We start from the raw sequence: 55,253 nt of genomic DNA, 5'->3' as shown, positions 1-55,253 counted from the left end.
TTGCCTTCAGCATCCACCACGAAGCGCAGACGGTTCAGGCCTTCCTTGCCACGGGATTGCGCAGCAGGCGGGTACTTTTTGTACTTGCCCAAGTGGTTCAGCAAAGTACCTTCCCAACTGGCTTTGGCCGCCAGTTGTTGAGCCGATGGCCCTGGGGCCGGTGCGGCGGACTTCTCGCTGGTGTTCTTGGTCGGCGTCGCGTCGCTGGGTTTCTCTTCTGAAGGCTTCTCTTTGACCGGTTCCTGTTTCTCCACAGGCTTGGGCGGTTGAGGCTTTTGCTTGGGTTTGACCGGCTTGGGTACAGAAATCTTCGGTTTAGGCGCTTCGGCCAGCTTGGGTATCGGCAACTCTTCCACTGGCGCCGGGGGTTGTGGTGGTGTCACCACTTTAGGCGGCGCAGGTGGAGGCGGTGCGGGCAGTGGTGCCAGATCAACCATCATCGCCTGCGGCGGAAGTTCGATCGCGCGCGGGCTGGACCATTGCAGGGCAAGAATCACTGCCACTGCATGGACACCCAATACCACGGCCAGGCTGGTTGCGTAACGCGTCATCTTTTGGCGCGCTATGGTCATTTCTTGGCTGCCGTCTCAAGTCCGACCAGACCCACCTTCAAGTAACCGGCTGCGCGCAAAGCATCCATCACGCTCATCAGGTCACCGTAATCCACGCCTTTGTCAGCCTGGAAGAAGATCGTCGTGTCTTTGTTGTTGTGGGTCCTGGCATCCAGGGTCGGGCCCAGGGCTTGAACCGTAACCGGCTCTTCACCCAGATACAGGCGCTGGTCAGCTTTGACACTGAGAAATACCGGTTTCTCGGGACGAGGTGCCGGTTTGGCACTCGACGCTGGCAGGTCAACCTTGATATCTACAGTGGCCAGCGGTGCTGCCACCATGAAGATGATCAGCAGTACCAGCATCACGTCAATAAAGGGGGTGACGTTGATTTCATGGTTCTCGGCGAGATCGTCATCGCCTTCTTTTAAATGCAGGCCCATGGCCGATTACCCCACTTTCACCATGTGCGGTTGCGAGCTACGCTCGGGCGGCAAGTGATCGAGGTCACGGCTAACCAACAGCAACACTTCAGCAGACGCATCAGCCACCTGAGCCTTGTAGCCGGTGATGGAGCGGGCGAAGACGTTGTAAATCACTACCGCAGGGATCGCTGCAACCAGACCCAGTGCCGTGGCCAGCAGGGCTTCGGCAATACCCGGTGCAACAACGGCCAGGTTGGTGGTTTGAGTTTTAGCGATACCGATAAAGCTGTTCATGATGCCCCACACGGTACCGAACAGGCCGACGAACGGCGCAGTGGAACCGATGGTGGCGAGCACGCCCGTGCCGCTGCTCATGTTGCGACCGCAAGCCGCCACCAGACGCTCAAGACGGAAGCTCACACGCTCCTTGATGCCTTCTTTTTCGCGGCTATTGGCCGACAGACGCATTTCTTCGAGCGCGTCCTGGACCAACAAATGGGCCAGGGTGCCTTCTTTGGCCGCAGATTCGCTGGCTTCCTTAAGGGTACGGGCTTTTTTCAGGTTGGCGATTTCAACGCGCAGACGACGCTTGGCGCCCAGGACTTCAAAGCCTTTGGCAATCCAGATCGTCCAAGTAATGATCGAAGCGATAGCCAAGCCGATCATCACGATCTTGACGATGATGTCCGCGTTTTTGTACATGCCCCAAGGCGACAGGTCATGGGCCATGCCCAGGCTGTTGTAGTCTTCGGCACTGATTTGCGGTGCGTCATCGGCAGGGGCAACTGCACCTTCAACCAGTGTAGGATCTGTCGCACCTGGTGTTGCAACAGGTGCCGGAGCAGCAGCTTCAGTGGCAGCATGCACGGCTGGGGTGGCAGGTTCGTCGGCAAATGCCGCGACAGGTGCCAGCATCAAGCTGAACATCAGTGCCACAACCCCACGCCAGACGCGTGTTGGGCTCAAAGGCTGGGTTGGCGAAGCGGTGGGATGATTGCGTGTCATGCTAGCCGGACCTGAGAAAAGTAATGAGGTAATGCCCTACAACGCGGTGTAAGACCAAGGGCAAAATGATGGGTTATTATTGCAAGTAATTCTTGTTAACAAAAGCAATAGCATCTGTTTTTTTCGAAAGTCACGACTTAGGTCGTGTCCATTTACGTCACTTTGTAACTTTTCATTAGGAATTCTGCGATGTCCCAAGCCTCTGTTTTGATCGTCGGATGCGGCGATATCGGGAGCCGCCTGGCTGTTCAGTTGCTCGATAAAAACTGGCAAGTGCATGGCCTGCGGCGCTCCATCGACCGGTTGCCTGCAGGCGTCATCGGGGTAGAGGGCGACTTGTTCAGCGAGCACTGCCCGCAGCAATGGCCAACGGGTCAGATCGACTATGTGGTGTACAGCGCGGCAGCGACCGAGCATGACGAAGCGGGTTATCAGGCAGCGTATGTCCAAGGGCTGAAAAACACGCTGAACTGGCTTGAGCAAAACGGTCAGCGGCCAAAGCGCCTGTTGTTTGTGTCCAGCAGCAGCGTTTTTGCCCAGAAGGATGGGGAGTGGATTGACGAGACATCCCCTGCCCAAGCGTCGAACTATTCGGGCCGGATCATGCTCGATGCCGAGCAGGTGGCACTCAACAGCGGCCTTGCGGCCAGTGTGGTGCGTCTGACCGGGATCTACGGGCCGGGCCGCGAGTGGATGCTGGGGCAGGTGCGCAAAGGTTATCGAGTGGCCGTTGACCCACCGATGTATGGCAACCGGATTCATGCCGATGATGCTGGCGGGTTTTTAGCTTTTTTGCTTGAGGCAGACCGCGAGGGCAAAGCGCTGGATGATTGCTATATAGGCGTTGATAACGCGCCGGTGCCTCTGGCTGAGGTCGTGGGTTGGTTGCGCGAGCGTTTGGGTATTACCGAATGGGCCGCCGAAACCAGTACGCGCCGGGCGGGCAGCAAGCGCTGCAGCAATGCCCGCGCCAAGGCGCTGGGCTGGGAGCCGCGCTACTCGAGTTATCGCGAGGGCTATGCCCAAATTTTGGATGGGAAGGCGTAGGCTGACGCGAAACCTGTAGCCGCTGCCGAAGGCTGCGACAAGGGCCGCAGGACCTTCGATTTCAGTAAAAACCGGGGGTGCCACGCGACCCATCGCAGCCTGCGGCAGCGGCTACATAGCGCGGTTTTTGGCGATCAACTACAGCTTTTCCAGGGACCACTCGAGCTTGCCTGGGTAAAACTGAGGCATATCATCGGGCTCGGCGGAATCCAGCGCCTGGAAGATTTCAAGCCTAGGGCCATTGCGGACAAAAATGTGCGCTGCGCCAATCTCACCTTGTTGCAACCAGAGGCTGTCGTGTTCGCCACTCATCGAAGCGCAGTCACCCGCCAGGCACAGTACGTAATTCTGGGTGTTGGGCAAGCCGTTGACTTGGCCGTCGGCTAAAAAGGTCACCTGATTACCCTTGCCCATGCCGCTGGTCACACGCCACTGGCCACCCAAATAGGCAGAATTGAGTGCTGTTTCAAAGCTTGCACCCAGCGGTGCGTCGCTTGCAGCAGTGATCCGTGGACGAACGAAAGGTTGGCGCGGCTCGGCATCAGTCTCGCCCTGGATCAACTCTTCACCTTCCAGGCTCAGGCCCGTGGAGCTGCTCCCATAAAAGCTGACCTGCCACGTACCATCGTCTTCAGGTATCAACTTGCCTTCAACCGACTCAAAGCCGTTGGTGTAATTGGCCGTAGCGTTTTTGGCGTCGATATCCCACTCAAGGTTTGGCCCATAAGCCAGCAGGGCTTCACGCAAATTACCGCCATGGGCAGCTGCGTCGATTGCAGCCTGGTTGATCCAGACACCACTGATGTCGCGGTGAGCGGGTTTGCTGGCACAACCACCCAAAACAACGGCGAGTAGTGACAACACGAGCGCTTTGCGCATGGTGGGATCCTTTTGAAACAAGGAAGAGCGAGGGTTGGCGCAGCATGAAGAGGCTGCGCCGAGGGTGTTACTCAAGTACCAGAATAGCGTCCATCTCAACCTGCGAACCCTTTGGCAGGGCTGCAACGCCGATGGCGGCGCGGGCCGGGTAAGGCTGTTCGAAGTATTTACCCATGATTTCGTTGACCTTGGCGAAGTGGCTCAGGTCCGTCAGGAAGATGTTCAGCTTGACGATGTCCTTGAACGAACCACCAGCAGCTTCAGCCACCGACTTCAAGTTTTCGAAAACCTGGATGGTCTGTGCTTCAAAGCCTTCAACCAGCTCCATGGTTTTTGGGTCCAGCGGGATTTGACCGGACATGTAGACAGTATTGCCAGCTTTGATCGCCTGAGAATAAGTACCGATTGCAGCAGGTGCCTTGTCGCTGGTGATAACAGTCTTGGACATGGGTGACTCCTTGTAATTAGATGGCTACGCACGCATACGAGTGATGCGGATAACCCCGGTAAGGGCGCGCAGTTTTTTGATCACGCGAGCCAGGTGCACGCGGTCGTGCACACTGACTACCAGTTGGACCACGCTGATGCGACCATCGCGTTCGTCCATGCTGATCTTTTCGATGTTGCCGTCGGCGGCGTTGACGCTGCTGGCCAGCAGCGCAATCAGGCCGCGCTGGTGCTCCAGCTCGACGCGCAACTCGACGTTGAATTCGCCGGTAACGTCCTTGGCCCACGAAAGCTGGATGCATTTTTCGGGGTTGTGGCGGATTTCACTGATATTGCGGCAGTTGTCCAGGTGCACAACCATGCCTTTACCCGCAGACAGGTGGCCGACAATCGGGTCACCCGGAATCGGCGTACAGCATTTCGCGTAGCTGAGCACCAAACCTTCGGTACCGCGAATCGCCAGCGGACCTTCCGGGCTCGGCAACGCCTCGCCTTCGCCCAGCAAGCGGCGCGCAACCACATAGGCCATGCGATTGCCAAGACCGATGTCTTCGAGCAGGTCTTCGATCTGTTCCAGGCGGTATTCCTGCAGCATGGCCTGAATACGCTCGGCCGGGATTTTCTCCAGCGCGCTGTTGAAACCGTTCAGTACCTTGTTCAGCAGGCGTTCGCCCAGATTGACCGACTCGGAACGGCGCTGCAGCTTGAGCGCATGCCGAATGTGCGTACGCGCCTTGCCGGTAACCACAAAGTTGAGCCATGCCGGATTGGGACGGGCACCGGGAGCGCTGACGATCTCGACCGTGGAGCCACTTTGCAGTGGTTCGGACAACGGCGCGAGACGGCGATTAATCCGGCACGCAATGCAGCTGTTGCCGACGTCGGTGTGCACCGCGTAAGCGAAGTCGACCGCCGTGGAGCCTTTTGGCAGCTCCATGATCCGGCCTTTGGGCGTGAACACATAAACCTCGTCCGGGAACAGGTCGATCTTCACGCTTTCGATAAATTCGAGGGAGTTGCCTGCGCGCTGCTGCATTTCCAGCACGCCCTTGACCCATTGCCGCGCCCGGGCGTGAGTGCCCGTGTGCTGCTCGTCACCACTGGATTTGTAGAGCCAGTGAGCGGCGATACCGTTGTTGGCCATTTCTTCCATTTCACGGGTACGGATCTGAATTTCGATCGGTACGCCATGCATGCCAAACAGCGTGGTATGCAACGACTGATAGCCGTTGGCTTTGGGAATGGCGATGTAGTCCTTGAAACGCCCCGGCAGGGGTTTGTACAAATTATGTACAGCACCCAGCACGCGGTAACAGGTGTCGACCTTGTCGACGATGATCCGGAACGCGTAAACGTCCATGATCTCGTTGAAGGCCCGACGCTTGCCGCGCATCTTTTTATAGATGCCGTAGATATGCTTTTGACGACCGCTGACTTCGCCCTGAATGCCGTCGATGGCCAGACAGTGACTTAGCGATTCTTCAATTTTGTTGACGATTTCCTTGCGATTGCCCCGGGCGCGTTTGACCGCCTGATAAATGCGCGCGGAGCGCATCGGGTACATCGCCTTGAAACCGAGGTCTTCGAATTCGATACGAATGCTGTGCATACCCAGCCGATTGGCAATGGGTGCATAGATTTCCAGGGTTTCCTTGGCAATCCGTCGGCGTTTTTCGCCGGACAGCACTTCGAGGGTACGCATGTTGTGCAGACGGTCAGCCAGCTTCACCAGGATCACGCGGATATCGCGTGCCATGGCCATGGCCATCTTCTGGAAGTTTTCAGCTTGGGCTTCGGCCTTGGTTTCGAAGTTCATCTGAGTCAGCTTGCTGACTCCATCGACCAGATCGGCCACGGTTTCGCCGAACTGCGCGACCAGCGCTTCCTTGGCAATACCGGTGTCTTCAATGACGTCATGCAGCATGGCCGCCATCAGGCTCTGATGGTCCATATGCATATCGGCAAGGATGTTTGCCACTGCCAGCGGATGCGTGACATAAGGCTCGCCGCTACGTCGGCGTTGGCCGTCGTGGGCTTGTTCTGCGTAGAAGTACGCCCGGCGGACCAGATTGACCTGGTCCGGGCCGAGGTACGCCGACAAGCGATCGGCGAGGGCGTCTATGCTCGGCATGAGGAAACCTCCTGCCAAAACTTTTTACCCTTCGCCGTGCTACGTCGACCGGGCATAGGCTTAGTTCGCCTCGTTGGACTCGTCCTCGAACGCTGCGAACAGCGGTTCGTCTTCGACGATTTCAGCGTTGGCGATAAACTCGTAGCTCATCAGGCCTGCAGCGATTTCACGCAAGGCAACAACAGTAGGCTTGTCATTTTCCCACTCGACCAAAGGCTCTTTACCGCCGGTGGCCAGTTGACGGGCACGCTTGGTAGAGAGCATGACCAGCTCAAAGCGGTTATCCACGTGTTCTAGACAGTCTTCAACGGTTACGCGGGCCATGGTCTTCCTCGTAGCAAATGCAATATGCGCGCTGCCCGGATGGGCAAGCGGACTAAACAGTTTAAAAAATCACCAGCCAATAGGGAAGCGCTGATTTTTCGGGCACTGCCCCAAAAACCTCTGTAACCGCCAATGTAAAGCCCTTACAGGGGTTTTGGGAAGAGTTGTTTAACCGAGCAGTTCGGCCAGTAATTTGCCAAATCGCTGCTGCTGACGTTTTTGCTGGAGCCGATTGGCGCGGAAAATGGCCTTCAGATCCTCAAGCGCCAGGGCGAAATCGTCATTGATGATCAGGTAGTCATAGTCGACATAGTGGCTCATTTCGCTCACGGCTTCGCGCATCCGGCCGTCAATGATCTCGTCGCTGTCCTGACCACGATTATCCAGTCGCTGGCGCAGCGCTTCCTGGCTAGGCGGCAAGATAAAGATCGAACGCGCCTGCGGCATCAGCTTGCGAACTTGCTCGGCACCTTGCCAGTCGATTTCCAGAATCAGGTCATGACCTTCATCCAGGGTCTGCTGCAAATGGCTTTGCGAGGTGCCATAAAGGTTGCCGAACACCTCGGCGCGCTCCAGGAAGTCACCGTGCTCGATCATTTTCACGAACTCTTCGCGCTCGACAAAATGATAGTTCACGCCATTCACTTCACCTGGGCGCATGGCGCGAGTGGTGTGCGAAACCGAAACCCGGATTTGCGGCTCAACGTCGATCAACGCTTTGACCAGGCTGGTCTTGCCTGCGCCCGAAGGGGCAGAAACGATATAAAGGGTGCCAGTGCTGTGGGTCATGTCAGGGAATGCCTTACTCAATATTCTGTACTTGTTCACGCATCTGCTCGATCAACACTTTGAGGTTGACCGCCGCTTGGGTGCTGCGTGGATCGAATGCCTTGGAGCCCAGGGTATTGGCCTCGCGGTTCAGCTCTTGCATCAGGAAGTCCAGGCGCCGACCCGCAGCACCAGCGGACTTGAGCACGCGCCGCACTTCAAGAATATGGGTGCTCAGGCGATCCAGTTCTTCAGCCACGTCGCTTTTTTGCGCCAGCAAGACCATTTCCTGCTCAAGACGCTGCGGATCAAGCTCGGCCTTCATGTCGGCAAAGCGATCGAGGACCTTTTGACGCTGGGTGGCGAGCATCTGTGGCACCAACTCGCGCAGAGTCTCGACGTCGCCTTCAATGGCGGTCAAACGCTCGCTGATCAAGCGCGCCAGCTCCGCGCCTTCGCGCTCGCGACCATTTTTGAGCTCTTGCAGACCTTGCTTGAACAACGCCAGCGCCTGAGTGTTCAGGGCTTGCGGATCGCTGGCGTCCGCCACCAAAACACCGGGCCAAGCCAGCACTTCCAGCGGGTTGAGCGGGGCCGGTTGCTTGATCAGGCTGGCAATGGTCTCGGCAGCGGCCACCAGTTGCGCGGCGCGCTCACGGTCGACTTGCAACGGTTTGCCGGTGGTTTCTTCGGTGAAGCGCAAGGTGCATTCCAGCTTACCCCGCGAAATCCCCTGACGCAGCGCTTCACGCACCGCACCTTCGAGGTCACGGAAAGATTCAGGCAGACGCAGGTGCGGCTCCAGGTAGCGGCTGTTGACCGAACGCAGCTCCCAACTCAGGGTGCCCTGAGTGCCAACGCTTTCGACGCGGGCAAAGGCGGTCATGCTGTGCACCATGGACGGTACCTCGCGATCTGATGAAATAAGCCTGACGGCAATTAAGGCGAAGGATTGTAACGCAGTGCAGTGGGTGGCCCCAAATGGCGTCTGTCGTAAAGGCACTTAAACCTGTAACCGCTGCTGCAGGCTGCGATAAGGGCCGCAGGACCTGCGCTTTAAATGTGAAGAGCGGGGTCGCTACGCAACCCATCGCAGCCTGCGGCAGCGGCTACAGGATTGGATTGCTTTAAAAATGTGCCCTGTTGGTCTACGGCCTTTATAATGCTCGGCAGTTTTCCGTCCCGTACAGGTATCCCACATGAAACGTCCAAGTGGTCGCGTTGCCGATCAGCTCCGCCCGATCCGCATCACCCGCAACTACACCAAACACGCAGAGGGTTCTGTACTGGTCGAGTTCGGTGACACCAAAGTCATCTGCACCGTCAGCGTCGAGAACGGCGTACCACGCTTCCTTAAAGGTCAGGGCCAGGGTTGGCTGACTGCCGAATACGGCATGCTGCCACGCGCCACCGGCGACCGTAACCAGCGTGAAGCCAGCCGCGGCAAGCAAGGCGGACGCACCCTGGAAATCCAGCGCCTGATCGGTCGCTCCCTGCGCGCCGCGCTGGACATGTCCAAGCTGGGCGATATCACCCTGTACGTCGATTGCGACGTAATCCAGGCGGATGGCGGCACCCGCACCGCGTCCATCACCGGCGCCATGGTTGCTCTGGTAGACGCTCTGAAAATCATCAAAAAGCGTGGCGGCCTCAAGGGCGGCGACCCTATCAAGCAGATGATTGCAGCGGTATCGGTGGGCATGTACCAAGGCGTACCGGTGCTTGACCTGGACTACCCTGAAGACTCGGCAGCCGAAACCGACCTGAACGTGGTAATGACCAGCTCAGGCGGTTTCATCGAAGTACAGGGCACTGCCGAAGGCGCACCGTTCCAGCCTGAAGAGCTGAACGCCATGCTGGCATTGGCACAAAAAGGCATGAACGAAATTTTCGCCCTGCAACAAGCTGCATTGGCCGACTAATTAGCCGGATTGACTGTCAAAGCCTTCAAACGACCTACCGGAGAACGCCATGAGTGAGCTGGACCTTTCAAAACCAGAACCGAGCCGAGACGCTCGCAAATGGGCCATGTTCTGTCATTTTTCGGCGTTCCTCGGGATGTGGTTTCCGTTTGGCAGCCTGATCGGCCCGCTGATCCTGTGGCAGGTAAAGCGCGAGAGCGATCCCTTTATCGATGACCAGGGCAAGGAAGCAATGAACTTTCAGATCACCGTGGCAATTGCTTCGGCCATTTGCTACGTGCTGATGTTCGTGCTGGTCGGCTTCGCCTTGCTCGGCCTGGTGCTGATCGGGGCAGTGGTGCTGGTGGTGATAGCCGGGGTCAAGGCCAATGACGGAGTGGTTTACCGCTACCCCTTCACCTGGCGCCCGCTCAAGTAACAATTCCGAGCCTGTAGACGCTGCCGCTGGCGGTGGGGGCTACAGGTTTAGACCAAAAAAATGCCCGTATCTTTCGATACGGGCATTTTTTATGACGGCGAAAAAACACTTAGATTGTCAGTGTCCAGTCGTAGTCCACGATCAATGGCGCATGTTGCGAGAAGCGTGGCTGACGCGGCAAACGAGCGCTTCGTACAAAGCGGCGCAAGCCCGGTGTCAGCAACTGGTAGTCGAAACGCCAGCCCAGATTCAGCATCTCGGCCTGTTCGTTGTCCGGCCACCAGCTGTACTGGTCGCCTTCGCGGCTGACTTCACGCAGGGCATCGACATAGCCCATGTTGCCGACAATCTCATCCATCCAGGCCCGTTCAGGCGCCAGGAAACCAGGCGATTGCTGGCTGTCACGCCAGTTTTTAATGTCGAGTTTCTGCTGCGCCACATACAGCGAGCCGCAGTAGATGTACTCACGACGCTTGCGACGCTGCTTATCCAGATAGCGTGCAAAGTCGTCCATTAGCTTGAATTTTTGATTCAAGTCTTCATCGCCATTCTGCCCCGAAGGGAGCAGCAAGGTCGCGATGCTGACCTTATCGAAATCGGCTTGCAGGTAGCGCCCGTAGCGATCGGCCGTCTCGAAGCCAAGCCCGGTGATGACTGCTTTCGGTTGCAACCGCGAATACAAAGCCACACCGCCTTGGGCAGGGACTTCAGCTTCACAGGCATAAAGAAAGTAGCCATCGAGCTGGTAGGCTGGATCGTCCAGTTCAAAGGCGGAGGCGCGGGTGTCCTGCAGGCAGATAACGTCGGCATTCTGAGCTTGCAGCCAACTGAGCAAACCGCGCTCGACTGCCGTCTGAATACCATTGACGTTCACACTGATGATCCGCATAAATGGCCCCAAAAATCACGTGCGTGTATGATACACGCGGTCTTACTAATTAGCTAAATCCGTGGTATCTGGGGCTTTTTTCATGCAAGCGTATCAGCGCGACTTCATCCGTTTTGCCATCGATCGCGGCGTACTGCGCTTCGGTGAGTTCACCCTGAAGTCGGGGCGTACCAGTCCTTACTTCTTCAATGCCGGCCTGTTCAACACAGGTTCTGCGCTGGCTCAACTGGGGCGCTTCTATGCGGCCGCCATCGTTGACAGCGGCATTTCCTTCGACGTGCTCTTTGGCCCGGCCTACAAGGGTATCCCCTTGGCTGCGACCACCGCCGTCGCGCTGGCCGAGCACCACGATCGCGATCTGCCATGGTGTTTCAACCGCAAGGAAGCCAAGGCCCACGGCGAAGGTGGCAGCCTGGTCGGCTCGCCGCTTGAAGGCGATATCCTGATCATCGACGACGTGATCACGGCCGGCACCGCCATCCGTGAAGTCATGCAGATCATTCAGGCCCAGGGCGCCAAGGCGGCAGGCGTGATGATTGCCCTGAACCGCCAGGAGCGCGGCAATGGGGAGCTGTCGGCAATCCAGGAAGTCGAGCGCGACTTCGGCATTCCGGTCATCAGCATCGTTTCGTTGAACCAGGTTCTGCAGTACCTGGCCGAAGACGAAACGCTCAAGCAATACCTGCCAGCCGTTGAAGCGTACCGGGCGCAGTACGGGATTTAACTCCCCGCCCATGAAAAAGCCCCGCCCGGATCGCTCCGGGCGGGGCTTTTTTTGTTCTGCTTAAGCCGGTTTACTGTTGGTAATCAACGTACCCACACCAGTGTCGGTGAAGATTTCCAGCAACACCGCATTCGGCACGCGGCCGTCAACGATGTGCGCGGTAGTCACACCACCTTGCACAGCTTCCAGCGCGCAACGGATTTTTGGCAGCATGCCGCCGTAAATGGTGCCATCGGCAATCAGGTCATCCACCTGAGCAGTGGTCAGACCGGTCAGCACCTTGCCTTCCTTGTCCATCAAGCCCGCAATGTTGGTCAGCAACATCAGCTTCTCGGCCTTGAGGGCTTCGGCAACCTTGCCAGCCACCAGGTCCGCGTTGATGTTGTAAGACTCACCGTTTGCGCCTACGCCAATCGGCGCGATCACCGGGATAAAATCACCCTTGGTCAGCATATGCAGCAGGTCGGTATTGATGCCGATGACTTCGCCCACATGACCGAAGTCGATGATTTCTGGCGTGGTCATTTCCGGTGTCTGACGGGTCACAACCATCTTTTTGGCGCGAATCAGGGTTGCATCCTTACCCGTCAGACCAATGGCGCTGCCGCCATGGCGATTGATCAGGTTGACGATTTCCTTGTTCACATGACCGCCAAGCACCATCTCCACCACATCCATGGTTTGCGAGTCAGTGACCCGCATCCCGTCGATGAAATGACTCTCGATGGACAAACGCTTGAGTAGATCACCGATCTGCGGCCCACCACCGTGTACCACGACCGGGTTGATACCCACGGCCTTCATCAACACGATGTCACGGGCGAAACCGGTTTTCAGGTCATCGTTCTCCATAGCGTTGCCGCCGTACTTGATCACCAGCGTCTTGCCGACGTAACGGCGAATGTAGGGCAGCGCTTCGGACAAAACCTTGGCGACGTTGGAGGCGGCATCACGTTCGAGGGTCATTCAGGGCTCCGGTAAAACTAGTCGATCAAAACGGTAGTGGGAGATCAGGGGCCACACGCTTCAGTTGAGCGTGAAAGACGTCCTTGATGCGTTGCAGTTCGGCCTCGGTTTCGGCCTCAAATCGCAGCACCAGCACCGGGGTGGTGTTGGACGCGCGAACCAGACCCCAGCCATGAGGGTAGTCAACCCGCACACCATCAATGGATGTCAGCTCGGCGGCGTCCCCCCATTGGGCGTCGTGCAGAGCTTCAATGATGCTGAATTTGCTCTCATCCGTCACATCGATATTGATTTCTGGCGTAGAAATATCGTTCGGGAAGGTCTCAAACAGCTCTTCGGCCGTCACCTGGCGCTTGCTGAGGATCTCCAGCAGGCGCGCGGCGCTGTAAATACCGTCATCGAAACCAAACCAGCGCTCTTTGAAAAAGATATGCCCGCTCATTTCACCAGCCAGCAGGGCACCGGTTTCTTTCATCTTCTTTTTGATCAACGAATGACCGGTCTTCCACATCAGTGGGCGACCGCCATTTTCCTTGATCAACGGGATCAGACGACGCGTGCATTTCACGTCGAATATGACCTCGGCCGTAGGGTTGCGTTGCAATACATCCTGAGCAAACAGCATCAGCAAATGATCTGCGAACACTATGGTGCCTGCATTAGTCACCACGCCCACGCGGTCAGCATCACCATCAAAGGCCAGCCCGATATCGGCATTGGTTTCTTTGACTCTGGCGATCAGGTCCAGCAGATTTTCAGGCTTGCTAGGGTCTGGATGGTGGTTGGGAAAGCTACCATCCACTTCGCAGAACAGCGGGATCACTTCACAGCCAAGGGCTTCAATCAATTGCGGTGCGATCACGCCGGCTACGCCGTTGCCGCAGTCCACCACCACCTTCAAGCGTTTGGCCAACTTGATGTCCCGGGTAATCACATCGGCGTAGCGCGGTAAAATATCAACGCGCTCGATGCTGCCTTCGCCCCAGGTCAGGTCGTTGGTTTTCAGTCGCGTGTGCAGCGCGGTGATTTGTTCGTCCGCCAGCGTATCGCCCGCGATCACGATTTTAAAACCGTTGTAGTTTGGCGGGTTATGGCTGCCCGTGAGCATCACACCCGACTTGCCCGCCAACACGTGAGTTGCGTAATACAGAGCAGGTGTAGGCACCAGACCCACATCACTGACCTTGCAGCCACTGTCCGCTACACCCTGGATCAAGCGCTCGACCAGCTCAGGACCGGACAAGCGTCCATCCCGGCCCACCGACACATGCGGTTCACCCTTGGCCAAACTCTCTGCACCGATGGCACGGCCTATCCAGTACGCGGTCTCAGGGGTCAAGGTTTGCGGGACCACGCCACGAATGTCGTAGGCGCGAAAAATGCTGTCAGGGAATTTTGGCGGGACCGAAGCGGGGCTAGTCATTGCGGGTGGGACTCCACGCTCAGAGGATTCAGTAAAACGTTTAAGGTCAGGCATCACGCCTGACCTGATACTGCAAAATCAGAGCTTGCCGGAATGGCCAAAACCACCAGCGCCACGCTGGCTTTCATCGAATTCTTCGACCAGTTCAAAGTGAGCCTGCACCACCGGTACCAGTACCAACTGAGCAATACGCTCGCCGATCGTGATGTTGAATGCGGTTTGGCCACGGTTCCAGCACGACACCATCAGTTCGCCCTGGTAATCGGAGTCAATCAGGCCGACCAGGTTACCCAGCACGATTCCGTGTTTGTGGCCCAGGCCCGAGCGCGGCAGGATCAGCGCGGCAAGGCCCGGATCGCCGATATACACCGACAGACCCGTCGGGATCAGCAGGGTCTGGCCCGGTTCCAGAACGGTGTCTTGTTTAAGCATGGCGCGCAGGTCAAGGCCTGCAGAACCTGGGGTGGCGTACTGTGGCAGCGGAAATTCGTTACCAATGCGTGGATCGAGGATTTTGGCTTGCAAAGCGTGCATACGAGTTAAACCTGGTTCAGACGTTCGGCGATAAAAGTGATCAGCTGGCGGGCAATCTTGCCCTTGCTGGTCTGGGCAAACACAGTGGCGTGCAGTTCGCGATCAATCACGCTGCACGCGTTTTCCTCGCTGTTGAAGCCGATGCTGGGGTTAGCCACATCGTTGGCCACAATCAGGTCGAGGTTTTTGTCTTTGAGCTTGCGCGCAGCGTAATCGAGCAAGTGCTCGGTCTCTGCAGCAAAACCGACACTAAAAGGGCGATCAGGGCGCGAAGCGATGGTGGCCAGAATGTCTGGATTGCGCACCATCTGCAGCAACAGGCCGTCACCCTTGGTAGGGTCTTTCTTGAGCTTTTGCGGGGCTACGACTTCCGGGCGGTAGTCTGCAACTGCAGCGGATGCAATAAACACATCACAGGGAATCGCCGCCTCACAAGCTGCGAGCATGTCCCGGGCACTGACCACGTCGATGCGGCTAACCCGATCCGGGGTCGGCAAGTGAACCGGGCCTGTGATCAAGGTTACGCGAGCACCGGCTTCAACTGCCGCTTCGGCCAGAGCAAAGCCCATTTTCCCGGAGCTGTGGTTGGTGATGTAGCGCACCGGGTCGATGTTTTCCTGGGTCGGGCCAGCAGTAATCAGTACGTGCTTGCCGGTCAGCACCTGACGCTGAAAGCACTCGGCGGCGCAGTGCACCAGATCATCTGCTTCCAGCATGCGACCAAAGCCTACATCTCCGCAGGCCTGGCTCCCGGAGGCCGGGCCAAATACGCGCAAACCGCGGCTCTCAAGCAATCGGGTATTGGCCTGGGTAGCCGGGTCACGCCACATGGCCTGGTTCATTGCAGGCGCGATGGCGACCGTTGCATCAGTGGCGAGCACCAACGTGGTCAGCAGATCATTAGCCAAGCCTTGGGCAAGACGAGCGATAAGGTCAGCGGTCGCCGGGGCGATCAGTACCAGATCGGCCCACTTGGCCAGTTCGATGTGGCCCATGGCCGCTTCAGCCGCCGGATCGAGCAAATCCAGATGAACGGGGTGCCCGGACAACGCCTGCATGGTCAGAGGGGTGATGAATTCGCTGCCGCCGCGGGTCATCACAACCCGTACTTCCGCGCCTTGGTCCAGCAGACGACGAACCAGCTCTGCACTCTTGTAAGCCGCGATGCCGCCGCCGACGCCCAAAACAATGCGTTTTCGATACAGCCGCTGCATAGGCCTGCCTTTTAGTTCGATGATGACTGCGCGGAAAATGGCCAAATGCCACGCAAAAATGATGGGCTAAGATAACACAGCGCCTGCCAGGGAACAGCGGCGCCCACTCACAAGGAGGTGTTATGAGCATTCGAGATTGGCCCGCGGCCGAGCGCCCGCGCGAGAAGCTTTTGCAGCACGGATCATCCAGTCTTTCCGACGCCGAGTTGCTGGCAATTTTCCTGCGCACCGGGGTTTCGGGCAAAAGCGCAGTTGATCTGGCGCGTCATTTACTCACCGAGTTCGGCAGCCTGCGGGCCTTGCTCGAAGCCGATTTACGCGCATTCTGCCGCCAGCTCGGGCTGGGCCCCGCCAAGTTCAGCCAGTTGCAGGCGGTACTGGAAATGAGCCGTCGTCACCTGGCCGAGCGCCTGCGCCGCGACAGTGCTCTGGAGAGCCCGCAAGCAGTTCGCGACTATCTCAAGTCGCTGCTGCGCCATGAGCCGCACGAGGTTTTTGGCTGCCTGTTTCTGGACTCAAAACACCGCATGCTGGCCTTTGAAATACTCTTTAGAGGCTCCATCGACAGCGCCAGCGTTTACCCACGCCAGGTGGTCAAGCGCGCACTTGCGCACAATGCCGCAGCGGTAATTTTCTGCCATAACCACCCCTCCGGTATCACCGAGCCGAGCCAGGCCGACCGCACCTTGACCAAACGCTTGACCCAAGCGCTGGATCTGATCGAAGTGCGGGTGCTGGATCATTTTATTATCGGCGATGGCCAGCCGCTTTCAATGGTCGAGCACGGCTGGATGTAAGGCTCAAGGCTTGACGCTGACCGTCGAAAAGTCCTGACGCCCAAATGGACTTACCTGATAACCCTGTACGTCTTTACGGGTGAGTGCGTAAGCCGTTGGATGCGCCAGTGGCAGCCACAGCGCCTGCTGCTGAATCAGCGCTTGAGCCTTCTGATACAACGCGCTGCGCTTATCCTGATCGCTGAGGGTTTTACCCTGACTGATCAGACCGTCCAGAGTCTTGTCGCAATAACGCGCAAAGTTAGTCCCGGACTTCACTGCCGCACATGAAAACTGCGGCGTGAGGTAATTATCCGGGTCGCCGTTATCACCGGCCCAGCCCATAAACAGCAGATCATGCTCGCCCGCCTTGGCGCGACGAATCAGCTCGCCCCACTCGATAACCCGAATATCGGCCTTGACCCCAACCTTGGCCAAATCAGCCTGCAGCAACTGCGCTCCCAGGCTCGGGTTCGGGTTGAGCACGCTGCCTGATGGGCGCGTCCAGATAGTGGTTTTAAAACCATCTTTAAAACCCGCCTTGGCCAGCAATTCACGGGCTTTTTGCGGATCGTGCGCGTAACCCGGCAAGTCCTTGGCGTAACTCCAGGTCGTGGCCGGATAAATACCATTGGCGGCCTGTGCGCTGTTCTCGAACACGGCCTTGAGGTAAGTCTGCTTGTCGAAGGCCAGGTTGATCGCCTGACGCACTTCAGGCTTGTCCAGTGGTGGGTGTTGACTGTTGATCGCCACAAACGCGGTCATGAAGGCCGGGGTTTGCGCCACCGCCAACGCGGGATCCTTGGCGGCAGCTTCCACATCCAGCGGCTTGGGCGAGAGTGCAATCTGGCACTCATTGCGGCGCAATTTCTGGAGCCGTACGTTGGCGTCCGGGGTAATCGCAAAAATCAGCCCATCAACCGCTGGCTTGCCCGCAAAGTAGTCGGGGTTGGCCTTGTAGCGCACCACTGCATCTTTCTGGAATCGACTGAACACAAAAGGCCCGGTGCCAATCGGCTGGCTGTTCATCAACTCGGGAGTACCCGCCTTCATCAACTTATCGGCATATTCGGCCGAGTAGATTGACGCGAAACCCATGCTCAAAGCCGGTAAAAAGGTCGAGTCCGGGTGGCTTAGAGTGAAACGCACGGTCAGCGGGTCTGGGGTTTCAATCTTTTTGATCAGCTCGGGCAACTGCAAGGATTGTGCGTGGGGGAAACCGCTTTGAGCCACTTTGTGCCACGGATTGGCGGGATCAAGCATGCGTTCGAAACTGAAACGCACGTCATCGGCATTCAACTCTCGGCTCGGGGTGAACCAGGCCGTGCTGTGAAACTTGACCCCGGGACGCAGCTTGAAGTCGTATACGAGGCCATCAGGAGACACTGACCAGCTTTGCGCCAGACTGGGCACCAGCTTTGCGGATTGAGCGTCAAAATCCACCAGACGGTTCATCAGGACGTCTGCCGAGGCATTGGTGGTGCTGAGCGAGTTGTACTGCACCACATCGAACCCTTCAGGGCTGGCCTCGGTACAAACACTCAAGGTGGCCGCCTGAACTAGCGGGCTCAGGCAAAAGGTGAGCAAAAAGGGGACGGCAGCGAGGCGCATGATCTGTTTCCTTTACAAGTCGATGAGGCCCATCTGCAAGTGCAGTCTGGAAAAGGCTAACCCTAGTGCTCTGATAGAAAAATGACTACTTTTTAATGGCTGTAACCGCTGCCGAAGGCTGCGAAAAGGCCCGCAGAGCCTTCAATTATCGTGAAAACGCGACCGTTTTGTGCTCGCTCGCAGCCCTCGGCAGCGGCTACAAGCCGAGATTAATACCTGAACCCTTGTACCCCGCGACGAGCGGTAAATCGCTGTAAGGCATAGACGCCGCGTGGATTGGCGTTAAAATGGCGGCTTCATTAATTACAGCAAATCACACTGCTTGTTGTTGCTCTTTAGTCTTTCTGGTATAAAGCAGCGCTCTTTTCTAGGGGCCCGGTTCCTGCGTTTGTAGGTGTAGCCGGTAAGACCCTTAAAGAAACGCGGCGCCTGGCGCCATGACTGAGAGATTAAGCGGCCAACCCATGCCGGGTTGGGCATGTGGTTTTAGAGGGCTGAGGCATGTCGAGAGTCTGTCAAGTTACCGGTAAGGGTCCGGTGACTGGGAATAACATTTCCCACGCAAATAACAAAACCCGTCGTCGTTTCCTGCCGAACCTGCAGCATCACCGCTTCTGGGTTGAAGAAGAGAAACGTTTCGTACGTCTGCGCGTATCTGCTAAAGGCATGCGTATCATCGACAAGCGTGGCATTACTGTCGTGCTGGCCGAAATCCGCCGTGCTGGCAAGATCTAAGGGAGCTAATCATGCGTGAATTGATCCGTTTGGTGTCGAGCGCTGGTACAGGCCATTTCTACACCACTGATAAGAACAAGCGCACCACTCCGGACAAAATCGAAATCAAAAAATTCGATCCGCGGGTTCGCAAGCACGTGATCTACAAAGAAGCCAAAATCAAGTAATTGGTTTTTCTTCTTACGAAAAAGGCCCATATCTCACGATACGGGCCTTTTTTGTGCTCGCGAACAAAACAAAAAGCCCTGCCATCAATACATGGCAGGGCTTTTTTTATTCCGGGCCAGTAGCCTCAGGATTTCTGTTCAAACACTACGTAAATTTTCCGACATGGTTCCAGCACCTCCCACGTGCCCTTGAAACCAGCCGGGATCACAAAGCGATCACCAGCCCGCAGAGTCTTGGCGTTACCTTCCTGGTCACGCAAAACTGAAACGCCCTGCACGATTTCACAGTATTCATGCTCGGTGTAATTGACCGTCCACTGGCCCACAGCACCTTCCCACACACCAGCGCTCATCTGCCCACACGGGCTGTTGTAATGGTTGTGGATAACTTGTTCGGGGCTGCCTTTAAGCACCTTTTCGGGTGCAGGGCTGAAACGGTCAGCCTGGGTATTGGCAGTGCTGAAGTCGACTACGCTTGCGATGCTCATAATTGTTATCCCCCCGAAATTGCGACGTGTGTGGTCAGTAAAACCAAAGTCTATGTTTATTAAAACGAACAAGCCATGCCGTTTGCGACACATGTGTCAAATATATTGAAAGTTCCTGGGCCACTGGTTTAGGGTGGCGCATGTCTCGTGCCAGTCAATTTAGTGGACTGGACAGCATCCCTGACGCGCCACATGAAAAAGCCGGCGCTTCTATTTTTAACAAGAGGAGGACACTCGAATGACCACCCTGACGCGTGCTGACTGGGAACAACGGGCCCAACAGCTGAAAATCGAAGGTCGCGCCTACATCAACGGTGAATACACCGACGCGGCCTCCAGTGAAACGTTCGAGTGTCTGAGCCCGGTCGATGGCCGCTTGTTGGGCAAGGTTGCCAGCTGCGATAGCACAGACGCCCAACGCGCCGTAGAAGTTGCCCGCAAGACCTTCGAATCTGGCGTCTGGTCGCGCCTGGCCCCGGCCAAGCGCAAAGCTGCAATGATCCGCTTTGCTGGCCTGCTCAAGAACAACGCCGAAGAACTGGCCCTGCTTGAGACCCTGGACATGGGCAAACCAATCAGCGACTCACTGGGCATCGACGTGCCCGGCGCAGCCGGTGCGCTGAGCTGGAGCGGCGAAGCCATCGACAAGATTTACGACGAGGTTGCTGCTACCCCGCACGATCAGCTGGGCCTGGTGACCCGTGAGCCGGTGGGCGTTGTCGCTGCCATCGTGCCGTGGAACTTCCCGCTGATGATGGCCTGCTGGAAACTGGGCCCGGCTCTGTCGACCGGTAACTCGGTAATCCTTAAGCCGTCCGAAAAATCCCCACTGACCGCCATCCGTATCGCCGCACTGGCTGTTGAAGCCGGTATCCCGGCAGGTGTATTCAACGTGCTGCCAGGCTATGGCCATACCGTCGGCAAGGCTCTGGCCCTGCACATGGACGTCGATACGCTGGTGTTCACCGGTTCGACCAAGATCGCCAAGCAGTTGATGATCTACGCGGGCGAATCCAACATGAAGCGTATCTGGCTCGAAGCCGGCGGCAAGAGCCCGAACATCGTCTTTGCCGACGCACCGGACCTGCAAGCGGCTGCCGAGTCGGCTGCCAGCGCCATTGCCTTCAACCAGGGCGAAGTCTGTACCGCCGGTTCGCGCCTGCTGGTCGAGCGCTCGATCAAGGACAAATTCCTGCCGCTGGTGATCGAGGCCCTCAAAGGCTGGAAGCCTGGCAACCCGCTGGACCCGGCAACCACCGTGGGTGCTCTGGTTGATACCCAGCAAATGAACACCGTGCTGTCGTACATCAAGGCTGGCCACAGCGAAGGCGCAAAACTGGTAGCGGGCGGCAACCAAATCCTGCAAGAAACCGGCGGAACCTACGTTGAACCGACCATTTTCGACGGCGTTAGCAACGCAATGAAAATCGCCCAGGAAGAAATCTTCGGCCCGGTACTGTCGGTCATCACCTTTGATAGCGCAGCAGAAGCCATCCAGATTGCCAACGATACGCCATACGGCCTGGCGGCTGCGGTGTGGACTGCGGACATTTCCAAGGCTCACCTGACGGCCAAAGCCTTGCGCGCCGGCAGCGTCTGGGTCAACCAATACGATGGTGGCGACATGACCGCTCCGTTTGGTGGTTTCAAACAGTCGGGCAATGGCCGTGACAAGTCACTGCACGCATTCGACAAGTACACCGAGCTGAAGTCCACCTGGATCAAGCTGTAACAGCATAAACGCAACACCCTGTGGGAGCGGGCTTGCCCGCGATGGCTGCACTGAGGTCTGACTTCACAGACTGCAGTGCCTTCATCGCGAGCAGGCTCGCTCCCACAATTGCTTTAACCCTATATTTTTAGTTATCCACAGGAGCACAGACATGCGTTGGGCGACTTATTTCGCCGTGCTGGCCTCGGTCCTCAGTGTCGGCCTGGCACTGGGCGTGAGCATGCCGCTGGTGTCGTTTCGCCTCGAAAGCTGGGGCTATGGCTCATTCGCGATTGGCGTCATGGCAGCCATGCCGGCGATTGGCGTGCTGCTCGGCGCCAGCGTTGCCAGCAAACTGGCTGCCCGCTTTGGCACGCCCAGCCTGATGCGCCTGTGCTTGTGGTGTGGCGCGCTCTCTATCGGCTTGTTGGCGCTACTGCCCAGCTACCCGGTGTGGCTGGTGCTGCGCCTGGTGATCGGCGTGGTGCTGACGATCATCTTTATTCTCGGTGAAAGCTGGATCAACCAACTGGTGGTCGAGCAATGGCGTGGCCGCCTGGTGGCGCTGTATGGCTCTGCATATGCCTTGAGCCAACTGTCCGGGCCACTGCTCTTGGGCGCAGTCGGTTCTGAGGGCGATTACGGGTTTTGGATCGGCGTGACCTTACTGATCCTCGCACCTTTGCTGCTGATGGGCCGCGATGGCGCACCCACCACTGAATCGTGCAGCGTGACCTTCATTGATCTGTTGGGATTCTGTCGGGGGTTGCCAGCCATTGCCTGGGCCGTGGCGCTGTTTGCAGCCTTTGAGGCGATGATTCTGACACTGCTGCCCATCTACTGCCTGCGTCAGGGCTTTACCGCTGACATTGCGCTGGCGATGGTCAGCACCGTGGTGGTGGGCGATGCCCTGCTGCAACTGCCGATCGGCGCGCTAGCCGACCGCCTGTCCCGCCGTTCACTGTTTACCGGCTGCGCAGTGCTGTTGATGCTGTCGAGCCTGGCGGTGCCGTTTCTGCTCAATACCCTGCTGATCTGGCCGCTGTGGGTGATCTTCGGCGCCAGCGCCGGGGGTCTGTTCACCTTGTCGCTGATATTGATCGGCGAACGCTACCGCGACGACGCTCTGGTACGGGCCAACGCCCACGTCGCGCAACTGTGGGGCATCGGCTGCCTGATCGGGCCATTGGCCGCAGGTGCGGGCAGCCAGTGGATCAGCGGGCATGCCTTGCCGCTGTTTATGACCGCAGGTGCACTGGTGCTGGTGATTCTGGTATTGCGCCAAGGGGCATTCGGGGCGGAACAGGCTGCCGCACAGTAGCTACAACATCCTCTCCAACCCCACACGCTTGCTGAACCAAGCGTTGAGCCGGCGCCACCAATTGCCCGGCTCCCGATGCAGTGTGTGCAACTGGCCATTGTCTTCAGTCACCCAGACAATCTGGCCCTGCTCCAGTTTCGGCTCATAACTCAAGGCCGGGGCCATGCCCTGCAGGGCCAGTTTTCGGGCTTCGGCGGCCAGTTCCGGGCTGTCCACCAGCACCCCGACCTCGGTATTCCACAAGCCCGAACGTGGATCGAAATTGAACGAGCCGATAAACGATTTCTGCTGATCAAAAATCATCGCCTTGCTGTGCAGGCTCGAATCCGAACTCATCCCGTGCTTGAACAAGTGGGGACCACTGCCACCGCTGCTGCCCGGCTGACGGCGCAGCTCATAGAGTTTTACGCCATGCTCCAGCAACGCTTTGCGATATGGCGCATAACCGCCGTGCACAACGGGCACGTCTGTCGCTTCCAGCGAATTGGTCAATAAACGTACATCAACCCCGGCATCGGCACGCCCCGTCAGGTACACCAACCCGGTGTTACCCGGCACAAAGTAGGCTGAAATCAGGATCAGTTCCTGACTCACTCCCGCCAGTTCCGGCGCCAATTGCGTGGTCAGCAGTAAATGCGAGTCGGGCTCATCCCGGGCCAGCACCTTGCTTGGGGCATCCCACAACGCCTGATTCCAGGCCCAGATCAGCTCTTTGCGCCAAACGTCCAGCTGCGGGTTGGTTTCATACGATGCCAGCTCCTGGAACAGCGCAGGGTTGCGTTGTTGCGCGCGCTTGAGCGACGCCTCGAGTTTTTTGCGTGCTTTGCCCAACTCATGCACAGACAGGTTGGACGAGGCAAAATCACCAATCGGCTGGCTCAGGGCGCTGTTCCAGTACTGGTCGAAGCTGTGGCCCAACTGCTCGGCCACCGGACCGACGCTAAGCAGGTCAATATCGGTGAAATTCAGCTCCGGTTTGGCATCGAAATACTCATCGCCCAAATTGCGCCCACCCACAATCGCCACGCTGTTATCGGCCAGCCAAAGTTTGTTGTGCATGCGCCGGTGCTGGCGCGAGAGGTTGAACAGTCGCCCCATCGCCCGCGTCACGCCGGTTCCACGCCCCAGTTGCAGCGGGTTGAACAGCCTGATTTGAATATTGGGATGGGCCGCGAGGGTCGCCAGAACATCGTCCAGGCCATCACTGGCGGTGTCATCGAGCAGGATCCGCACGCGCACGCCGCGATCTGCCGCCTTGATCAGTTCATCAATCAACATGCGGGTGCTCAACCCGTCGTGGACGATGTAGTACTGCAGATCGAGGCTGCTTTGAGCATTACGAATCAGCTCGGCCCGGGCCCTGAACGCTTCACCGCTGTTGGGTAGCAGGCGAAACCCCGAGCGGCCCTGATATGGCGCAGCCTGGGCCTGAATCGAACGGCCAAAGGCCGAGTCTGCAGCAGGTAACGCCTGCGTCGGTTCACGGGGTACGTCCAACGTGGCACAGCCTCCCAGCAACACAGTCAAAAACAATGCACAGAGTGATTTCAACGCTTAGAGCCTCGAGCCAGACGTCACAAAGGTAATTAAACGGTTTCTGCCAACAGTTTGCTGGCCGCCATCCCGACCTTGCGCACCGCGTCTTCGAGCTGTGGCGTTGGCTTTGCAGCGTAGTTCATGCGCAAGCAGTTGCGGTACTTGCCCGATGCCGAAAAAATACTGCCCACCGCAATCTGTACCCCCTGCTCCAGCAACACTCGATTGAGGCGTAGGCTATCAAACCCATCCGGTAGCTCAAGCCACAGCATAAAGCTGCCCTGGGGCCGACTGGCGCGGGTTCCGGGTGGAAAGTAACGACTGATCCAGCCCAGCATCAGGTCACGATTGCGCTGATATTGGCTACGCATTTTGCGCAGATGCGGCTCGAAATGACCGTTTTTCAAAAAGTCGGCAATCGCCAGCTGCGGCTGTGGCGCCGTAGAACCGGTGCTGATGTATTTCATGTGCAGCACCCGCTCCAGATATCGCCCCGGTGCAACCCAACCGACGCGTAAACCAGGGGCCAAGGTTTTGGAAAATGAACTGCACAGCAGGACCCGGCCATCATCGTCGAAAGATTTGATCGTACGTGGGCGAGGGTAGGTGTAGGCCAATTCGCCATACACATCGTCTTCGATAATCGCCACATCAAAACGCTGGGCCAGGGTCACCAATGCCCGTTTGCGGGCCTCGGGCATGATGTAGCCCAGCGGATTGTTGCAGCTGGGCGTGATCTGGATCGCCTTGATCGGCCACTGCTCCAGTGCCAGTTCCAACGCTTCGAGGCTAATGCCTGTCAGCGGATCGGTGGGAATCTCCAGCGCCTTCATGCCCAGCCCCTTGAGGGTTTGCATAGCACCATGAAAGCTCGGCGAGTCGACCGCCACAATGTCACCCGGCTCACACACCGCGCGAATACTGCACGACAGTGCTTCATGGCAGCCGGTAGTAATGACCAGATCTTCAGCACCCAGTTGGCAGCCAGAGTCGAGCAACAGACGCGCCAACTGCTCGCGCAGGCCCAGCACCCCGTAGACGTTGTCGTAATACAGACCAGGCAAATCCAGACGCCGGCTAATCTGCGCCAAGCTGCGCAATAGCGGCTTGATGGTTGGCGTGGTGACATCGGGCATGCCGCGTCCCAACTGGATCACGTCCTTTTGCGGCACCGAGCGCACCAGTTCCAGCACCTGCTCCCATTGCGAGATTTCCACCGGGCGCTGAGCCGGTTTACCCATGCCAGGCAGGGCAGGCAACTCACGCTCTATCGGCACAAAGTACCCGGACTTCGGGCGCGGCGAAGCCAGCCCGTTGTCCTCCAGCAACCGATACGCCTGCTGCACCGTGCTCAGGCTCACGCCATGCTCGGCGCTCAGCGCCCGCACCGAAGGCAAGCGGTCGCCAGGGCGATAAAAGCCCTGCTCGATGCGCGTACCGAGCAGCTCGGCAAGATTGACGTAAAGGGTCATGGCAGGGCTCCCGCAGAGTAAACCAGTACAGATTGAGGAAAAACCAAGGATTCAGCGTTTAAAACGCCGTATCTGTATGCACGTAAAACAACTTTGTTGAATCTGTCATGGTTTTGAGCGCAAGGCCATCATGCTGACTCATAGCAATCGAGTCAAAAGGAGCTGTCTGATGAATGGTTTGAGCGATGTCCGTCTGACGCTGCACAGCCAACAATTAGTGGCCGAGCATGAAGCTCGTCAAGTCACAAGCACCCCGCCCGGGCTTGGACGCTGGGGCCTGTTCTGGCACCGCGCACGCAGCCGCCGCGTCCTCCTCACCCTGGACGAGCAACAACTGCGTGACGTAGGCCTGAGCCCCGAAATGGCCCAACGTGAAGGCTGCAAACCGTTTTGGCGGCCGTGAATGCTGAGGTGGAACCGTAGCAGCTGCCGGACGCAGCCTCGTTCCTTCGGCAGCTGCTACGCAATGACTTGCAGCGCAACATGGAGTTTTGCTTCTGACTGTCAACCCAGCTCTTTCAACCGATGCCACAGCATCCCCAGTGCCAGCAACGGTGAACGCAGGTATTTGCCGCCGGGGAAGGTGATGTGCGGGACTTTGGCGAACAGGTCAAAACCGTCACTGTGCTGACCACTGATGGCCTCGGCCAGCAACTTGCCCGCCAGGTGCGTCGCGTTAACCCCGTGCCCTGAGTACGCCTGCGCGTAATACACATTGGGCTGGTCTGGCAGACGACCGATCTGCGGCAAGCGGTTGGCACCGATGCCAATCATGCCGCCCCACTGATAGTCGATTTTTACGTCTTTCAGGTGCGGGAACACTTCAAGCATTTTTGGACGCATGTACGCTGCAATGTCCTGCGGGTCACGCCCCGAATAATGACAGGCCCCACCAAACAACAAGCGACGGTCCGCCGACAACCTGTAGTAATCCAACGCCACGCGCTGATCGCACACCGCCATGTTTTGCGGCAGCAAAGCGTGAGCCTCGGCTTCGCTCAACGGCTCGGTGGCGATGATGTAACTGCCTGCAGGCAGCACTTTTCCACTTAGTTGCGGATTGAGATCCTTCAGATAAGCGTTACAACCCAACACCAAACTTTTGGCTCGCACCGAGCCCTGCGCCGTGTGTACCCGCACTTCGGGGCCGTAATCGATACGGGTCACGGCAGAGTGTTCATACAGCTTTACACCCAGTTGCGCAGCCGCCGCCGCTTCGCCCAACGCAAGGTTTAGCGGGTGCAAATGCCCCGACCCCATATCGATGAAGCCGCCAACATAGCGATCCGAGCCCACCACGCTGTGCACCTCATTGGCTTGCAGCAGGCGGGTTTCGTGGCGGTAGCCCAGATTGCGCAGCTCCTGGGCCTCCTCGGCAAAACCTTCAAGGTCGCGGGGTTTGTTGGCCAGGTCGCAATAGCCCCATGTCAGATCACAGGCGATATTGAAACGCTCCACGCGCTGGCGAACGATTTCCACCGCCTCCAGCCCCATCAGTTTCATTTGCCGCACGCCGTCCTTGCCGATAACCCCTTCAAATTGCTCAAGGCCATGACCGACTCCGCGTATCAACTGGCCGCCATTGCGCCCACTGGCACCCCAGCCAATCTTGTGAGCCTCGAGCAAGACCACACTCATGCCGCGTTCGGCCAACTCCAGCGCCGTGTTCAACCCGGAGAAGCCACCGCCCACCACGCACACGTCAGCCACCAACTCGCCTTGCAGCACCGGATGATCGGGCTGCGGCAAGCTGCTGGCGGCGTAATAAGAGGCGGTGTGCTGGCTGCGCTGAACCGGGGCGCTCATGGGGGTAATCCTGATTATTGATGTGTGGAAAATTTGACGGAGCATAAGCCGGGCCATTCCCGCGGGGCAAGAACAGCCGGGCGGCGCTGTCTAGAGTAGGGGTTTTAGGGCAAACTCTATGGCCTTTTGAAAATCGGTAAATCCTGGATGAGCTGCAACAGTCACAAGATCCGCTTTCTGCGGCAACAAATCCCCTCGTTTGAATGCGTGCCGGGTTGCCATGACTGCTGCGGGCCTGTGACCACCTCATCCGAAGAAATGGCCCGGCTGCCACGCAAGACTGCCGCCGAGCAGGAAGCCGCGATGGACGAGCTGAACTGTGTGCATCTGGGGCCCAATGGCTGCACGGTGTATGAAGAACGTCCGTTAATCTGTCGTCTGTTCGGCACTACGCCGACCCTGCCATGCCCCAATGGCCGCCGCCCGGTGGAGATGATTCACCCCAGCGCCGAGAAACTGGTGCATGAATACATCGCCAGTACACGCCAGGTGCTGGTTTGACTGTGGGGTTGAGTTAATCCGCAATCGGCAAATTCAAGCTCTCTTTCACTTCTTCCATCACGATATAGCTCTTGGACTCACGTACATGGGGCAGTTTGAGCAGGATGTCACCCAGCAGCTTGCGGTATGAAGCCATCTCGCTGATCCGTGCTTTCACCAGATAGTCAAAGTCTCCCGACACCAAATGGCACTCCAGCACGTGGGGCAACTTCAACACCGCACGTCGGAACTCATCGAAGGTGTCGCCCGACTTGTAGTCCAGACTGATTTCAACAAATACCAGCAGGCTGCCCTGCAAATGCTGCGGGTTGAGCCGGGCGTTGTAGCCCATGATGATTCCTTCGCGCTCCAGCCTGCGCACCCGCTCGGTGCAGGGCGTAGTCGACAGCCCGACCTTCTCTCCCAGCTCGGTAAACGAGATGCGGCCATCGACCTGGAGGATGCGCAAAATATTGCGATCAATCTTGTCCAACTCACGCTTTGTTTGATGATTTGTACGCATAGGAGATTCTCCTCCGTGAAAAGCGTTTTGGCCGAGAATTGTCGCCAAATATAGCTGCTTATACAGTGAATTCCACTACTCAATGATTCATATACTGCGCTCATCTTCGCTTTGAACAATAAACGTCTGCGGCTGGCCGCGATGAGGGATATAAATATGCGAGTTATGGTATTGGGTGGCGGCGTTATTGGTACTGCCAGCGCCTATTATCTGGCCCGAGCCGGTTTCGATGTGGTCGTCGTAGACCGTCAGCCAGCCGTTGCAATGGAAACCAGTTTTGCCAACGCCGGCCAGGTGTCCCCAGGCTACGCTTCGCCGTGGGCCGCGCCGGGTGTGCCGCTCAAGGCAATCAAATGGTTGCTGGAGCGCCATGCCCCTCTGGCAATCAAGGCTACCACCAGTATTGACCAATACCTGTGGATGGCGCAGATGCTGCGCAACTGCACCGCCAGCCGCTATGCCGTGAACAAGGAGCGCATGGTTCGTCTGTCCGAGTACAGCCGTGACTGCCTCGACGAATTGCGCGCCGAAACCGGCATCGCCTACGAGGCCCGCAACCTGGGTACTACTCAACTGTTCCGTACCCAAGCACAACTGGATGGTGCTGCCAAAGACATCGCCGTACTCAAAGAGTCCGGCGTGCCTTACGAACTACTCGACCGCGCTGGCATTGCCCGCGTCGAACCAGCACTGGCCAATGTTACCGACATTTTGGCCGGGGCCCTGCGCCTGCCAAATGATCAAACTGGCGACTGTCAGATGTTTACCACTCGCTTGGCCGAAATGGCCAAGAACCTGGGTGTGGAGTTCCGCTTCGGCCAGGATATCCAGCGTCTGGACTACGCAGGCGACCGTATTAATGGCGTGATGATCGACGGCAAGCTCGAAACTGCCGATCGCTATGTACTGGCACTGGGCAGCTACTCGCCGCAGTTGCTCAAGCCGCTGGGCATCAAGGCTCCGGTTTATCCGCTCAAAGGCTACTCGTTGACCATCCCGATTACCAATTCGGACATGGCCCCGACTTCGACTATTCTCGACGAGACCTACAAGGTTGCGATCACCCGTTTCGATAACCGCATCCGCGTTGGTGGCATGGCTGAAATCGCCGGTTTTGACCTGTCGCTGAACCCGCGTCGACGCGAAACCCTGGAGATGATCGTCAACGACCTTTATCCTCAGGGCGGTGATCTGAGCCAGGCCAGTTTCTGGACCGGCCTGCGCCCGACCACACCGGACGGCACGCCGATTGTGGGCGCGACCCCATTCAAAAACCTGTTCCTGAACACCGGTCATGGCACGCTCGGTTGGACCATGGCCTGCGGTTCCGGTCGTTTCCTGGCGGATGTGATGGCCAAAAAGACCCCACAAATCAGCGCCGAAGGCCTTGATATTTCCCGCTACGGCAACCACCAGGAGAATGCAAAACATGGCAATCCAGCGCCAGCTCACCAATGAACGCATGAGCCAGATCGTTGCCCATAACGGTACTGTTTACCTGTCCGGGCAAGTCGGTGACGACATGAACGCCGGGGTAGAGCAACAAACCCGCGAAACACTGGCCAACATCGAGCACTTGCTGGACCTGGCGGGCACCGACAAAAGCCGCATCCTGTCGGTCACCATCTACCTCAAAGACATCGATGCCGACTTTGCTGGCATGAACAGCGTATGGGATCAGTGGCTGCCTAAAGGCGTCGCACCGGCCCGCGCTACCGTTGAGGCCAAGCTGTGCGAACCTGAAATTCTGGTCGAACTGTCTGTCGTGGCTGCACTGGCGTAGGCTTTTTGATCACATAACAGTCCCTCTTGCGGTGCAGCACGCAGTTTACGCTGCGGGTTTGCACCGTTTTTTTATTCAATTGCCGTTAGAAGCCCGCCGCCATGCGCCCAGCCCGTGCCCTGATCGACCTCCAAGCCCTGCGTCACAACTACCAACTGGCCCGTGAAGTCACGGGGGCCAAAGCCCTCGCTGTGATCAAGGCCGATGCCTACGGCCACGGAGCCGTGCGCTGTGCCCAGGCTCTTGAGGCTGACGCCGATGGTTTTGCCGTCGCCTGTATTGAAGAAGCACTGGAGCTGCGCGCTGGAGGTATTCGCGCGCCCATCCTGCTGCTCGAAGGTTTTTTTGAAGCCGATGAACTGCCGCTGATCGTCGAACACGACTTCTGGTGTGTGGTGCATTCGCTGTGGCAACTCGACGCAATCGAGCAGGCCAAGCTCGCCAGGCCGATCCAGGTATGGCTAAAACTGGACAGCGGCATGCACCGCGTCGGCCTGCACCCGGGCGACTACAAAGTCGCTTACCAGCGCCTGCAAGCCTGCGCCAACGTGGCCAAAATCGTGCTGATGAGCCACTTTGCCCGCGCCGATGAGCTGGATTGCACCCGCAGCGTAGAGCAAGTCGCTGTGTTCCTGGGAGCCCGCGCCGACTTGACGGCTGAAATCAGCTTGCGCAACTCGCCGGCTGTGCTCGGCTGGCCACGCGTGCCAAGTGACTGGGTACGACCGGGCCTGATGCTGTACGGCGCCTCGCCATTTGAAGAGCCCCAGGCCACTGCATCACGCCTGCAGCCGGTGATGACCCTGGAGTCAAAAGTAATCTGCGTGCGTGAATTGCCTGCCGGCGAGCCAGTGGGCTATGGCGCAAAATTCATCACCCCGAAACCCATGCGTATTGGCGTGGTGGCCATGGGGTACGCCGACGGCTACCCGCGCCAGGCCCCGACCGGCACTCCCGTCCTGGTGGCCGGTGTACGCAGCCAATTGCTGGGTCGGGTCTCGATGGACATGCTGTGCATCGACCTCACCGAGGTGCCACAAGCAGGCCTGGGCTCGACGGTGGAGTTGTGGGGCAAAAACATCCTCGCCAGTGAAGTGGCGGCCAAGGCTGACACCATTCCTTACCAGATTTTCTGCAACCTGAAACGAGCGCCACGCCTCTATTCCGGGAGCTGATCGGTTGTATCCAAAGTGCGGGGCCAACCGGGCACGCAGGTTTGAAGTCGAAGTGTTGTAAATACTGAACGCTATCGCCATGATGGCGGCTTCTCGACCTGAATCTGACCCCTAGGAGGCTCCCGCATTGGACGTCGGTGAACGACTGCAATCCATCCGCAAACTGAAAGGCCTGTCACAACGTGAACTCGCCAAGCGTGCGGGCGTCACCAACAGCACCATTTCGATGATCGAAAAGAACAGCGTGAGCCCTTCAATAAGCTCCCTGAGAAAAGTGCTGAGTGGCATTCCCATCTCCATGGTCGAATTTTTTTCCGAAGAAATCCTTCAAGAAAACCCGACTCAAATTGTCTACAAAGCCAATGAGCTGATCGACATTTCCGATGGCGCCGTGACCATGAAACTGGTCGGCAAGGCACATCCGAGCCGGGCCATTGCATTTCTCAACGAGATTTACCCACCGGGTGCCGATACCGGGGACGAAATGTTGACCCATGAAGGTGAAGAAACCGGGATTTTAGTAGAAGGTCGCCTAGAGTTAACCGTAGGCCTTGAGACCTTCGTGCTCGAAGCAGGCGACAGCTATTATTTCGAAAGCTCAAAGCCACACCGTTTCCGTAATCCGTTCGACGTTGCGGCGCGACTAATCAGCGCAGCCACCCCGGCGAACTTCTAAGAACAGAGGCGCCCTGCTTGTTTGCAGAGGCACCCATTGATGCATTTCGCCGGCTCTATTCCCCCTTTGTCTTTAGGGTTGTTTCAGAGAGGCGGGCTAACCGTTATACTTTCGCCGCCCGCGAAACCGTGGTTGTGGGCGTGAATAGCCACCATTGAGGGTGAACGCGTGAACCTAATTATGAAAATGCTGGCCGTACCAGCAGCAGTATTGGCCCTATGGGCTGTCAACGCTCAGGCAGCAACGAACGATGACATCGCTAAACGTCTTGAGCCAGTCGGCAAAGTCTGTGTTCAAGGCCAGGAATGCAAAGGGATGGACGTAGCAGCCTCTGTGGGCGGCGGCGGTGGCATGACACCGGACGACATCATTGCCAAGCACTGCAACGCATGCCACGGCACCGGTCTGTTAGGCGCACCGAAAATCGGTGACACCGCAGCCTGGAAAGAGCGCGCCGATCACCAGGGCGGCCTTGATGGCATCCTGGCCAAGGCCATCACCGGTATCAACGCCATGCCGCCAAAAGGCACGTGCATGACCTGTACCGATGACGAGCTCAAAGGTGCAATCGAGAAGATGTCCGGTTTGAAATAAGCCTATCCTCTCTGAAAAAGCCGCTGATGGGCGGCTTTTTTGTGCCTGCGATTTGAACAGACCCGTTGCGCGCCCTTGCTCTTTGCAACCAAGACCGGCCACTCTCTGTCACATCTCTATACACGGATGGTTTTGGAGGGTCAGATGGTGCAGTCCTGTTCGATCGAGCGTGCAGTCGATGATGTGCTGGCGCGTCTACCGATGCATATTCACCTTGGCCTGCCGTTAGGTCTGGGCAAGGCCAACCGGTTCGTCAACGCGTTGTATCAGCGCATCAGGCAACTGCCCGAGCGCCAGCTGACGATCTACACCGCCCTGAGCCTCGGCCGCCCGCCGCTCGGAGATGGTTTGCAGCGGTTGTTTCTTGAGCCTTTTATCGAACAGGTTTTTGGCGATTACATCGAGCTGGATTACCTCGCCGATCTGCATCACAACCGCATGCCCGAAAACATCCACGTCGAGCAGTTCTTTATGCAGCCGGGCAGCCTGCTCAACAGCCCTGCGGCCCAGCAGGATTACGTCAGCAGCAATTACAGCCACGCAGCCCGCGATATCAATGCCTGCGGCCTGAACCTGGTGGCGCAGATCATTGCCCGTCATCCACAAGAGCCAGGACGCCTGAGCCTGAGCTGCAATCCGGACATTACCCTCGACTTATTGCCCATGATTGCCAAGCGCCGAGACGCTGGCGAGACCATCTTGATAGTGGGTCATGTGCACAGTGACTTGCCCTATATGCCGGGTGATTCGGAGCTTGGCGTGGAGGACTTTGACCTCCTGATCGACGAAGATGAGCGCACAACGCTGTTTTCTACCCCCAATATGCCGGTTACCCTGCAAGACCACTTTATCGGCTTGCACGCCAGCACCCTGATACGCGACGGCGGCACCTTACAAATTGGCATTGGCTCGATGGGCGACGCCCTGAGCGACGCTTTGCTCGCACGTCAGGACGATAATGAAGGCTATCGCAGCCTGCTCGACGAGATCGATATCACGCCCTGGCGCACCCTGATTGAACAGCAGGGCGGCGTCGAACCGTTCGTCCGCGGCTTGTATGGTTGCAGCGAAATGTTTGTCCACGGGCTGATGGTACTGGCCGATGCGGGGATTGTACGGCGCAAGGTCTACCCTGATGTGGAACGGCAAACCCAGGCCAATGCAGGGACCCTCGACGAAAACCTGCAAAGCGACGGGGTGAGCATCCACGGCGGCTTTATCCTCGGCCCCCGCGACTTTTACCAGCGGCTACGGGAACTGCCCCACAGCAAACGCTGCGAATTCAACATGACCGCCATCAGCTACATCAACGAGTTGTATGGCCAGGAAGACTTGAAACGCCTGCAGCGACGCGATGCCCGCTTTGTGAACAGCGCCTTCACCGCCACCTTGCTCGGCGCTGCGGTGGCCGACCAACTGGAAGACGGCCGGGTGCTCAGCGGAGTCGGCGGGCAATACAATTTTGTCGCCCAGGCCCACGCACTGCATGACGCTCGCTCGGTGATCATCCTGCGCAGCTGGCGTGAATCGGGCGGTGATGTGAGTTCCAACATTGTCTGGGAATACGGTCACTGCACCATCCCGCGGCATCTGCGCGATATTGTGGTCACCGAATACGGCATCGCCGACTTGCGCGGTAAAACCGATCGAAAGGTCATCGAAGCGCTGCTCAATATCACCGACTCGCGCTTCCAGACCGAACTGATCGCGCAGGCGCAACAAATCGGCAAACTGCCCAAGGACTTTTGCCTTGATCCACGTTTTGCCGATAACAGCCCGGAACGCTTGCAGGGAATAGCCGCACGGCACTCGCACTTGTTCCCGGAATACCCGCTGGGCAGCGATTTCAGCGCGCAGGAGCAAGACCTGCTGCGAGCGCTGAATTGGCTCAAGAGCAAATTCAAGCTCACGCAAATCTACCAGCTGGGCAAAGCCACACTGGACGCACCCTCGCCGCAGGCATTCCCCGAGCACTTGGCGCGCATGCAACTGGCCCAGCCAGACGGACTGCGCGAAGAGCTGTATCAGCGCTTGCTGCTGGCAGGGCTGCAAGCAACCAAGGTTTTGTAGCAGCTGCCGTAGGAACGAGGCTGCGTTCGGTTGCGAAGCAATCGTAAATCCTGAACCCCGGATTTACCTGATACACCGTGGTACCCGGTTTTACGACGACTGCGTCGTCGAACGCAGCCTCGTTCCTGCGGCAGCTGCTACAGGTGTGCATCAGCCGTCGGCAGGTTTACTCGATAAAGGTCACTTTACCGCCAGCCAGGGATTGCACTCGGGCCAATGATTCAACGCGATAACCCTGTGCGTCCAGCTCGGCACGGCCGCCCTGGAACGACTTCTCGATCACGATACCCAGGCCTGCCACGGTAGCGCCAGCCTGCTTGATGATCGAAATCAGTGCCTGCGACGCTTTGCCGTTGGCCAGGAAGTCGTCGATCACCAGTACGCGGTCACTGCTTTGCAGGTGACGCGGGGAAATGGCAACGGTGCTTTCGGTCTGCTTGGTGAACGAGTACACGGTGGCCGACAGCAGGTTTTCAGTCAAAGTCAGAGACTGGTGCTTGCGCGCGAAAATCACAGGTACACCCAAGTTCAAGCCAGTCATCACGGCAGGAGCAATGCCCGACGCTTCGATGGTGACGATCTTGGTGATGCCCGAATCCTTGAACAAACGCGCGAACTCGTCGCCGATTTCTTTCATCAGCTGAGGGTCGATCTGATGGTTCAAAAAGGCGTCGACCTTCAAAACCTGATCGGAAAGCACGATGCCTTCTTCGCGAATTTTCTTGTGCAGTGCTTCCAACGTAACGTCCTCAAATAGCGCTTATGCGCTGAAGGTAGAGTAAAAAATAGTCAATTCTAGCGTTTTAGCATCGCGCGTATATCGGCTAATGCCGTATTTCCGCGAACCGCCTTCACTTCGGTGGGGGTATCGTCGTTGCCTTCCCAGGCCAGATCGTCCGGCGGCAACTCATCGAGGAAGCGACTCGGCGCACAATCGATGATCTCGCCGTACTGCTTGCGCTTGGCGGCAAAGGTAAATGCCAGCGTCTCACGGGCACGGGTAATACCCACGTAGGCCAGACGCCGCTCTTCTTCAATGGTGTCCGCTTCAATGCTGGAGCGGTGCGGGAGGATTTCCTCTTCCATGCCCATGATGAACACGTAAGGAAATTCCAGCCCCTTTGAGGCGTGCAACGTCATCATCTGCACGCCTTCGGCACCATCTTCCTCTTCCTGCTGGCGCTCAAGCATGTCGCGCAGTACCAGCTTGCCGATGGCTTCCTCAATGGTCATGCCACCGTCTTCGTCTTTCTCGAGGGTGTTTTTCAACGCCTCGACCAAGAACCAGACGTTGGACATGCGATAGTCCGCCGCCTTTTCGCTGGAGCTGTTGGTGCGCAGCCAGTTCTCGTAGTCGATGTCCATGATCATGCTGCGCAGCGCAGAAATCGGGTCTTCACCCGAGCATTGTTGACGCACACGGTCCATAAAACGCTTGAAACGCGCCAGACGGTCGGTGAAACGGGCGTCCAGATGCTCACCCAGACCGATTTCGTCGGTGGCGGCATACATCGAGATTTTGCGTTCAGTCGCGTAGTTACCGAGCTTTTCCAGCGTGGTCGACCCGATCTCACGACGCGGGACGTTGATCACCCGCAAGAAAGCGTTGTCGTCATCCGGGTTCACGATCAGGCGGAAGTAAGCCATCAGGTCTTTCACTTCCTGACGTCCAAAGAAGCTATTGCCGCCCGACAAACGATACGGAATCTGATGGTGTTGCAGCTTCAACTCAATCAGCTTGGCCTGATAGTTACCGCGATACAAAATCGCAAAGTCGCTGTACGGCCGGTCAGTACGCAGGTGCAGGGTGAGAATTTCGACGGCAACGCGTTCGGCTTCGGCGTCTTCGTTGCGACAGCGAATCACCCGGACTTCATCGCCGTGGCCCATCTCGCTCCACAGTTGCTTTTCGAACTCGTGGGGATTGTTGGAGATCAGTACGTTGGCGCAGCGCAGAATACGGCTGGTGGAGCGATAGTTCTGCTCCAGCATCACCACTTTCAAGGACGGGTAATCGTCCTTGAGCAGCATCAGGTTTTCCGGGCGCGCGCCACGCCAGGCATAGATCGATTGGTCGTCGTCGCCCACCACGGTGAACTGGTTACGCTTGCCGATCAGGTACTTCACCAGCAAATACTGGCTGGCGTTGGTGTCCTGGTATTCATCCACCAGCAAATAGCGAACCTTGTTCTGCCATTTTTCAAGAATGTCGGCGTGCTCTTCGAACAACTTCACCGGCAGCAGGATCAGGTCGTCAAAGTCCACTGCGTTGTAGGCCTTGAGCGTGCGCTGATAGGCGGTGTAGACAATGGCCGCCGTCTGTTCTTTAGGGCTGCGCGCGTTTTCCAGCGCCTGGGGGGGCAGGATCAGGTCGTTTTTCCACGAGCCGATCATGTTCTTTATCTCGTCGACCCCGTCGTCGCCCGAGTATTCCTTTTGCATGATGTCGGTCATCAGCGCTTTGACGTCTGCCTCGTCAAAGATCGAAAACCCCGGCTTGTAGCCCAGCCGCGCATGCTCCTTGCGGATGATGTTCAGCCCCAGATTGTGGAACGTGCACACCGTCAAGCCTCGGCCTTCACCCTTCTTGAGCAGGGTGCCGACACGCTCTTTCATCTCGCGGGCGGCTTTGTTGGTGAAGGTCATGGCGACGATGTACTGGGCACGGATGCCACAGTTCTGGATCAGGTGCGCGATTTTGCGGGTAATCACGCTGGTTTTGCCGGAACCTGCGCCGGCGAGCACCAATAGAGGGCCGCCGACGTAGCTCACGGCTTCTTGCTGCCGGGGATTGAGTCGGGACATAACGAGATCAGGGGTCGTGTGTAAAAAGGGCGGGCATTTTAACAGGCTGAGCAGATATTGCTGCCTCTGTGCGACGGTGTGACATGCCACATCATCTAAATTTGCCGCTTTTGTTACTTTCGCGCAGGATGCAAAGAGTATTAACGGCTAGCGTTCGGCTATTACCATAAATACCGCAGCACGTATTTGATAACCAATGCCATTACCATTGGTTACTGACACGTCATAATTCCATCGCCCGATTTTTTGCAGAGTCTAGGGAGCAAGCTTGTTTACGCCTGTCGAACCCTTGCGTTTTCTGCTACTGGCCGAAGAACCATCTTGGGCAGCATTGTTGCGCGAGTGCCTGGCACCTATGGGCAGCGCAGCCATCATGATTTGCGCGCCGAACTGGGAGTCTGTCAGCCATCTGTTCGAGAATGATCGCAATGCGCTACTCCTGACCACCCCGGCCTTGCAGCCTTCAGCGGGTCGCTGCAGCTTGTCCACGATTTTGCTGCTTGATGCCGAGCCTGCGACGATGCCCCAGGCTGTCAGTGACTGGCTTGTAAGCACCAGCCTGACACCTGATGTTCTGCGCCGCTGCCTGCGTCATGTGCGCGAACGTGGCCTGCTGGAGCACACGTTGCAGCGCCTGGCCGAAGAAGATCCTTTGACCGGTATCGCCAACCGCCAGGGTTTTCAAACCCTGCTGGCCGTGCGATTGGCCGAAAGTGACGGGCGCGGCATTGCCCTGGGCCATCTGGACCTGGACAACTTTCGTCACGCCAACGATGCGCTGGGGCATCAGGCTGGCGACCGGCTGATCCTGCAAGTGGTAGCACGGCTCAAGAGCCAGCTCGAAGCCGGCGACCAACTGGCGCGGCTGGGAAGCGATGAGTTCGCCCTGTTGATCAACACCCATCGTGCCCCCGAGCGGGCCGAATGGATGGCCGAACGCATCACCGAGGTAATGGCCGAGCCTTACTGGATTGACGGCGAAAGCCTGCTGATCGGCTGCAGCCTGGGCATCGCCCATGCCCGCGCCAATGCCGGGGCAGATCCATTGATGTGGCACGCACACATCGCCATGCAGCAAGCCAAAAGCACCCAAGGCTGCACTTTTCATGTGTTCAATGAACGCATCAACCGTAATGCCCGCAGCCTGGCCGACCTTGAAAGCGAGCTGCGCCGAGCCCTGCGCCGTGACGAGCTGGAACTGCATTACCAGCCGCGCCTGGATCTGGGCACCGGCCAGATTGTCGGGCTGGAAGCGCTGGTGCGCTGGCGTCACAGCGAGCGCGGCTTGCTCGCGCCCAGCGAGTTCGTACCTCTGGCCGAGCAGAGCGGGCTGATCGTGCCGCTGGGCTACTGGGTCATTTCCCGGGCCCTGCGTGATATGCAGGCACTGCGCGAACAAGGGCTGGAGCCGTTGCATATGGCGGTTAACCTGTCGTTCCGCCAGTTTCAGGACAGCCAACTGCTCTCGACGCTTAGCCGTCTGATCATCGAGCGCGGGGTTGAAGCACAATGGCTGGAATTTGAACTGACCGAAACAGCCGTGATGCGGCGCAGTGACCTGGTCAAGCAGACGATGGATGCCCTGGGCCGACTCGGCGTGCGCTTTTCGCTGGATGATTTCGGTACGGGGTTCTCATCGTTTGTGCACCTCAACAGCCTGCCGATTGCGTTGCTCAAGATCGACAAAAGCTTCGTTGGCGGCATGGAAGACCGCGAAGAGAACCGAAAATTAGTGCACGCAATGATCAACCTGGCCCACAACCTCAAACTGGAAGTGGTCGCCGAAGGTGTCGAAACCCCTGAACAATTGGCTCTTTTAAGGGATTTTGGCTGCGATCAGGTCCAGGGCTACTTCATCAGCAAACCGCTGCCGCTGACAGATCTGGTAGCGTTTTTGACGCTTGGGGCTCAGCAGCAGGTGCCAGTTTCACTCTAAATTTGTAGGCAGAGACCTGTAGCAGCTGAAGGAACGAGGCTGCGTTCGGCGTGATGCAGCACCCCGACGCAGTCGCCGTAAATCCTGAGAGCTGGATTTAACTGACACACCGCAGTGTCTGATTTTGCGACGGCTACGCCGCCGAACGCAGCCTCGTTCCTTCGGAGCTGCTACGCCCTACACACTACACCGCGCTCAAGCCCGCGACTTTCTGTGCCTTGCGCTCCTGCTTGAGCATGCGCCGCATCTTCCACTCGAATGCCAGCGTGAGGCTCACCGACGCACAGGCCAGGCCCAGCGCCAACCCCCACCACACACCGGTCGGGCCCCAGCCGAAGGTAAACGCCAGCATCCAGGCCATCGGTGCACCAATCACCCAGTAGCAAAACAACCCCACCAAAAAGGTCGTCTTGGCGTCCTTGAGTCCACGAATGGCGCCCATGGCAATGGTCTGCGCACCATCAAACAGCTCAAACCAGGCCGCCACGGCCAACAGGCTAACTGCCAACTCGAACACCGGACGGAACGCCGGATCGTTGTAATCCAGGAACAGGCCGATCAGTTGGCTCGGCAAGAACCAGAACACCACAGAAAAACCCAGCATGATCACCGCGCCGCAGCCGATCCCGACCCGGCCCGCCAGTCGTGCCCGCTGCAAATCACCGCCGCCATAATGCTGGCCAATGCGCATGGTGATCGCGTACGACATGCCCGCAGGCACCATAAACGCCACTGATACGATTTGCAGCGCGATTTGGTGCGCCGCCAGTTGCGTACTGCCCATGGTGCCCATGCACAACGCAGCAAAGGCAAACAGCCCGACCTCCACTGCGTATGTACCACCAATCGGCAGGCCGAGGCGCCACAGCTCGCGTAGATAAGTCAGATTAATCCGCGACAGACCTTTACTGATTGGATATGCGTCGTAGGCCGGATGCCGATGGATATGCCAGGCCAAACCCAGCGCCATGCAGGTCGCCACAATCGCCGTGACCAGACCGATCCCCATCAACCCCAGTTTTGGCAGGCCGAACATGCCGGTAATCAGTGCGTAATTGAGCAAGAAGTTGGCCACCGTGCCAATCAGGCTGATCACCATCACGGGGGTCGCCCGGCCCATCGCACTGGTAAAACCACGCAACGCCATAAAGGTCATATAGCCGGGCAGGGCGAACGGCAACAGCAGCAGGAACTGGCCCGCGGCTTCGACGTTGCTGGGCGTCTGGCCAAACAACAAGAGCAGCGGTTTGATATTCCACAGCATCACTGCGCCACCCAAGGCCAGGGCCCAGGCCAGCCACAACCCGGCCTGCGTCAACCGGGTCGCGCCTTCAATATCGCCCGCGCCCTGACGAATCGACACCAGCGTACCCACGGCAGCAATCACGCCGATGCAGAAAATCGATACGAACGAATAGCTCGCCGCACCCAGACTCCCGCCAGCCAGAGCCTCTGGGCTCAAGCGCGCCATCATCAGCGTATCGGTGAGCACCATCAGCATGTGAGCCAACTGCGAGGCGATCAGCGGCCCTGCCAGCCGCATAATGGCCCAGAGTTCGATACGTGCAGGATGCTGTTTGATCATCTGTTCGATTTCTATAGGTTCGTTGAAAGGCTTGATTCTCGGTGGGTAGAGTGTTTTAAGCAAAGGGATAAAAACGATCACTGGCATGATTAAAACTCATACCAAGATTAATAACTTGCGCCTCCTTCTGTTGCGCCATAGGAACATTCGCAATGTCTCGTAGCCTTCCTCCACTTTATGCCTTGCGTGCCTTTGAAGCGGCAGCTCGCCACAGCTCGTTTACCCGGGCAGGAGAAGAGCTGTCGATCACCCAGAGCGCCGTGAGCCGCCATATCAAAACCCTGGAGGCGCATTTCGCCTGCCGGTTGTTTAAACGCAGTGGCCGCAGCCTGCAGCTCACCGAAGCCGCTCGCCTTTTGCTACCGGGTGTTCGCGAAGGTTTTGCCGCCCTGGAGCGCGCCTGTACCACTTTGCGCGCCGAAGATGACACCTTGCGCATGAAGGCCCCCTCGACCCTGACCATGCGCTGGTTACTGGCCCGTTTGAGTCGCTTCCGTCACCTGCAGGCGGGCAACGAGGTGCAACTGACCAGCGCCTGGATGGATATCGATAATGTGGATTTCAATCAGGAACCGTTCGACTGCGCCGTGCTGTTGAGCAACGGTCACTTTCCACCTGACTGGGAGGCCACGCTGCTGTTCCCGGAGATGCTGATCCCGGTCGGCGCGCCCACTGTGCAAGGTGACAAACCCTGGGACGCCAAACGACTGGCCGCCACAGAACTGTTGCACCCCACGCCCGACCGCCGTGACTGGCGGCGCTGGCTCGACTGCATGGGGCTTAGCGGGCAAGTATCACTCAAGGGTGGGCAAGTGTTCGATACCCTGGAGCTGGGCATGATCGCCGCCGCCCGGGGTTACGGCATTTCCATGGGCGACTTGCTGATGGTTGCCGAGGACGTCGCCCAAGGCCGCCTGAGCCTGCCGTTTGCGGCCGCCGTGGCCAGCGGCGAGAATTACTACCTGGTCTGGCCCAAGACCCGCCCCGGTGGCGAGCGTTTGCGGCGTCTTAGCGACTTTTTGCAACACGAAGTCGCGGCGATGGAACTGCCTGCCGTGCAACGGTTGAAGTAAACCGGCTTGATCACCCGCTGACAGGCCGATACTGCAAGGCCTCCGCAAGATGCTTGCGTTCTATGTTTGGCGTTTGCTCAAGATCAGCCAATGTCCGCGCCACTTTCAACAACCGATGTGCGGCGCGCAGTGACAGGGTCATTCGCTCGCAGGCCTTCTCCAGCCAGGCGTTATCCACATCACTCAACGTGCACTGGCTGCGCACACCCGGCAGATCGAGAAAGGCATTGGCACAGCCCTGACGCTGCAACTGACGCTCACGCGCTGCTGCCACTAACACCGCAGCCTTGGCTGTGGTCTCGCCCGAGGCAAGCGACGGGTTGAGCGATGTGGTTTCACGGGCCACGGTCAGGTGCAAATCGATGCGGTCGAGCAACGGCCCCGAGAGCTTGTTGCGATAACGCTGGATCTGTTCCGGGGTACAACGACAGCGGCCCGTGGGCTCCCCAAGATAGCCACAGGGGCAGGGGTTCATCGCCGCAACCAGCTGGAAGCGCGCCGGAAAACGCATTCGATCCCGGGCCCTGGCAATTACGATAAAGCCGGACTCCATAGGCTCCCTCAAGACTTCCAGTACCTTACGATCGAACTCGGGGAGTTCATCCAGAAACAACACCCCGTGATGCGCCAGCGTAATCTCCCCCGGCTGTGGTTTTGAACCGCCGCCCACCAGAGCCGGGCCGGAGGCCGAATGGTGCGGCTGACGAAACGGACGCTGCGGCCAGCAGCTCAAAGGCATATGGCTGGCCACCGACGCAATGGCCGCGACTTCCAGCGCCTCTTGCTCGGTGAGTGGCGGCAACAAGCCGGGCAGACGGCTGGCCAACAGGGTTTTGCCAGTGCCGGGCGGACCGGTAAACAGTAAATTATGGCTGCCTGCAGCCGCGATCAATAATGCCCGCTTGGCTGAAAGCTGCCCCTGTACATCGCTCAGATCAGGATAGGGTTTGCTCAGGTGCAGCAAACCGCTGGCGGTATAAGGCTCAATCACCGCGCGACCAGCGAAATGCGCCACTACCTGCAACAAGTGTTCGACTGCGATCACCGTCAACCCGGCAGCCAGGCATGCCTCTTCGGCATTGGCCAGCGGCACTACCAGGGTACGGCCTGCCGCACGTGCCGCCAACGCGGCAGGTAACACGCCCTGAACTGACCGGATTGCCCCGGACAACGCCAGCTCGCCCAGACACTCGACCTGTTCCAGAGCGGCCACCGGTATTTGCCCGCTGGCTGCCAAAATACCCAAGGCAATTGCCACATCAAAGCGTCCGCCGTCCTTGGGCAGGTCGGCGGGCGCCAGATTGAGAGTGATACGCCGAGCGGGAAAATCCAGTGCGCAATTGAGAATCGCACTGCGTACCCGCTCTTTACTTTCCTTGACCGCCGTTTCGGGCAAGCCGACCAGCGTCAACGCCGGTAAACCATTGGCCAGATGCGCCTCGACCGTAACGACAGGCGCCTCCACACCCACCTGGGCGCGGCTGTAAACGATAGCCAGAGCCATGGCTCATTCCTTGAGTTCGCAAAAAACCCATCCTGCGCGAATCAGAAACCAGGGGCAGGATTGGAATGGATACCGGATGTGAATGGGCATGGGAACACTGCGTACGATCTGCCTGGCGACGACGCCTGAATTCTGGCTGAACCTGCAAACCACTTACGACCTGCGCAAAGCAGAAATCGAGCGTGGCGCAACGATTCGCGAGCAGGTTGAACCCATTCACAACTGCGCCTGACACTCACTCTCCCAGCGCTTTGGTCCCCAGGTCCTCAGCCAAGCGCAGCAAATAGCCGTCAGGATCGAGCACCAAAAAGTTGCGCTCGCCAAACAACACATCGTTGCTGCGATACCAGCGCTCTTCGAGGGGTTTGCGCAGGCTGTGGCCAGCGACCTCAAGACGGGCGATCAGGCTCTGGGCGTCCGGGCACTTGATCGAAAGGTTCATGCCTCGACCGAATGGCGGCTCCAGCGGGCCGACACGCCAGGACGACTCTTCAAGGTCATCCTGCTCCAGCATCAGCTGGCTGCCATGGAACGACAGGAACGCAAAATGATCCTCGGGCCGTTGGTACTCGACTTTGAAACCGAGCACCCCACAGTAAAAATGCAGGCTGCGGGCAATATCCGAGACGATCATCTCGGGCACTAACGGGTTCATGACCAACATACAAAAACATCCTTGTTCATATGAAGTGCACCGCCTTCGAGCGTTATTCGGTCGGCGGCAGCAGCTTGGCTTCCAGCTCGGCCACTTTGGCTTCAAGGCTTTCAAGACGAGCACGGGTACGGGCCAGTACCACCATCTGGCTATCGAACTCTTCGCGGCTCACCAGATCCAGTTTGCTGAAACCACTTTGCAGCAAAGCTTTGAACTGGCTTTCGATTTCGTTGCGCCGCAGCGCGGTTTCGCCACTGAACAAACGTGAAGCGTGGCCACCGAGGGCATCGAGAAGATCTTTGGGCGCGAGCATGGATAAGGTCCTTAAAACTGATGGCAGCGAGTGTATCACGGGGTGTCGGGGCTCAATGCCGACGGCTTTCTGCACATTTTTCGCGCATTGCCCCTACAGCCTACGCACCATCTTCGAGCACAAACAACCCGCCGAATCAGGCCAAAAGCCATCAACTTCCGCTAAATCGCTGTAATTAATGATTTTTCCAGACATGGCAAGGTTTCTGCTTAGACATACATGACTCATGCACTGATGCAGTAGCTGTGACGAAGGCAGTGCGGCAGGTGGTTCAAGGAGTGTTTTCGTCACCAGCGACTTACACACGTTGTACAGCCTGAAGAAGGCTGACGATGCGTTACAAAGCCAGACACTGCGCTTAGACTTGAGCCGGGTTTGTTTTCCTGGGGCAAGTCCACCAATTCGGGAGAAGTTTCATGAAGCTAGTCACCGCCATTATCAAGCCGTTCAAGTTGGATGACGTGCGCGAGTCGCTGTCTGAGATCGGCGTACAAGGCATTACCGTTACTGAGGTCAAAGGCTTCGGCCGGCAGAAGGGTCACACCGAGCTGTATCGCGGCGCGGAATACGTGGTCGATTTCCTGCCAAAGGTGAAGATTGATGTCGCCATTGACGACAAGGATCTTGATCGGGTTATCGAGGCGATAACCAAGGCTGCCAACACCGGCAAGATTGGTGACGGCAAGATTTTCGTGGTCAATCTGGAACAGGCTATTCGCATCCGTACCGGCGAAACCGATACCGACGCAATCTAAGCCGCCAAACCCCAACGCCCCAGGAGAAAACACTATGACTCTGCGTAAATTCGCAGGGCTCGGAGCCCTGCTGTCTGTTGTAATGCCTGGCCTGGCCATGGCGGCAGACGAAGTGGCTGCTCCAGTCCTCAACTCCGGCGACACCGCCTGGATGCTGACTGCAACCGCTTTGGTGCTGTTTATGACCATTCCCGGCCTGGCGCTGTTCTACGGCGGCATGGTGCGCTCCAAAAACATTCTTTCTGTAATGATGCAGTGCTTCGCCATCACCGGTCTGATCAGCATTCTGTGGGTCATTTATGGCTACAGCATCACGTTCGACACCGCGGGGATGGAAGCCGGCGTCGTTAACTACAATTCGTTCATCGGCGGCTTGGGCAAAGCGTTCCTGGCAGGTATCACACCCGCCAGCATTACCGGCCCGGCAGCGCTGTTCCCTGAGGCCGTGTTTGTCACGTTCCAGATGACCTTCGCCATCATCACGCCGGCCTTGATCGTAGGTGCGTTCGCTGAACGCATGAAGTTCTCGGCCATGCTGGTTTTCATGGGCGTGTGGTTCACCCTGGTCTATGCACCGATTGCGCACATGGTCTGGGGCGGCCCGGGCTCGCTGCTCGGTGATTGGGGCGTACTGGACTTCGCTGGCGGCACCGTGGTGCACATCAACGCCGGTATCGCTGGCCTGGTGGCGTGCATCGTGCTCGGCAAGCGTAAAGGCTACCCGACCACCCCAATGGCTCCGCACAACCTGGGTTACACCCTGATCGGTGCCGCCATGCTGTGGATCGGCTGGTTCGGCTTTAACGCAGGCTCCGCAGCTGCCGCCAACGGCACTGCCGGTATGGCGATGCTGGTCACTCAGATCGCAACTGCCGCCGCCGCATTGGGCTGGATGTTTGCCGAGTGGGTCACCCACGGCAAACCAAGCGCACTGGGCATCGCCTCGGGCGTGGTCGCCGGTCTGGTTGCTATCACTCCGGCAGCAGGCACCGTTGGCCCAATGGGCTCGATCGTAATCGGTCTGTCGGCTGGCGTGATCTGCTTCTTCTGCGCCACCAGCCTCAAACGCAAACTGGGCTACGACGACTCCCTGGATGCATTCGGCGTACACGGCATCGGCGGCATCGTCGGCGCGATCCTCACCGGTGTATTTGCAGCCCCTGCACTGGGCGGTTTCGGTGCAGTGACCGACATCTCGGCCCAGGTCTGGATCCAGTTCAAAGGCGTCGCCTTCACTGTGATCTACACCGCAATCGTGACCTTCATCATCCTCAAGGTACTGGATGCAGTGATGGGCCTGCGAGTGGCTGAAGAGGAAGAGGCTGTGGGCCTCGACCTGGCTCAGCACAACGAGCGGGGCTACAACCTGTAATTTGGCCTCTAAAAAAACCCGGCATGCCGGGTTTTTTTTTGCCCGTAATAAGGCGATATTCTCGGTAATGAAATGATTTGCCCTACACGTTACGGGGGTCGCCAAGTTCTACGCTTGTTGTAGTGAAGAATACTTGCGACGCAACTCGACTATTAGCCGCTTTGCTTTTTTCTTCAGCACGCTAGAATGCGCGCCGAGGGCAGAAAACAATGCTCGAGTACGACGAAAGCGAGGATGATCTCCCGACGCTTTCAAGGCCCGTGAGCCGTGCTGCCGGAGCATCTGGCACTGGGCGCCTGGCAAGGTGTTTATTCAGACGGACGCCGTAATGATGTCGGTATTCGTCAAGCCCTCTTCACGTTACAACGCTGAAGAGGTGCAAGCCGCGGTTTGCCCAAGGCTACTTTTTCACCAGCGGCGGTCGACAGTTGCCACAGCTGGTCTATAACTAATCTGCTTTACGTATGTCATGGGGTAGAACATGAGCGACGACGATCTGGAAAATGATGACCTCGAAGTAGGTGAAGACGACGAAACCGAGGATGGCCTGGAAACGGCAGCCGAGGACGTTGCAGATGACGACGGTGGCGATGATGCTCCGGTCCCTGCGGCCAAAGGCAAATCCAAGGCTGCAGTGTCAGTCGATGACCTGCCGAGCGTAGAAGCCAAAAACAAGGAGCGTGATGCTCTGGCCCGCGCCATGGAAGAGTTTTTGTCCAAAGGTGGCAAGGTGCAGGAAGTTGAGGCCAACGTGGTGGCAGACCCGCCCAAGAAGCCTGACAACAAGTACGGCAGCCGCCCTATCTAAGGGTTAGCTGTTTGCTTGAAGAAAAAACCCGCCGTCGCTGCGGGTTTTTTTGTGGGTGATGCAAATACAACACTAATCCCCGTAGCAGCTGACTCGCGGAGCGAGGCTGCGATCGGCTGCGAAGCAGTCGCAAAATCAGACACTGCAGTGTACCCGTCAAACTCGGATCTCAGGTTTTACGGCCGCTTCGCAGCCGATCGCAGCCTCGTTCCTTCGGCAGCTGCTACGGAGCGTATTGCCTGCGCTGCTGGCCCTAGCCAAGTGCTTTCAACACTGCCGGTAACTCGCTCAAGCAGCCAATTTCAGCATCCGGGGCCCTGTCGCCATCCCAGTGCTTGCCACCCGGGTTGAACCACACCGCACGCAAGCCCGCCAGTTGCGCCCCGGCAATATCATCGCCGGGGTGATCGCCCACATGCACCGCCGCACCCGCCGCCACGCCACCGCGCAGCAGGGCTTCGTGAAACAGGCGCGCATCCGGCTTGGCGATACCGATGTCTTCGGCGCACAGCACAAATTTGAAGTGATGCCCCAAGCCGATTCGCCGCACATCCGCGTTGCCATTGGTGACCACGCCCAAGGTGTAATCCCGGGCCAGCGCAATCAAGGTTGGCTCAGCCTGCGGGAATAGGTGCAACGCATGGCGCGCCTCAATAAACACCTCAAACGCATCATTTGCCAGCGCGGCTGCATTCTCGTAACCCGCGCCGTGCAGCGCATGGAACAGAATCCGCCGACGCAGTGCGCTGATCCGGTGCTTGAGCTGGGGTTCTTCACTCAACACCCGCTCGCGAATCGCCTGAAAATGCCCGACTTCGACAACGCCCAGTTTTGGCGCGTTCTCCATCAACCAGTCACGCAATACGGCTTCGGCGCTCACAATCACCGGTGCGGTGTCCCACAAGGTGTCGTCGAGGTCGAAGGTAATCAGCTCAATCGTCATTCACTGTCCTTACTGCGTTTGGCCCGTGGGTGGGCGCTGTCGTAGACCGATGCCAGATGCTGGAAATCCAGATGGGTGTAGATTTGCGTGGTTTTGATGTCCGCGTGCCCGAGCAACTCTTGTACGGCGCGCAAATCCTGGGAGGATTCCAGCAAGTGGCTGGCAAATGAATGGCGCAGCATATGCGGGTGCAGGTTCTGGCCCAGCTCACGTTCCCCGGCAGCCTTGACCCGCACCTGGATCGCACGCGGCCCAAGGCGTGTACCGCGCTGGCTGACGAACACGGCGTCGTCCTGCGGGTTGGCCAGCGCCCGCATCGGCAACCAGGCCTGTAGCGCCTCCCGGGCCTTTTTACCAACAGGTAAGACGCGAGTCTTGCTGCCCTTGCCGAGCACCTCGACCAGCCCGTCAGCCAAGTCCAACTGATCCAGATTAAGCCCGGTCAACTCCGACAAGCGCAGCCCAGAAGAATAAAACAGCTCCAGAATGGCCTGATCGCGCTGGGCCAAAAAATCGTCCTCGACGCCCCCTTCCAGCAATTGCAGAGCACGATCGGTATCCAGGGTTTTAGGCAGGCGGCGCTCACCTTTGGGCGGGGCCAGACCGTTTGCCGGGTCGTGGTCGCACAAGCCTTCGCGATTGAGATAGTGATAAAACCCGCGCACCGCCGACAGCAAACGCGCAATGCTGCGTGAGGATTGGCCTTGCTGATGCAGACGCGATACCAATTGACGCATGCGCTGGATATCCAGTGCAGTCCAGCTGGCGATTGATTCCTTGGCGCAGAACGCCAGCACCTTGTTCAGGTCGCGGCGATAGGCCTCCAGCGTATGGGGCGACACCTGGCGCTCACTGCGCAGGTGAATGCAGTAAGCGTCCAGTTGCCGTTCCATCTAACGTACCGAGCGCAGAGCGTTGGTAAAGCGCGGTAACACCCGGCCCAGTACTTCGGCAATGTAGCCGAGGAACAACGTACCCACCGTGCTTTTGTAGTGCTGCGGATCACGACTGGCAATCGCCAATACGCCGTGCAAGCCCAGGTGATTGAGCGCCACCACGGCAGTCGAGCCAATTTGCTTACGCTGCTCTTCGCCAAACAGAAAGTCCAGTTCATGCTCGCGCAGGCTGCCGCTGACGGTTTTTCCTTCAGTCAACAAACCACCCAGCGCACGCTGTGCATCGGCACTGCTGACCCAACGCCCGACCGGCATCGGATTGTCGCCAAACAGCACCAGGCTGACAAAAGGCACCTGAAAGTCATGACGCAAGCTGTCTTCAACGGCAATCACCAGCTCATCAAGGCTGGTGGCGTCCATCAAGGCGAGGTTCAGGCGCCGAGTCTTTTCGAACAGGCGGTCGTTGTCACGGGCCACGTCCATCAACTGCGACAAGCGATGACGCATCTCGATATTACGACCACGCAACAGCTCCAGTTGGCGCTCCACCAGCGAAATTGTGTCACCACGCTGGTGCGGAATACGCAGCGCCAGCAGCAGCTCATCACGCTGGCTGAAGAAGTCCGGATGCGCCTCTAGATAAGCGGCAACGGTGCTTGCTTGCGAGTTATCCACAGGTATATCGAGGTCTGAAGGCTGCGTCTTGTCGGTCATCGGTTGCGCTCGCTCATAAACGGACTTGTCCTTCGTAAACACGCATCGCCGGGCCGGTCATGATCACTGAATGGCCAGGACCTGCCCATTCGATGGACAAACGGCCACCGGGCAAATCAAGGATCAGCGGTGAGTCCATCCAACCCTGGCTGATCGCAGCCACAGCGGCGGCGCAAGCCCCGGTGCCGCAGGCCTGGGTTTCCCCGGCGCCACGTTCCCAGACCCGCAGTTGCCCGCGCTGACGATCAATTACGTGCAGAAAACCGACATTGACCCGCGCCGGAAAGCGCGGGTGATGTTCAATTTTTGGGCCCAGCTCATGCACCGGCGCGGCGTTGATATCGTCGACACGCAATACCGCATGGGGGTTGCCCATCGACACGGCAGCCAACTCAACAGTCTGCCCGTCGACATCCAGTTCGTAGCTCAGCGCTTGCGCGTCGGCCACAAACGGGATGTCGGCCGGGACCAGACGCGGCGGGCCCATGTCGACACTGATTTGCCCATCACTGCGCACGTTCAGTTCGATGATGCCGCTTTTGGTTTCGACCTTGATCTGGCGCTTGGTGGTCAAACGCTTGTCGAGCACAAAGCGCGCAAAACAGCGCGCACCGTTGCCGCATTGCTCAACTTCGGAGCCGTCGGAGTTGAAGATCCGGTAACGGAAATCCACTTCCGGGTTGCTCGGCGCCTCAACGATCAATAATTGATCAAAACCGACGCCCGTGTGCCGATCACCCCATTGTTTGGCGTGCTTGGGCAGGATGTGCGCGTGCTGGCTGACCAGGTCGAGAACCATGAAATCATTGCCCAGGCCGTGCATTTTGGTAAAACGCAGCAACATGGGATTACTCCGGCATCAGGCTTTCGCCAGCAAACAACTCGGCCACGGTCTCGCGACGACGTACTTCAAACGCCTGATCGCCATCCACCAGAACTTCGGCGGCGCGGCCACGGGTGTTGTAGTTCGAACTCATGACAAAGCCATAAGCACCGGCCGAATGCACCGCCAGCAGATCACCTTCGGCCAGCGCCAATTGGCGGTCCTTGGCCAGGAAATCACCGGTTTCGCAGATCGGGCCGACGATGTCGTAAGCGCGGGTTTCGGTGTCACGCGGGCGAACCGCGGTCACGTCCATCCAGGCCTGGTACAACGCCGGGCGGATCAGGTCGTTCATCGCCGCGTCGACGATGGCGAAGTCTTTGTGTTCGGTGTGCTTGAGGTACTCGACCTGGGTCAGCAGCACGCCTGCGTTGGCCACGATGAAGCGGCCCGGCTCGAACACCAGCGCCAGGTCACGCCCGTCAATACGCTCGCGCACGGCCTTGATGTAATCGCCAGCCAGCGGCGGCTCTTCATCGCGATAACGCACACCCAAACCACCACCAAGATCGATGTGACGCAGGTAAATGCCGCAATCGCTCAAGCGATCGATCAACGCCAGCAGGCGGTCGAGGGCATCGAGAAAAGGTTCGAGGGTGGTCAGTTGCGAGCCGATATGGCAATCGACGCCGACCACTTCCAGGTTAGGCAGCTGCGCGGCGCGGATGTAGACATCTTCGGCGTCAGCGATGGCGATGCCGAACTTGTTTTCCTTGAGACCGGTGGAGATGTACGGGTGGGTGCCCGCATCAACGTCCGGGTTGACCCGCAGCGAGATCGGCGCGCGAACGCCCATTTCGGCGGCCACAACTTGCAGGCGCTCAAGCTCTTCAGTGGACTCGACGTTGAAGCAGTGCACGCCCACTTCCAGAGCACGACGCATGTCGTCACGGGTCTTGCCGACACCGGAAAACACAATCTTGTCAGCCGAGCCGCCAGCGGCCAGCACACGCTCCAGCTCACCGCGGGACACGATGTCAAAACCGGCGCCAAGACGCGCCAGGACATTGAGTACACCCAGGTTGGAGTTGGCCTTGACGGCGAAACAGACCAGGTGCGGCATGCCGTTCAGGGCATCGGCGTAAGCGTTGTATTGCGCCTCGATGTGCGCCCGGGAATAGACGTAAGTCGGCGTGCCGAAACGCTCGGCAATGGCCGTCAGCGCAACACCTTCGGCGAACAGCTCGCCGTCCCGGTAATTAAAAGCGTCCATGGTGTTCCCTTATTGGTGCTTGTGCGGTTGCGACGACTTCGCTTGGTCTTCAGGGGATTTGCTGTCATCGGGCAGATACAGCGGTCCTTTTTGACCACAGGCAGAAACAAGGCAGGCGACCGCGACGAGCGCAGCAATAGAAGAGATCAGGCGCTTCATGGCGAAATCCTTTGAAAAGCATTAATTGCGCCCGAGTATACCGAGCGCCTACCAGCTTGCCTATGCAGCAGAGCCGCCAAGCGCAAGGGCCTGTGTGAATAATCAGTAGTGTTGGCGGGCATCTGTCATGGGGTTTGCAATCGGCTTGGAGCGCCCGTATCTTGCGAGCTCCGAGCATGACTAGATATTACGAGGTTCCACCATGAGTTTGACTGAAGCCCGTTTTCACGATCTGGTCGATGCCACCCAGGAAAATCTGGAAGACATCTTCGACGACTGTGATCTGGATGTAGATGTGGAGAATTCCGCCGGAATCCTGACGGTCAAGTTTGAGAATGGCAAAGCCCTGATCTTCAGCCGGCAGGCGCCAGTGCTTCAGCTCTGGCTGGCGGCACCCAGTGGCGGTTTCCACTTCGACTACGATGAAAAGCGCAGTTCGTGGAAGTGCGATAAAACCGACGAGTTGCTCAGTGAAATGGTTCAGCGCCTGACCCTGGAACACGCTGGCGCAGAGCTGGAATTTGAAGAGATCTGATAGTGACCGCTCCTGTTAAACCTGCAAAACCGCTCTACAGCAACGTCAGTCCGGCAGTGCCGTCCCCATGCATCAGCACCTGCCGGCTGGATGAACACAAAGTCTGCCTGGGCTGTTTCCGCCACGTCGAAGATATCCGCGAGTGGCGCTCGGCAGACGACCAGCGGCGTCGGGTAATCTGTGAACAGGCTCAACTGCGCCAGATGCTCCCGTAGCAGCTGCCGCAGGCTGCGGCAGCTGCTACGAATAATCTCCAGTTGCAATCAGTTCAGGGGCAAACAGCAAAACCCCACACAGCTTGTGTATTTATTCTGCTGTGGTAGTGTCGGGGTTCGCCTCGCACTAACGAGGTTCGTCAAAACCCCGCCATTATCCGGCGGGGTTTTGCTTTTTCGTGCAGAAAAAAGGAGTCTGCCAGGTCATGAGCACCCCAACCCCACTCATCCTCACCCGCCTGGACGTACAGCGTCTGGAGCAACTCATCGACAGCTTGCCGGAAACGACTCCTGGCATTGAGGCACTGCAAGCCGAACTCGATCGCGCCGAAACCATCGTCGGCCACGAAGAAGTGCCTGCTGGCGTTGTGACCATGAACTCGCGAGTGCATTGCCGTGAAGAAAGCAGTGGCAAGGACTACCACCTGACACTGGTGTACCCGAAAGACGCCAATGCTGACGCAGGCAAGGTTTCGATTCTGGCACCGGTTGGCAGCGCGCTGCTGGGCCTGCAAGTCGGTCAACACATCAACTGGCCAGCCCCAGGCGGTAAAACCCTCAAGCTGGAACTGCTTGAAGTTGAATACCAGCCAAAAGCAGCAAGCGACTTCAGCGCATAAACCTTGTCCGCGATAGGTTCAGATCAGTCATGTCACAGCGGTAGCGCTCGATTGCGCAGCGCTGCCCCAGCTTTATTTCGGCGCGGTTGCTTGCTCCACATGAGCCAGCTGACTCAAAAACCGATAGCTGACACTCAGCTCACGGGCCAATGCCCGGCACTCATGACTGACCTGCTGCACCTCCCACTGCGAGCGACTGTCGAGCATTGCCAAGTGCAGCTCATCCCAGCCCCATTCACGGGTCAGTCGCTGCAGTAACAGATACTGCCACTGCACACCTGCTGCAACGGCACTCAGCTTGTGACCGACCTTCAGATACAGACTGCGGCGAACCAGCTCCAATCGCTGAAGATCACCACGCTCGATCAGGTAATGCTCTAGCCGGCGGTAAACCACCAGGTAGGGGTCCAGCTCATCAAGGTCCAATTGGTTGGCGTACACCGCCTGTTTGAAACTCAGACTCAGGCAACTGACCCGCGGGTGCTCGCTGGCGTACACCTCAATCAGCAACAGCTTGAGCAGCGACTTGTACGGCGACTCAATACCCTTGAACAACTGCCACAGCCCGGCGCTTAAATACTCGTCAGGGGCGATATGCGCCAGATGTCCAAGATCGATGGTTTCGTCGCCACCCACGACGCGCCTGGCCAATAGCCCCCGAGCAAACTCGGTGTACCGCGTCTCCTCATCCACCGGCACCCACCACCACATCGGCGTACGCCCTGCGAGCCAGATGGCCGTGCGATAAAACTCATCGAGCAACAATCTCTGCCGTGGCTCGCCGCCCTCGTCGTTGCGCAGTTGAGCATCGATCAAAAACAAGTGTGCCTCACAGCCCTGACTCGCTGCCCAGGCTTCCAGGCGCCGACATTTCTTGCGCAAGGCCGTCAGTGCCTGATTGCCCAAGTTCGGGGCGAGACAAATCCACACGTCCATATCGCTTTGATCGGTCTGGGCCAAAGTACCGAGGCTACCCATCAGAAAAAGGCCGTGGATCGGCTGCGAAGGGCATGAGCTGCCCATGCTGCATGAAAAGCCCCGAATCAACTGCCGGGCTTCCGTCAGAGCAAGTGCATCGGGTTGATAACCCGAGACTCCGGCAGGGGTACAGTCCGACACATAACCGGGCAAGAGGGGGTGATTCACATGAAACAACAACGCCAGGAGGTTTAGTAATGCTTTCTGGCGTGGCGCCAGCCCCTCCATTGCACGGGCCAGGCGGCCCTCATTGACACTCAAAAAGCGCCCACGCATCTGCTGGAGAACCTGTCGTTCGGCTCCCTCGTTCAGTGCGGGTGTAGATAAGTGTGCCCGCGGAATCATTGATCGTTCAGATCCCGTGGGCGCGACGTGGTGTCAGGCAATTTCTTTGGATTCAACAAGGATCGTCAGCAGCGTCTGGACATTTTGGGCAGCATCGCGTCCCAGGCTTGTCAGGTAGCCGCCATCGGGTTGATCAATCAGCTTTTTTTCAAACAGGCGCTTCGCCGCAGCAATTTTTTCCGGCGCGGCATGTTGATGGATTTTCAGGCCCTCAAGAGTACTTTCCAGGTCAAACAGTGCAAGGACTTCCAGTTCGGCAACCAACTCAGGGGTAAACGACATAAAGACTCCAGACTATGCAGGAAAAGACGACAGCCGCTCTAAGGTGATCGCACTCGCGCTGACTGTCCAGCGA

At 58.0% G+C, this 55,253-nt stretch carries 57 protein-coding genes and 3 pseudogenes (1 of these 60 cut by a window edge); 26 read left to right on the top strand and 34 right to left on the bottom strand.

Translation table 11 applies throughout. The features are described 5' to 3' along the window. The 3 genes in view from V6L79_RS03935 to exbB are tightly spaced (at most 6 nt apart) and all read right to left on the bottom strand, a layout consistent with a single transcriptional unit that may run on beyond the window. Positions 1-572 carry the 5' portion of an energy transducer TonB gene (locus V6L79_RS03935; protein ID WP_261740463.1) on the bottom strand. It extends 175 nt beyond the left edge of the window, so 572 of the gene's 747 nt are visible here — the first part of the coding sequence; the start codon lies at positions 570-572; its stop codon lies off the left edge, out of view. Continuing rightward, complete coding sequence (gene exbD, locus V6L79_RS03930) at positions 569-994, bottom strand: TonB system transport protein ExbD (RefSeq protein ID WP_261740462.1); 426 nt, start codon at positions 992-994, stop codon at positions 569-571. The genes V6L79_RS03935 and exbD overlap by 4 nt, the downstream gene beginning before the upstream one ends. A gap of 6 nt (positions 995-1,000) precedes the next feature. Continuing rightward, complete coding sequence (exbB, locus tag V6L79_RS03925) at positions 1,001-1,981, bottom strand: tonB-system energizer ExbB (RefSeq protein ID WP_338579841.1); 981 nt, start codon at positions 1,979-1,981, stop codon at positions 1,001-1,003. Between the two features lie 189 nt (positions 1,982-2,170). On the opposite strand from exbB, the gene V6L79_RS03920 reads away from it, so the two are divergent. Further along, positions 2,171-3,028 carry an SDR family oxidoreductase gene (locus tag V6L79_RS03920; protein ID WP_321835290.1) on the top strand — a complete coding sequence of 286 codons (858 nt, stop codon included), beginning with the start codon at positions 2,171-2,173 and terminating at the stop codon, positions 3,026-3,028. Between the two features lie 138 nt (positions 3,029-3,166). On the opposite strand, the gene V6L79_RS03915 is transcribed toward V6L79_RS03920, so the two are convergent. From V6L79_RS03915 to V6L79_RS03890, 6 genes are all read right to left on the bottom strand, one after another. Next, positions 3,167-3,907 carry a hypothetical protein gene (locus tag V6L79_RS03915; RefSeq protein WP_261740459.1) on the bottom strand — a complete coding sequence of 247 codons (741 nt, stop codon included), beginning with the start codon at positions 3,905-3,907 and terminating at the stop codon, positions 3,167-3,169. A gap of 67 nt (positions 3,908-3,974) precedes the next feature. After that, positions 3,975-4,355: a RidA family protein gene (locus tag V6L79_RS03910; protein ID WP_153432836.1), complete on the bottom strand. Its 381-nt coding sequence runs from the start codon at positions 4,353-4,355 to the stop codon at positions 3,975-3,977. A gap of 24 nt (positions 4,356-4,379) precedes the next feature. Continuing rightward, positions 4,380-6,485, bottom strand: a complete 2,106-nt coding sequence (spoT, locus tag V6L79_RS03905; RefSeq protein WP_261740458.1) for a bifunctional GTP diphosphokinase/guanosine-3',5'-bis pyrophosphate 3'-pyrophosphohydrolase — start codon at positions 6,483-6,485, stop codon at positions 4,380-4,382. A 60-nt stretch (positions 6,486-6,545) separates the two neighbouring features. After that, positions 6,546-6,809: a DNA-directed RNA polymerase subunit omega gene (gene rpoZ, locus V6L79_RS03900; RefSeq protein ID WP_003437783.1), complete on the bottom strand. Its 264-nt coding sequence runs from the start codon at positions 6,807-6,809 to the stop codon at positions 6,546-6,548. Between the two features lie 168 nt (positions 6,810-6,977). Then, positions 6,978-7,598, bottom strand: coding sequence for a guanylate kinase (gene gmk, locus V6L79_RS03895; protein WP_095027645.1), 621 nt, complete (start codon positions 7,596-7,598; stop codon positions 6,978-6,980). A 13-nt stretch (positions 7,599-7,611) separates the two neighbouring features. Then, complete coding sequence (locus V6L79_RS03890) at positions 7,612-8,475, bottom strand: YicC/YloC family endoribonuclease (RefSeq protein ID WP_321835284.1); 864 nt, start codon at positions 8,473-8,475, stop codon at positions 7,612-7,614. A gap of 301 nt (positions 8,476-8,776) precedes the next feature. On the opposite strand from V6L79_RS03890, the gene rph reads away from it, so the two are divergent. Both rph and V6L79_RS03880 read left to right on the top strand, forming a co-directional pair. Continuing rightward, entirely contained in the window at positions 8,777-9,499 is a 723-nt protein-coding gene (rph, locus tag V6L79_RS03885) for a ribonuclease PH (protein WP_016782701.1), read from the top strand. Between the two features lie 49 nt (positions 9,500-9,548). Further along, positions 9,549-9,917: a DUF4870 domain-containing protein gene (locus V6L79_RS03880; protein ID WP_261740456.1), complete on the top strand. Its 369-nt coding sequence runs from the start codon at positions 9,549-9,551 to the stop codon at positions 9,915-9,917. 109 nt (positions 9,918-10,026) lie between these two features. On the opposite strand, the gene V6L79_RS03875 is transcribed toward V6L79_RS03880, so the two are convergent. Beyond that, positions 10,027-10,806: an exodeoxyribonuclease III gene (locus V6L79_RS03875; RefSeq protein WP_003437806.1), complete on the bottom strand. Its 780-nt coding sequence runs from the start codon at positions 10,804-10,806 to the stop codon at positions 10,027-10,029. 82 nt (positions 10,807-10,888) lie between these two features. Here V6L79_RS03875 and pyrE point away from each other — a divergent pair, with 82 nt between their 5' ends. Next, a complete protein-coding gene (gene pyrE / locus V6L79_RS03870; RefSeq protein WP_016782697.1) occupies positions 10,889-11,530 on the top strand; it encodes an orotate phosphoribosyltransferase in 642 nt (213 codons plus the stop codon). A gap of 60 nt (positions 11,531-11,590) precedes the next feature. Here the strand turns inward: pyrE and argB are convergent, their stop codons facing one another. From argB to coaBC, 4 genes and pseudogenes are all read right to left on the bottom strand, one after another. Next, on the bottom strand, positions 11,591-12,496 hold the full coding sequence (argB, locus tag V6L79_RS03865) for an acetylglutamate kinase (RefSeq protein ID WP_261740455.1): 906 nt from the start codon (positions 12,494-12,496) through the stop codon (positions 11,591-11,593). 25 nt (positions 12,497-12,521) lie between these two features. Further along, positions 12,522-13,895, bottom strand: a pseudogene (locus V6L79_RS03860) (phosphomannomutase/phosphoglucomutase); the annotation flags it as partial. 102 nt (positions 13,896-13,997) lie between these two features. Next, a complete protein-coding gene (dut, locus tag V6L79_RS03855) occupies positions 13,998-14,453 on the bottom strand; it encodes a dUTP diphosphatase (RefSeq protein WP_019828201.1) in 456 nt (151 codons plus the stop codon). Between the two features lie 5 nt (positions 14,454-14,458). Next, complete coding sequence (gene coaBC / locus V6L79_RS03850) at positions 14,459-15,667, bottom strand: bifunctional phosphopantothenoylcysteine decarboxylase/phosphopantothenate--cysteine ligase CoaBC (protein ID WP_261740454.1); 1,209 nt, start codon at positions 15,665-15,667, stop codon at positions 14,459-14,461. A gap of 122 nt (positions 15,668-15,789) precedes the next feature. Here coaBC and radC point away from each other — a divergent pair, with 122 nt between their 5' ends. Next, positions 15,790-16,464 carry a DNA repair protein RadC gene (gene radC, locus V6L79_RS03845; protein ID WP_261740453.1) on the top strand — a complete coding sequence of 225 codons (675 nt, stop codon included), beginning with the start codon at positions 15,790-15,792 and terminating at the stop codon, positions 16,462-16,464. Between the two features lie 3 nt (positions 16,465-16,467). Here the strand turns inward: radC and V6L79_RS03840 are convergent, their stop codons facing one another. Continuing rightward, complete coding sequence (locus V6L79_RS03840; protein WP_321835281.1) at positions 16,468-18,054, bottom strand: ABC transporter substrate-binding protein; 1,587 nt, start codon at positions 18,052-18,054, stop codon at positions 16,468-16,470. Between the two features lie 501 nt (positions 18,055-18,555). Between V6L79_RS03840 and rpmB the strand changes: the two genes are divergently transcribed. Together rpmB and rpmG are read left to right on the top strand one after the other, a co-directional pair. After that, on the top strand, positions 18,556-18,789 hold the full coding sequence (rpmB, locus tag V6L79_RS03835) for a 50S ribosomal protein L28 (protein WP_019410280.1): 234 nt from the start codon (positions 18,556-18,558) through the stop codon (positions 18,787-18,789). Between the two features lie 11 nt (positions 18,790-18,800). After that, positions 18,801-18,956: a 50S ribosomal protein L33 gene (gene rpmG, locus V6L79_RS03830; RefSeq protein ID WP_003437824.1), complete on the top strand. Its 156-nt coding sequence runs from the start codon at positions 18,801-18,803 to the stop codon at positions 18,954-18,956. A 125-nt stretch (positions 18,957-19,081) separates the two neighbouring features. Here rpmG and V6L79_RS03825 read toward each other — a convergent pair whose 3' ends face one another. Next, on the bottom strand, positions 19,082-19,444 hold the full coding sequence (locus V6L79_RS03825; RefSeq protein WP_261740451.1) for a cupin domain-containing protein: 363 nt from the start codon (positions 19,442-19,444) through the stop codon (positions 19,082-19,084). 238 nt (positions 19,445-19,682) lie between these two features. Between V6L79_RS03825 and V6L79_RS03820 the strand changes: the two genes are divergently transcribed. Further along, complete coding sequence (locus V6L79_RS03820; RefSeq protein ID WP_338579840.1) at positions 19,683-21,176, top strand: aldehyde dehydrogenase; 1,494 nt, start codon at positions 19,683-19,685, stop codon at positions 21,174-21,176. A gap of 151 nt (positions 21,177-21,327) precedes the next feature. Then, positions 21,328-22,476, top strand: a complete 1,149-nt coding sequence (locus tag V6L79_RS03815; RefSeq protein WP_261740449.1) for an MFS transporter — start codon at positions 21,328-21,330, stop codon at positions 22,474-22,476. On the opposite strand, the gene V6L79_RS03810 is transcribed toward V6L79_RS03815, so the two are convergent. Then, on the bottom strand, positions 22,477-24,027 hold the full coding sequence (locus V6L79_RS03810; protein WP_338579839.1) for a phospholipase D family protein: 1,551 nt from the start codon (positions 24,025-24,027) through the stop codon (positions 22,477-22,479). It lies immediately after the preceding gene. Between the two features lie 35 nt (positions 24,028-24,062). After that, positions 24,063-25,484, bottom strand: coding sequence for a PLP-dependent aminotransferase family protein (locus V6L79_RS03805; protein WP_261740447.1), 1,422 nt, complete (start codon positions 25,482-25,484; stop codon positions 24,063-24,065). A gap of 169 nt (positions 25,485-25,653) precedes the next feature. Here V6L79_RS03805 and V6L79_RS03800 point away from each other — a divergent pair, with 169 nt between their 5' ends. Further along, a complete protein-coding gene (locus V6L79_RS03800) occupies positions 25,654-25,887 on the top strand; it encodes a DUF1127 domain-containing protein (RefSeq protein ID WP_321835270.1) in 234 nt (77 codons plus the stop codon). Between the two features lie 101 nt (positions 25,888-25,988). On the opposite strand, the gene V6L79_RS03795 is transcribed toward V6L79_RS03800, so the two are convergent. Beyond that, entirely contained in the window at positions 25,989-27,290 is a 1,302-nt protein-coding gene (locus V6L79_RS03795) for an FAD-binding oxidoreductase (protein ID WP_261740445.1), read from the bottom strand. Positions 27,291-27,437: 147 nt separating this feature from the next. Here V6L79_RS03795 and V6L79_RS03790 point away from each other — a divergent pair, with 147 nt between their 5' ends. Then, on the top strand, positions 27,438-27,791 hold the full coding sequence (locus tag V6L79_RS03790) for a YkgJ family cysteine cluster protein (protein WP_003437837.1): 354 nt from the start codon (positions 27,438-27,440) through the stop codon (positions 27,789-27,791). Positions 27,792-27,804: 13 nt separating this feature from the next. Here the strand turns inward: V6L79_RS03790 and V6L79_RS03785 are convergent, their stop codons facing one another. Next, entirely contained in the window at positions 27,805-28,293 is a 489-nt protein-coding gene (locus V6L79_RS03785; protein WP_016782681.1) for an Lrp/AsnC ligand binding domain-containing protein, read from the bottom strand. A 156-nt stretch (positions 28,294-28,449) separates the two neighbouring features. Here V6L79_RS03785 and dadA point away from each other — a divergent pair, with 156 nt between their 5' ends. The 6 genes from dadA to V6L79_RS03755 all read left to right on the top strand — a co-directional run bounded on the left by dadA (position 28,450) and on the right by V6L79_RS03755 (position 34,591). Continuing rightward, positions 28,450-29,751: a D-amino acid dehydrogenase gene (dadA, locus tag V6L79_RS03780; RefSeq protein ID WP_321835267.1), complete on the top strand. Its 1,302-nt coding sequence runs from the start codon at positions 28,450-28,452 to the stop codon at positions 29,749-29,751. Next, positions 29,723-30,076, top strand: a complete 354-nt coding sequence (locus V6L79_RS03775; RefSeq protein WP_261740442.1) for a RidA family protein — start codon at positions 29,723-29,725, stop codon at positions 30,074-30,076. Before dadA ends, V6L79_RS03775 begins: the two co-directional genes overlap by 29 nt. A gap of 101 nt (positions 30,077-30,177) precedes the next feature. Then, the gene (alr, locus tag V6L79_RS03770) at positions 30,178-31,251 is read left to right on the top strand and encodes an alanine racemase (RefSeq protein WP_338579838.1); all 1,074 of its coding nucleotides are present in this window, start codon (positions 30,178-30,180) and stop codon (positions 31,249-31,251) included. 127 nt (positions 31,252-31,378) lie between these two features. Next, a complete protein-coding gene (locus V6L79_RS03765) occupies positions 31,379-31,927 on the top strand; it encodes a cupin domain-containing protein (protein ID WP_261740440.1) in 549 nt (182 codons plus the stop codon). A 180-nt stretch (positions 31,928-32,107) separates the two neighbouring features. Beyond that, positions 32,108-32,521: a cytochrome c5 family protein gene (locus V6L79_RS03760; protein WP_261742528.1), complete on the top strand. Its 414-nt coding sequence runs from the start codon at positions 32,108-32,110 to the stop codon at positions 32,519-32,521. A 144-nt stretch (positions 32,522-32,665) separates the two neighbouring features. After that, positions 32,666-34,591: an acetyl-CoA hydrolase/transferase C-terminal domain-containing protein gene (locus V6L79_RS03755; protein ID WP_338579837.1), complete on the top strand. Its 1,926-nt coding sequence runs from the start codon at positions 32,666-32,668 to the stop codon at positions 34,589-34,591. A 166-nt stretch (positions 34,592-34,757) separates the two neighbouring features. On the opposite strand, the gene V6L79_RS03750 is transcribed toward V6L79_RS03755, so the two are convergent. After that, positions 34,758-35,330, bottom strand: coding sequence for a xanthine phosphoribosyltransferase (locus V6L79_RS03750; RefSeq protein WP_133075045.1), 573 nt, complete (start codon positions 35,328-35,330; stop codon positions 34,758-34,760). A 56-nt stretch (positions 35,331-35,386) separates the two neighbouring features. Then, positions 35,387-37,396 (bottom strand): DNA helicase Rep, encoded by a 2,010-nt coding sequence (rep, locus tag V6L79_RS03745; protein WP_261740438.1) that lies wholly within the window; start codon positions 37,394-37,396, stop codon positions 35,387-35,389. A gap of 373 nt (positions 37,397-37,769) precedes the next feature. Here rep and V6L79_RS03740 point away from each other — a divergent pair, with 373 nt between their 5' ends. Then, positions 37,770-39,332: a putative bifunctional diguanylate cyclase/phosphodiesterase gene (locus V6L79_RS03740; protein WP_405046640.1), complete on the top strand. Its 1,563-nt coding sequence runs from the start codon at positions 37,770-37,772 to the stop codon at positions 39,330-39,332. Positions 39,333-39,516: 184 nt separating this feature from the next. On the opposite strand, the gene V6L79_RS03735 is transcribed toward V6L79_RS03740, so the two are convergent. Continuing rightward, positions 39,517-40,917: a NorM family multidrug efflux MATE transporter gene (locus V6L79_RS03735; protein ID WP_261742527.1), complete on the bottom strand. Its 1,401-nt coding sequence runs from the start codon at positions 40,915-40,917 to the stop codon at positions 39,517-39,519. Positions 40,918-41,069: 152 nt separating this feature from the next. On the opposite strand from V6L79_RS03735, the gene V6L79_RS03730 reads away from it, so the two are divergent. Next, the gene (locus V6L79_RS03730; protein WP_338579836.1) at positions 41,070-41,990 is read left to right on the top strand and encodes a LysR substrate-binding domain-containing protein; all 921 of its coding nucleotides are present in this window, start codon (positions 41,070-41,072) and stop codon (positions 41,988-41,990) included. A gap of 10 nt (positions 41,991-42,000) precedes the next feature. Here V6L79_RS03730 and V6L79_RS03725 read toward each other — a convergent pair whose 3' ends face one another. Continuing rightward, the gene (locus tag V6L79_RS03725; RefSeq protein WP_338579835.1) at positions 42,001-43,494 is read right to left on the bottom strand and encodes a YifB family Mg chelatase-like AAA ATPase; all 1,494 of its coding nucleotides are present in this window, start codon (positions 43,492-43,494) and stop codon (positions 42,001-42,003) included. Positions 43,495-43,600: 106 nt separating this feature from the next. Between V6L79_RS03725 and V6L79_RS03720 the strand changes: the two are divergent. Continuing rightward, positions 43,601-43,726, top strand: a pseudogene (locus tag V6L79_RS03720) (addiction module antidote protein, HigA family); the annotation flags it as partial. A gap of 3 nt (positions 43,727-43,729) precedes the next feature. Here the strand turns inward: V6L79_RS03720 and V6L79_RS03715 are convergent. Continuing rightward, positions 43,730-44,158 carry a VOC family protein gene (locus V6L79_RS03715; RefSeq protein ID WP_261740434.1) on the bottom strand — a complete coding sequence of 143 codons (429 nt, stop codon included), beginning with the start codon at positions 44,156-44,158 and terminating at the stop codon, positions 43,730-43,732. Between the two features lie 43 nt (positions 44,159-44,201). Beyond that, a complete protein-coding gene (locus V6L79_RS03710; protein ID WP_338579834.1) occupies positions 44,202-44,462 on the bottom strand; it encodes an accessory factor UbiK family protein in 261 nt (86 codons plus the stop codon). Between the two features lie 416 nt (positions 44,463-44,878). On the opposite strand from V6L79_RS03710, the gene glnK reads away from it, so the two are divergent. The 3 genes from glnK to sutA all read left to right on the top strand — a co-directional run bounded on the left by glnK (position 44,879) and on the right by sutA (position 47,397). Then, complete coding sequence (gene glnK, locus V6L79_RS03705; RefSeq protein WP_002555808.1) at positions 44,879-45,217, top strand: P-II family nitrogen regulator; 339 nt, start codon at positions 44,879-44,881, stop codon at positions 45,215-45,217. Positions 45,218-45,251: 34 nt separating this feature from the next. Further along, entirely contained in the window at positions 45,252-46,589 is a 1,338-nt protein-coding gene (locus V6L79_RS03700; protein ID WP_261740432.1) for an ammonium transporter, read from the top strand. 481 nt (positions 46,590-47,070) lie between these two features. After that, on the top strand, positions 47,071-47,397 hold the full coding sequence (gene sutA / locus V6L79_RS03695) for a transcriptional regulator SutA (RefSeq protein ID WP_261740431.1): 327 nt from the start codon (positions 47,071-47,073) through the stop codon (positions 47,395-47,397). A gap of 253 nt (positions 47,398-47,650) precedes the next feature. On the opposite strand, the gene V6L79_RS03690 is transcribed toward sutA, so the two are convergent. The 6 genes from V6L79_RS03690 to V6L79_RS03665 are packed head-to-tail and all read right to left on the bottom strand — an operon-like array spanning position 47,651 to position 52,205. Further along, a complete protein-coding gene (locus V6L79_RS03690; RefSeq protein ID WP_338579833.1) occupies positions 47,651-48,340 on the bottom strand; it encodes an HAD family hydrolase in 690 nt (229 codons plus the stop codon). Next, positions 48,337-49,233, bottom strand: coding sequence for a tyrosine recombinase XerC (gene xerC, locus V6L79_RS03685; protein WP_261740429.1), 897 nt, complete (start codon positions 49,231-49,233; stop codon positions 48,337-48,339). Before xerC ends, V6L79_RS03690 begins: the two co-directional genes overlap by 4 nt. Next, on the bottom strand, positions 49,234-49,950 hold the full coding sequence (locus V6L79_RS03680; protein ID WP_338579832.1) for a DUF484 family protein: 717 nt from the start codon (positions 49,948-49,950) through the stop codon (positions 49,234-49,236). Positions 49,951-49,963: 13 nt separating this feature from the next. Further along, on the bottom strand, positions 49,964-50,794 hold the full coding sequence (gene dapF / locus V6L79_RS03675; RefSeq protein ID WP_094999749.1) for a diaminopimelate epimerase: 831 nt from the start codon (positions 50,792-50,794) through the stop codon (positions 49,964-49,966). 4 nt (positions 50,795-50,798) lie between these two features. Further along, entirely contained in the window at positions 50,799-52,046 is a 1,248-nt protein-coding gene (gene lysA / locus V6L79_RS03670) for a diaminopimelate decarboxylase (protein WP_338579831.1), read from the bottom strand. Between the two features lie 9 nt (positions 52,047-52,055). Then, complete coding sequence (locus V6L79_RS03665; RefSeq protein ID WP_261740426.1) at positions 52,056-52,205, bottom strand: LPS translocon maturation chaperone LptM; 150 nt, start codon at positions 52,203-52,205, stop codon at positions 52,056-52,058. Positions 52,206-52,407: 202 nt separating this feature from the next. Here V6L79_RS03665 and cyaY point away from each other — a divergent pair, with 202 nt between their 5' ends. The 3 genes from cyaY to rnk all read left to right on the top strand — a co-directional run bounded on the left by cyaY (position 52,408) and on the right by rnk (position 53,575). Next, a complete protein-coding gene (cyaY, locus tag V6L79_RS03660; protein WP_261740425.1) occupies positions 52,408-52,740 on the top strand; it encodes an iron donor protein CyaY in 333 nt (110 codons plus the stop codon). Beyond that, entirely contained in the window at positions 52,737-52,955 is a 219-nt protein-coding gene (locus V6L79_RS03655; RefSeq protein WP_261742526.1) for a DUF1289 domain-containing protein, read from the top strand. The genes cyaY and V6L79_RS03655 overlap by 4 nt, the downstream gene beginning before the upstream one ends. A gap of 206 nt (positions 52,956-53,161) precedes the next feature. Continuing rightward, positions 53,162-53,575 carry a nucleoside diphosphate kinase regulator gene (gene rnk / locus V6L79_RS03650; RefSeq protein WP_261740424.1) on the top strand — a complete coding sequence of 138 codons (414 nt, stop codon included), beginning with the start codon at positions 53,162-53,164 and terminating at the stop codon, positions 53,573-53,575. Between the two features lie 81 nt (positions 53,576-53,656). Here the strand turns inward: rnk and V6L79_RS03645 are convergent. After that, a pseudogene (locus V6L79_RS03645) lies at positions 53,657-54,895 on the bottom strand (class I adenylate cyclase); the annotation flags it as partial. 36 nt (positions 54,896-54,931) lie between these two features. Next, the gene (locus V6L79_RS03640; protein WP_261740423.1) at positions 54,932-55,180 is read right to left on the bottom strand and encodes a TIGR02647 family protein; all 249 of its coding nucleotides are present in this window, start codon (positions 55,178-55,180) and stop codon (positions 54,932-54,934) included. Positions 55,181-55,253 lie beyond the last annotated feature (73 nt).

Origin of the sequence: Pseudomonas sp. ML2-2023-6 (assembly GCF_037055265.1) — a bacterium.
In the GTDB taxonomy this organism is placed as follows: domain Bacteria; phylum Pseudomonadota; class Gammaproteobacteria; order Pseudomonadales; family Pseudomonadaceae; genus Aquipseudomonas; species Aquipseudomonas kulmbachensis.
The sequence above is the reverse complement of the archived record's forward strand: the minus strand, read 5'-3'. Positions and strand labels throughout refer to the sequence as shown.

Excerpts from the sequence above, each read along its gene's own strand:
- V6L79_RS03665 (WP_261740426.1), bottom strand. The coding sequence starts at position 52,205 with ATGAAGCGCCTGATCTCTTCTATTGCTGCGCTCGTCGCGGTCGCCTGC.
- V6L79_RS03785 (WP_016782681.1), bottom strand. The coding sequence starts at position 28,293 with ATGCGTACAAATCATCAAACAAAGCGTGAGTTGGACAAGATTGATCGC.
- V6L79_RS03775 (WP_261740442.1), top strand. The coding sequence starts at position 29,723 with ATGGCAATCCAGCGCCAGCTCACCAATGAACGCATGAGCCAGATCGTT.
- V6L79_RS03915 (WP_261740459.1), bottom strand. The coding sequence starts at position 3,907 with ATGCGCAAAGCGCTCGTGTTGTCACTACTCGCCGTTGTTTTGGGTGGT.
- rep (WP_261740438.1), bottom strand. The coding sequence starts at position 37,396 with ATGTCCCGACTCAATCCCCGGCAGCAAGAAGCCGTGAGCTACGTCGGC.
- coaBC (WP_261740454.1), bottom strand. The coding sequence starts at position 15,667 with ATGCAGCGGCTGTATCGAAAACGCATTGTTTTGGGCGTCGGCGGCGGC.
- spoT (WP_261740458.1), bottom strand. The coding sequence starts at position 6,485 with ATGCCGAGCATAGACGCCCTCGCCGATCGCTTGTCGGCGTACCTCGGC.
- V6L79_RS03805 (WP_261740447.1), bottom strand. The coding sequence starts at position 25,484 with ATGACCCTTTACGTCAATCTTGCCGAGCTGCTCGGTACGCGCATCGAG.
- V6L79_RS03735 (WP_261742527.1), bottom strand. The coding sequence starts at position 40,917 with ATGATCAAACAGCATCCTGCACGTATCGAACTCTGGGCCATTATGCGG.
- lysA (WP_338579831.1), bottom strand. The coding sequence starts at position 52,046 with ATGGACGCTTTTAATTACCGGGACGGCGAGCTGTTCGCCGAAGGTGTT.
- V6L79_RS03730 (WP_338579836.1), top strand. The coding sequence starts at position 41,070 with ATGTCTCGTAGCCTTCCTCCACTTTATGCCTTGCGTGCCTTTGAAGCG.
- V6L79_RS03815 (WP_261740449.1), top strand. The coding sequence starts at position 21,328 with ATGCGTTGGGCGACTTATTTCGCCGTGCTGGCCTCGGTCCTCAGTGTC.
- V6L79_RS03920 (WP_321835290.1), top strand. The coding sequence starts at position 2,171 with ATGTCCCAAGCCTCTGTTTTGATCGTCGGATGCGGCGATATCGGGAGC.
- rpoZ (WP_003437783.1), bottom strand. The coding sequence starts at position 6,809 with ATGGCCCGCGTAACCGTTGAAGACTGTCTAGAACACGTGGATAACCGC.
- sutA (WP_261740431.1), top strand. The coding sequence starts at position 47,071 with ATGAGCGACGACGATCTGGAAAATGATGACCTCGAAGTAGGTGAAGAC.
- V6L79_RS03725 (WP_338579835.1), bottom strand. The coding sequence starts at position 43,494 with ATGGCTCTGGCTATCGTTTACAGCCGCGCCCAGGTGGGTGTGGAGGCG.
- V6L79_RS03740 (WP_405046640.1), top strand. The coding sequence starts at position 37,770 with ATGATTTGCGCGCCGAACTGGGAGTCTGTCAGCCATCTGTTCGAGAAT.
- V6L79_RS03795 (WP_261740445.1), bottom strand. The coding sequence starts at position 27,290 with ATGAGCGCCCCGGTTCAGCGCAGCCAGCACACCGCCTCTTATTACGCC.
- V6L79_RS03700 (WP_261740432.1), top strand. The coding sequence starts at position 45,252 with ATGACTCTGCGTAAATTCGCAGGGCTCGGAGCCCTGCTGTCTGTTGTA.
- dadA (WP_321835267.1), top strand. The coding sequence starts at position 28,450 with ATGCGAGTTATGGTATTGGGTGGCGGCGTTATTGGTACTGCCAGCGCC.
- V6L79_RS03825 (WP_261740451.1), bottom strand. The coding sequence starts at position 19,444 with ATGAGCATCGCAAGCGTAGTCGACTTCAGCACTGCCAATACCCAGGCT.
- dut (WP_019828201.1), bottom strand. The coding sequence starts at position 14,453 with ATGCACGCTTTGCAAGCCAAAATCCTCGATCCACGCATTGGTAACGAA.
- xerC (WP_261740429.1), bottom strand. The coding sequence starts at position 49,233 with ATGGAACGGCAACTGGACGCTTACTGCATTCACCTGCGCAGTGAGCGC.
- dapF (WP_094999749.1), bottom strand. The coding sequence starts at position 50,794 with ATGTTGCTGCGTTTTACCAAAATGCACGGCCTGGGCAATGATTTCATG.
- V6L79_RS03640 (WP_261740423.1), bottom strand. The coding sequence starts at position 55,180 with ATGTCGTTTACCCCTGAGTTGGTTGCCGAACTGGAAGTCCTTGCACTG.
- V6L79_RS03760 (WP_261742528.1), top strand. The coding sequence starts at position 32,108 with ATGAAAATGCTGGCCGTACCAGCAGCAGTATTGGCCCTATGGGCTGTC.
- V6L79_RS03910 (WP_153432836.1), bottom strand. The coding sequence starts at position 4,355 with ATGTCCAAGACTGTTATCACCAGCGACAAGGCACCTGCTGCAATCGGT.
- V6L79_RS03690 (WP_338579833.1), bottom strand. The coding sequence starts at position 48,340 with ATGACGATTGAGCTGATTACCTTCGACCTCGACGACACCTTGTGGGAC.
- rnk (WP_261740424.1), top strand. The coding sequence starts at position 53,162 with ATGAGCACCCCAACCCCACTCATCCTCACCCGCCTGGACGTACAGCGT.
- V6L79_RS03800 (WP_321835270.1), top strand. The coding sequence starts at position 25,654 with ATGAATGGTTTGAGCGATGTCCGTCTGACGCTGCACAGCCAACAATTA.
- V6L79_RS03715 (WP_261740434.1), bottom strand. The coding sequence starts at position 44,158 with ATGTTGGTCATGAACCCGTTAGTGCCCGAGATGATCGTCTCGGATATT.
- V6L79_RS03820 (WP_338579840.1), top strand. The coding sequence starts at position 19,683 with ATGACCACCCTGACGCGTGCTGACTGGGAACAACGGGCCCAACAGCTG.
- V6L79_RS03710 (WP_338579834.1), bottom strand. The coding sequence starts at position 44,462 with ATGCTCGCGCCCAAAGATCTTCTCGATGCCCTCGGTGGCCACGCTTCA.
- pyrE (WP_016782697.1), top strand. The coding sequence starts at position 10,889 with ATGCAAGCGTATCAGCGCGACTTCATCCGTTTTGCCATCGATCGCGGC.
- V6L79_RS03875 (WP_003437806.1), bottom strand. The coding sequence starts at position 10,806 with ATGCGGATCATCAGTGTGAACGTCAATGGTATTCAGACGGCAGTCGAG.
- cyaY (WP_261740425.1), top strand. The coding sequence starts at position 52,408 with ATGAGTTTGACTGAAGCCCGTTTTCACGATCTGGTCGATGCCACCCAG.
- V6L79_RS03680 (WP_338579832.1), bottom strand. The coding sequence starts at position 49,950 with ATGACCGACAAGACGCAGCCTTCAGACCTCGATATACCTGTGGATAAC.
- argB (WP_261740455.1), bottom strand. The coding sequence starts at position 12,496 with ATGACCCTCGAACGTGATGCCGCCTCCAACGTCGCCAAGGTTTTGTCC.
- rpmG (WP_003437824.1), top strand. The coding sequence starts at position 18,801 with ATGCGTGAATTGATCCGTTTGGTGTCGAGCGCTGGTACAGGCCATTTC.
- gmk (WP_095027645.1), bottom strand. The coding sequence starts at position 7,598 with ATGACCCACAGCACTGGCACCCTTTATATCGTTTCTGCCCCTTCGGGC.
- glnK (WP_002555808.1), top strand. The coding sequence starts at position 44,879 with ATGAAGCTAGTCACCGCCATTATCAAGCCGTTCAAGTTGGATGACGTG.
- exbD (WP_261740462.1), bottom strand. The coding sequence starts at position 994 with ATGGGCCTGCATTTAAAAGAAGGCGATGACGATCTCGCCGAGAACCAT.
- V6L79_RS03840 (WP_321835281.1), bottom strand. The coding sequence starts at position 18,054 with ATGCGCCTCGCTGCCGTCCCCTTTTTGCTCACCTTTTGCCTGAGCCCG.
- radC (WP_261740453.1), top strand. The coding sequence starts at position 15,790 with ATGAGCATTCGAGATTGGCCCGCGGCCGAGCGCCCGCGCGAGAAGCTT.
- rph (WP_016782701.1), top strand. The coding sequence starts at position 8,777 with ATGAAACGTCCAAGTGGTCGCGTTGCCGATCAGCTCCGCCCGATCCGC.
- alr (WP_338579838.1), top strand. The coding sequence starts at position 30,178 with ATGCGCCCAGCCCGTGCCCTGATCGACCTCCAAGCCCTGCGTCACAAC.
- V6L79_RS03790 (WP_003437837.1), top strand. The coding sequence starts at position 27,438 with ATGAGCTGCAACAGTCACAAGATCCGCTTTCTGCGGCAACAAATCCCC.
- rpmB (WP_019410280.1), top strand. The coding sequence starts at position 18,556 with ATGTCGAGAGTCTGTCAAGTTACCGGTAAGGGTCCGGTGACTGGGAAT.
- V6L79_RS03755 (WP_338579837.1), top strand. The coding sequence starts at position 32,666 with ATGGTGCAGTCCTGTTCGATCGAGCGTGCAGTCGATGATGTGCTGGCG.
- V6L79_RS03880 (WP_261740456.1), top strand. The coding sequence starts at position 9,549 with ATGAGTGAGCTGGACCTTTCAAAACCAGAACCGAGCCGAGACGCTCGC.
- exbB (WP_338579841.1), bottom strand. The coding sequence starts at position 1,981 with ATGACACGCAATCATCCCACCGCTTCGCCAACCCAGCCTTTGAGCCCA.
- V6L79_RS03890 (WP_321835284.1), bottom strand. The coding sequence starts at position 8,475 with ATGGTGCACAGCATGACCGCCTTTGCCCGCGTCGAAAGCGTTGGCACT.